Source organism: Streptomyces sp. NPDC127114, from assembly GCF_042677525.1.
In the GTDB taxonomy this organism is placed as follows: Bacteria; Actinomycetota; Actinomycetes; order Streptomycetales; family Streptomycetaceae; genus Streptomyces.
The window spans coordinates 1-57,671 of the sequence record NZ_JBHXTJ010000035.1 but is presented as its reverse complement, the minus strand read 5'-3'; the positions used below and the strand labels follow the sequence as shown (position 1 = coordinate 57,671).

The window sequence follows — 57,671 nt, the reverse complement described above, 5'->3', positions numbered from 1 at the left end:
CAGCGCCGCGCGCTGAACGCGCCGCAGCTCACGGTGGAGCGCACGCTCTACCTGAACGCGGCCTGGGTCTACGAGACCTCGGGGCACGCGACGGCCACCCCGCCCTACGGGGTGACGCCGGCGCAGGGTGCGCGGCGCAAGCCGGTCGAGTGCCACGGCGGGGTGCGCCTGGACGACGGCCGCTTCGGCGACTCGGTCGACCTGCACTACGCCCGGTTCGTGCTCGACGGCTCGCGCCGGGAGGAGCTGTCGCTGCGCCGGATCGTCACCCCGGAGCTGCGCTTCAACGGGGAGCGCCCCGAGGAGGGCCGGGTGGTGCTCAACGGGGCGAAGGTGGTGACGCTCATCGACCTCGCCAGCAGCTGGCCCGGTCCGGGCGGGCTCGCGATGGGCGGGTTCGTCTACGAGAACCTGGTGCCGTACGGGCACTTCCCGCTGGCCCGGCGCCTGGAGTGGGTCGCGGCGGCCACTCCGGAGTACGCGCCGGAGCCGTACGAGCGCCTGGCGACGGTGCTGCGCAGCAGCGGGGAGGACGCCGACGCCCGTGAGGTGCTGCTCGCCAAGCAGCGGAGGCGCCGGGAGACGCTGCCGGTGGCCGGGAAGCTGTGGGGCTGGGTCCAGGACCTGACGGTGGCGTACGGCTACCGTCCCGGCCGGGCGGCGCTGTGGATGGCCGTCCTGTGGGCGGCGGGCACGGTGGCCTTCTCGCGTTACGACGCGGTGCCGCTGAAGCCGGGCGAGTCGCCGCACTGGAACGCCACGCTGTACGCGCTCGACCTGCTGCTTCCGGTGATCGACCTGGGACAGGTGGGCTACTGGCGGCTGGAGGGCTTCTGGCAGTGGGCGTCCACGGCGCTGATCCTGCTGGGCTGGGTGCTCGCGACGACGGTGGCGGCGGGCGCGTCGCGGCTGCTGCGCAGGGGCTGACGGCCGCGCCGGGGCTGCCCGCGCGCAGGGGCTGACGGCCGCGCCGGGGCTGCGGGTCGCGCAGGGCTGGCGGCTTCCGGTTGTGCGGACGGGGGGGTGGTGCGAGCACCGATTCGCCCCTTTCTTTACGGTGTCTTGACCCCCGTCAGCACAACCTTCCCGCCGCCACCAAAGCTTCACAGTCCCCCTCTGGCGCGGCCCTCACCTGCGGTTTTCAATGTTTCGCACCATGTCACTGCTCCGCGCCCTGATCGGCACCACCCGCATGGTCCGGCACGCCCCGCGGCTCGCCGCCGCCCTGGCGCCGGACGACGACGTGCTGCTCGACGCGCCGGACGGGCGGCTCGCCCCGGCGCTGGTGGCCGCCGCCCTCGCCGACCCGGAGCCGGCGGCCAAGCTGCTCGCCACCACGCGGGACGCCGCCGAGTGGGAGGACCGGGACCGCTACGTCACGCGCCTGAGCGCCTTCGCGTACCGCAGGGACGGCTGGCTCGAACACTGGCTGTCGACCGCGCCGCGCGACCCGGACGCCCTGCTCGTCAAGGCGCAGCTGGCGGTCCGCCGCGCCTGGGGGTCGCCGGCCAGGGCCGAGCGGCTGCGCGAGCTCGGGCCGCTGATCGAGGCGGCGGCCGAGGCCGCGCCGCGCGACCCGGTGCCGTGGCGGCTCGCCCTGGACCACGCGCGCGGCACCCACGCCGGGCACACGGTCTTCGAGACGCTGTGGGAGCAGGCCGTGCGCCGTGCCCCGCACCACTACGCCAGCCACGTGGCCGCGCTGAAGTACCTGTCGGCGCAGTGGTACGGCTCGCACCGCGAGTGCTTCGACTTCGCCGAGCAGGCCGCGGAGGACGCGCTGCCCGGCTCGCTCGCGCAGGCCCTGCCGGTGCGGGCGGCCTTCGCCCAACTGCTCGCGGGGCCCGGGCCCGAGCACGGCGTGCCGGCCGACCGGATCGACGCGGCGGCCGACCGGGCCCTCGCGCTGTCGGCGGAGTACCCCGCGGGCGACCTGTGGCCGGCCGAGGTGCGCAACCTCCTGGTGCACGTCCTGGTGGCGCGCGGCCGCTGGCACGACGCCCTGGCGGAGTTCGGCCGGATCGGGCCGCAGGCCACCACGTTCCCGTGGACGCTGGTCGCCGAGGACCCGCTGCGCGGCTTCCTGGACGCACGCGCCCTCACCGTCCGGGAGGTGGCGCGCCGCACCCCGCTGAGCGCCGCGGCCGGACGGCCGCCGGAGGTCCTTCCGGCGGTTGCGGGACGGGCCGACGGGGGCGGGCCCGGCGGCCATTACGCTTGACCGCTGTGACCACCGCCCGCCTGCCTCTCTTCCCGCTGAACACGGTGCTGTTCCCGGGACTCGTGCTGCCGCTGAACGTCTTCGAGGAGCGTTATCGCGCCATGATGCGCGAGCTGCTCCGCACGGACGAGTCCGAGCCGCGGCGCTTCGCCGTCGTGGCGATCCGCGACGGCCGTGAGGTCGCGCCGACGGCACCGGGCCTGCCGGACCAGACGGCGCTGCCGGAGAAGGGCCCCGCGGCCGGTTTCGGGCCGGACCCGATCCAGGCCTTCCACCGGGTCGGCTGTGTGGCCGACGCGGCGTCGATCCGGCAGCGCGCCGACGGCGGCTTCGAGGTGATGGTCACCGGGACCGTCCGCGTGAAGCTGCTGTCCGTCGACGCGAGCGGCCCGTTCCTCACCGCGGAGGTCCAGGAGATCCCCGAGGAACGGGGCGAGGACGCGGACGCGCTGGCCGAGGGCGTGCTGCGCGCCTTCCGCTCGTACCAGAAGCGGCTCGCGGGCGCCCGGGAGCGGTCGATGACGACGAGCGAGCTGCCGGACGACCCCTCGGTCGTGTCGTACCTGGTCGCCGCGGCGGCCGTCCTCGACATCCCGGCCAAGCAGCGGCTGCTCCAGGCGCCGGACACGGCGACCCGGCTGCGCGAGGAACTGACCCTGCTCCGCTCGGAGACGGCGGTGCTGCGCCATCTCCCCTCGCTCCCGGCGGTGGAGCTGACCCGCGCACCGACCAGCCCGAACTGAGCGAAGCACCGAACGAGGAGGGCCCTGCGTGGCGAAGAAGCAGAAGAAGAACGGCGGGAGCGGCGGCGGGACCCCGGCCACGGTCGCGCTGACGGCCGCGGGCACGCCGTACACGCTGCACGCGTACGACCACGACCCGGCGACGGCCTCGTACGGCGAGGAGGCCGCGGAGGCGCTGGGCGTCTCCCCGGACCGGGTGTTCAAGACGCTGGTCGCGGACGTGGACGGCGAGCTGACGGTCGCCGTCGTCCCCGTCGCCGGGCAGCTCGATCTGAAGGCGCTGGCCTCGGCGGTCGGCGGCAAGCGGGCGGCGATGGCGGACCCGGCCGCGGCCGAGCGCACCACCGGCTACGTGCGCGGCGGCATCTCGCCGCTCGGCCAGCGCAAGCGGCTGCGCACGGTCCTGGACGACTCGGCGTCCGGCCACGAGACGATCTGCATCTCCGCGGGCCGCCGCGGCCTGGAGGTCGAACTGGCCCCGCAGGACCTGGCGGCCCTCACGAACGCGGTCCTGGCCCCCATCGGCCGCGGCTGACGCGGGAACGGCGACCGCGGGCACCACGCCGCCCGGCGCTCAGCCCTGCGGCGGCGTGGGCGTCGGCGGCCAGGGCCCGTCCTCGGGCTCCGGGTCGCGCGGTCCGAACAGGGCGGTCAGGGCGAGGTGGACGATCATCGCGGCGACCGGCCAGGCCAGCATCGCCGCGGCGCCCATCTTGAGCTCCAGCGGCGCCTCGAAGAGGACGTCGGGGCCGACCGCCTTGGCGTGGGCGACGACGTTGCGCTCCGGGCCGAGCCAGACGCCCACGCCCCAGCCGAGGAGCGAGCCGAGGACGCCGCCGGCCGCGAGGCCCAGGACGAGCGCGACACCGCCGTGCCGGTGGACCAGGAAGACCAGGACGGCGGCGAGGACGCCGAAGCCGAGGGCGATCAGGACGAACGTCCCGTCCATGCCGATGGCGGACTCGCCCTCGCTGTCCTTGAGGTAGACCGCCTTGCCGTCGGAGAACAGCGTCACCCGCGGCGCGAGCCACAGCCACAGCAGACCGAGCAGCGCGCCGGCCACCACGGACGCGGCGACCACCACGGCGGACTGCCGCAGCTCGGTCGCCGTGTCCGGGGCGCCGCCCGATGCGGGCGGCACCGGGTCGGGCGCGGGCCAGGCGGAGTCGTGCGGCGGCTGGTGCGGCGGAGTCAGAGGTGCGGTCACGACGCCATCGTGCCAGGTACGGCTGTGCGCCGCCTCAGCGGACCGGGGCCCGGGCTGCCCCTCAGCGGACCGCGGCCCTCCGGTAGGCCCAGGTGGCGACCGCGAGCGAGACCACGCCCACCGCCCCGCACACGGCGAGGTCGAGGCAGACGGCCGTCCAGTCCGGGTGGGTGTCGAAGGTGCGGGCCAGGGCCTCCACGCCGTACGTGGAGGGCAGCAGGTCCCGTGCCCAGCCGATCGGGGCGGGCAGCCGCTCGGCGGGCAGCACGCCGAGCAGCAGCGCCGCCGACATGCCGAGCTGGCCGAGCAGGGTGGCGAGCTCCTGCCGTGGGGCGAGCAGGCCGAGCGCCGCGCCGAGCCCGGCGAGCGCGGCCCCGGACAGCGGCACCACCGCCGCGAGGATCCACAGATGGCCGAGCGGAAGCCCGAAGAGCACCGAGCCGGCGACCGCGGTCACCACCGTCCCGGGCACGGTGAAGGAGGCGTACGCGCCGGCGGCGCCGAGCACCACGGCCGCGGGCGGCACGGGCAGCGTCGCGTAGTGGTCGAGCCCGCCGCTCGCGCGCAGCTGGCCGAAGTACTGGGCGAGCAGGTTGAGGGCCACGAAGGCGACGACGAGCACGGCGGAGCCGGCGACCACGGCGCGGGCCTCCGAGCCGCCGTCGACGACGCCCCGCATCAGGACCATGATCCCGATCGACTGGAAGGTCGCCACGAAGAGCAGCGGGATCCGGGCGACCCGGGCGCGCGAGAGCTGGGCGCGGTAGACCGCGCCGAGCGCGGGGAGCAGCCGGGCCCGCGGGGCGAGCGGGGCCGCGTCCGGCTCCTCGTCGCGGGCCTGGCCGACGGGCACGCCGGCCGTGAGGGCCTCGGCGGGCAGGGTGCTCAACTCGTCCAGCTCCTGACGGTCGACTCGTACGCGTACGGGTCCGTGACGCGGTGCGTCCTGGGGTGCGTCACGCCTTCACCAGTCCCCGGGTCTCGCCGCCGAGCGCCAGGTACACGTCCTCCAGGCTGGGCGTCGCCAGGGTGAAGTCGTCCAGGGCCGCGAAGGCCGCCCCGCCGGTCACCGCGGCGACCGCCGCACGCGCCTCGTCCGGGGCGAGCCGGAGCACCCAGCGGCGGCCGGACTCCTGCGCGGAGGTGCGCAGCGCGGCGACCTCGGGGACGTCCAGCGGGGCGTGCTCGCGCCAGACCAGCTCGACCCGTACCTCGCCCGCGACCCTCTCCTTGAGTCCGGCGGGGGTGTCGCAGGCGATGACGCGGCCGCGGTCGAGGACGGCGACCCGGTCGAGGACGGTCTCGGCCTCGATGACGTTGTGGGTGACGAGCAGGACGGTGGTGCCGTGGTCGGCGCGCCGCCGGTCGACGGCGGCCCAGACGGCCCGGCGGGCGACCGGGTCCATGCCGGTGGTGGGTTCGTCGAGGACGAGCACGGGCCGCTCGCCGACGAGGGCGGCGGCGACGCAGGCGAGCCGGCGCTGGCCGCCGGAGAGCTTCTTGAGGGGCCGGCCGGCGAGCTCGCCGAGGCCCAGCTCGTCGAGGACGGCGTCGCGGGCGGCGCGGGCCTCGCGGATGCCGAGGCCGCGCAGCCGGCCGGTGGTCTCGGCGGCGAGGGCGACGGTCAGCTCGTCGAGGGCCGTGGACTCCTGGCCGAGGTAGGCGAGGAGCCGGGCGGCCCGCTCGGGGTGGCGGACCAGGTCGTGGCCGAGCATCCGGACGGTGCCGGAGTCGGGGCGCATGAGGCCGGTGAGCTGGCGGACGAGCGTGGACTTGCCGGCGCCGTTGGGGCCGAGCAGGCCGAAGATCTCGCCGCCGCGCACATCGAGGCTGATCCCGTCGGTGGCCCGTACCTCGGGGGTCGCGGGCGTGCCGCGTCTGCCGCGTGTGGCGGGGTACGTCTTCACCAGGTCCCGCACCGCGCACACCGTACTCACAAGGGATGAGCCTACGGGGTCCCCCGGCTCTCCTCGGGCGCGGGGGCGTGCTGTGCGGCGGCGTGGACGTCGATCTCGCGCCAGAAGCCGGCCCGGATCGCGTAGCGGTCGTGCTCGTCGATCTGGTCGTCCTTGTGGGCGAGCAGACCGAAGCGGGCGGCGTAGCGGAGGAGTTCGCCGTCGATGCGGTGCGGGATGCGCGGGTACATGGTGGCGAGCTTGGGGACGTGCCCGGGCTCGGGGAGCCGGTCGAGCCAGCGGCGGGCGAAGACCTGGCCGACCTCGTAGGGGTCGCCGCCGACGGTGGTGATGTCCTCCTCGCGGTCGGCCCAGCGCTGCTCGGCGCTGGTGAGCTGGGCGAGGGTGGGCAGCGACGCCGTCTCGGCGGGTTCGCCGAGGGCCGGGGCTGGGCGGTCGATCCAGCCCTTGTCGGAGGACCAGCGCAGGGTGGCGCCGTGCGCGCTCGGCGCGGCCGGCGCGGTGGGGCCGCGCAGTGCGGCGAGGTCCTTGGGTGTGGGGACGTTCCTGGCGGTGGCGGGCGCCGGGACGCCGGTGCCGTTGACCGCTTCGCCCGCCGGTGCCGGGTCGGGGTCCGGGGTGTCGGCGGGAGCGACGGGCGCGGACGCGGCGGAGCCGTTGTGCGCGGCCGCGGCGGCCCGTTCGGCGGAGGCGGCGAGGGCGGACTCGGGCAGCGGCGCGGAGAGGATCGCGGCGATCTCCGGGCGGGGCGCGGGCGGCGGGGCGCACAGTCCGGTGAGGTCCCTGGCGCGGACGGCGCGGGTGATCCAGGCGCGGTCGAGGACGCGCCGCTCGTCGGCCTCAGCGACCAGGTCCTCGGACTGGTTGTAGTCGCCGTCGGCGGCCTGGACGGCCCACAGGTGGACGGCGACGCCGTGTTCCTTGGCGGACATCAGGCCGGGCAGCAGGTCGCCGTCGCCGGTGACGAGGACGATGTCGGAGCAGGCGCGGTTGCGGGAGAGCTCGGTGAGCTCGGTGTGCATGGCCGCGTCGACGCCCTTCTGGGCCCAGCGGCCGTCGCTGCGGGTCAGGGCGCCCAGCCGGACGGTGACGCGGGGCATGACGCGCAGCCGGCGGTGCTCGGGCTGCGGCACCCGGTCGGGCGCGCCGTCGAACCAGTAGATCCGCAGCAGCGGCTGCTGGGTGTCGGCCTCGGCGCGTTCGCGCAGCTGCTGGACGAGTGCGGCGTGGTCGACGGTGATCCGCGAGCGGGCCGGTTCGCCGGCGAGGAGGCTGGCGGCGGCGCCAAGGAGGTAGCCGGCATCCACCAGGACGACGCATCGGTCCACGTGTTCCACCCTCTTTCGGAAAGCGCTTCGGGAAGCTTCGGGAAGCCCTGCGGGAACCTCGGGATCGGAAGTGCTCCGGGTTCCTCCGAGTCTGCCCGACCGCGGTGGGGTTGACGTCCGGAACTGGATCATCGGCGTGGCGGATCTCACGTGGGGGTGCCCGGGAGACGGCGTTTACCGTCCGTAATGATCCAAAATGCGGCGCTTCCTGCCGTGTGTGAGTCTGACAGCGGCCCTGGCCCCCACACCCCTTTGAGGAGGCATCATCACCATGGCCAAGAACCGGAAGCAGGACCGCAGTCAGCAGCGCGGCTCGCAGGCCGAGCGCGGTGCGCAGCAGGCCCAGCAGTCTTCGATGGAGTCCCAGGCCGAGCAGCGCGCCGCGCAGGTCACCCCGGGCGACATGGCTCGCAAGGGCCGGCAGAAGCGTTTCGGCCACAACTGACGAGCCGACGGCGGACAAGCCGGAGGCACGAGCCGACGGCAAAGGGGCGCGCCCGTGACGACGGGCGCGCCCCTTGCGCGTGCGGCGGGATCCGGACGACGGACGGCCGGACAGCCGGCCGAGTCTGCTATCCGGCCAGGCAGGACGGGCCGAGCAGCACCTTGAGGTCGCCGAAGAGCGCCGGGTCGGGCTGGACCCGGTGCCGGTCGAGCCGGAGCACGGTGGTCGAGCGCGGCCCCTGGAGCTTGATCCGGACCTCGGTGTTGCCCTTGTGGTGCTGGAGGATCTCGCCCAGCCGACTGATCATCGGCGGGGTGACCTTGACCGTCGGGATGGTCAGGACGACCGGCGCGTTGGTGCCCGCGTTCGACAGGTCCGGGACCATCAGCTCCATGGCGACCAGGCGGGGGACGTCCTCGCGCTTGTCGAGCCGGCCCTTGACGAAGACGACCGCGTCCTCGACCAGCTGGGTGGAGACCAGCTGGTAGGTGGCCGGGAAGAACATGCACTCGATGGAGCCGGCCAGGTCCTCGACGGTGGCGATGGCCCAGGCGTTGCCCTGCTTGGTCATCTTCCGCTGGAGGCCGGAGATGATGCCGCCGATGGTGACGACCGCGCCGTCCGCGTGCTCGCCACCGGTGAGCTGGGAGATGCCGGCGTCGGTCTTGTCGGACAGGACGTGCTCGAGGCCGAAGAGCGGGTGGTCGGAGACGTAGAGGCCGAGCATCTCGCGCTCCTGGGCGAGCAGGTAGGCCTTCTCCCACTCGACGTCGGAGAACTCGACGTCGAGGCCGAAGCCCGGCTCGTCACCGCCCTCGTCGCCCATGCCGCCGAAGAGGTCGAACTGGCCCTCGGCCTCCTTGCGCTTGACCGCCACCACGGTGTCGATCATGGGCTCGTGCTGGGCGACCAGGCCCTTGCGGGTGTGGCCCATGGTGTCGAAGGCACCGGCCTTGATCAGCGACTCGACGGTCCGCTTGTTGCAGACCACGGCCTCGACCTTGTCGAGGAAGTCGGGGAAGGAGCTGTACTTCCCCTTGCTCTTGCGGGTCCTGATGATCGACTCGACGACGTTGGCGCCGACGTTGCGGACGGCGGTGAGGCCGAAGAGGATCACGTCGTCGCCCTGCGCGGCGAAGTTCGCCTCGGACTCGTTGACGTTCGGCGGGAGCACCTTGATGCCCATGCGGCGGCACTCGTTCAGGTAGACGGCGGACTTGTCCTTGTCGTCCTTGACCGAGGTGAGCAGTCCCGCCATGTACTCGGCGGGGTAGTTCGCCTTGAGGTAGGCGGTCCAGTAGGAGACCAGGCCGTACGCGGCGGAGTGCGCCTTGTTGAAGGCGTAGCCGGCGAAGGGGACCAGGACGTCCCAGAGGGCCTGGATGGCCTCGTCGCTGTAGCCGTTCTTCTTGGCGCCGGCCTGGAAGATGGTGAAGTTCTTCGCCAGCTCGTCGGGCTTCTTCTTGCCCATGACGCGGCGGAGGATGTCGGCCTCGCCGAGAGAGTAGCCGGCGATGATCTGGGCGGCCTTCTGCACCTGCTCCTGGTAGACGATCAGGCCGTAGGTGACGTCGAGGACCTCCTTGAGGGGTTCCTCCAGCTCCGGGTGGATCGGGGTGATCTCCTGCTGCCCGTTCTTGCGGAGCGCGTAGTTCGTGTGCGAGTTCATGCCCATCGGGCCCGGGCGGTAGAGCGCGGACACGGCGGAGATGTCTTCGAAGTTGTCGGGCTTCATCAGCCGCAGCAGGGACCGCATGGGGCCGCCGTCGAACTGGAAGACGCCGAGGGTGTCACCGCGCTGGAGCAGTTCGAAGGTCTTCGGGTCGTCCAGCGGCAGGGCGAGCAGGTCGAGCTCCACGCCCTTGTTGGCCTTCACCATCTTGACGGCGTCGTCCATGATGGTGAGGTTCCGCAGGCCCAGGAAGTCCATCTTCAGCAGGCCGAGCGACTCGCACTGCGGGTAGTCCCACTGCGTGATGGTCACGCCGTCCGTGTGCCGCACCCAGATCGGGGCGTGGTCGACGATCGGCTCGCTGGACATGATCACGCCGGCCGCGTGCACACCCATCTGGCGGACCAGGCCCTCGACGCCCTTGGCGGTGTCGATCACCTTCTTCACGTCCGGCTCGTTCTCGTACATCGCCCGGATCTCGCCCGCCTCGCTGTAGCGCGGGTGGGACGGGTTGGTGATGCCGTCGAGGTCGATGCCCTTGCCGAGGACGTCGGCGGGCATGGCCTTGGTGAGCCGGTCGCCCATCGCGTACGGGTAGCCGAGGACGCGGGCGGAGTCCTTGATCGCGTTCTTGGCCTTGATCTTTCCGTACGTGCCGATCATGGCGACCTTGTCGGCGCCGTACTTCTCGGTCACGTACCGGATCACCTCGACGCGCCGGCGCTCGTCGAAGTCGATGTCGACATCGGGCATGGAGATGCGCTCGGGGTTGAGGAAGCGCTCGAAGATCAGTCCGTGCGGGATCGGGTCGAGGTCGGTGATGCCCATGGCGTACGCGACGATCGAGCCGGCCGCGGAGCCTCGGCCCGGGCCCACGGCGATGCCCTGCTTCTTCGCCCACATGATGAAGTCGGCGACGACGAGGAAGTAGCCCGGGAAGCCCATCGAGATGATGGTGTCCATCTCGTACTCGACCTGCTTCATGCGGTCCTCGGGGATCCCGTTCGGGAACCGCCGGTGCATGCCCCGCATGGTCTCCTCGCGGAACCAGGTGACCTCGGTGTAGCCCTCGGGAATGTCGAACTTCGGCATGAGGTCGCGCTTCTCGAACATGCCGGTGGTGTCGATCTGCTCGGCGACCAGCAGCGTGTTGCGGCAGCCCTCCTGCCAGGCGTCCGAGGAGTCGATGGCGTACATCTCGTCCGTGGACTTCAGGTAGTAGCCGGTGCCGTCGAACTTGAAGCGGTCGGGGTCCGAGAGGTTCTTGCCGGTCTGGATGCACAGCAGGGCGTCGTGGGCGGCCGCCTCGTGCGCGTACGTGTAGTGCGAGTCGTTGGTGACCAGCGGCGGGATGCCGAGCTTCTTGCCGATCTCCAGGAGGCCGTCACGGACCCGGCGCTCGATCTCGATGCCGTGGTCCATCAGCTCCAGGAAGTACCGGTCCTTGCCGAAGATGTCCTGGTACTCGGAGGCGGACTTCAGGGCCTCGTCGAACTGGCCGAGACGCAGCCGGGTCTGGAGCTCGCCGGAGGGGCAGCCGGTGGAGGCGATCAGGCCCTCCGACCACTGGGAGATGGTCTCCTTGTCCATGCGCGGCCACTTCTGCAGCCAGCCCTCGGCGTACGCGTCGGAGGACAGCCGGAAGAGGTTGTGCAGCCCGGTGTTGTTCGCCGCCCAGATCGTCTTGTGGGTGTAACCACCGGAACCGGAGACGTCGTCCTTCTTCTGGTGCGGCTGGCCCCACTGGATCTTCCGCTTGTTGCGGCGGGACTCCGGGGCGACGTAGGCCTCGATGCCGATGATCGGCGTCACGCCGGCCTTCGTGGCGCTGTGGAAGAAGTCGTACGCGCCGTGGAGGTTTCCGTGGTCGGACATGGCGATATGGGTCATGCCCATCTCGTTGCACGCGTTGAACATGTCCTTCAGCCGCGCGGCACCGTCCAGCAGGGAGTACTGGGTGTGGACGTGGAGGTGCGTGAAGGGCGGCTTGGTCACGGGGGATGCCTCCGGGCGAATTCTTGGGGGTCAGCGTGGAAGTCTACGTCGACCCACTGACAGCGTCGGATGGAACACGGCGGGGCGGGGCCCCTCGACGAGGGGCGACGGGCGGGCACTCGGCGGGAGCGTCGCGCGTTGGGAGACAGGGAACACCTGCCCCATTTGTCATGCACAATTTTCAGCCACATCCCGCGCGGTCCGCACCCCGCGCTCCCGACCAGGAGGCTTCCTCGATGCCGGTCCCCCAGCCCACCGCCGCCGAGCGCGGTGAGCAGATCCTCTCCGTCTTCGACACCGCCTTCGGCGAGCTGCTCGCGGCCGATCCCGCCGCCTTCAAGGTCAAGTTCCGGAAGATGGCCGGTTCTGCCTTCGCCTTCTACCGGGGTACGGCCTGCCTGTTCTACAAGGACCTGGAGCGCGAGGCCCACGGCGGTCCCTACCTGGACGAGCGGACCGGCCGGGTGTGGATCCACGGCGATCTGCACGCCGAGAACTTCGGCACCTACCTGGACGCCAACGGCCGGCTGATCTTCAACGTCAACGACTTCGACGAGGCGTACGTCGGCCCCTTCACCTGGGACCTCAAGCGGCTCGCCGCCTCCCTCGCCCTGATCGGGTACGCGAAGGCGCTCAGCGACCGCCAGATCACGGAGCTGGTGCGGATCTTCGCCGCCTCCTACCGGGAGCGGATCCACGCGCTCGCGACCGGCGCCAAGAGCGACGAGATCGCGCCCTTCACCCTGGACAGCGCCCAGGGCCCGCTGCTCGACGCGCTGCGCGAGGCCCGCTCGCTGACCCGCTTCGGGCTGCTCGACTCGATGACCGAGATCCGCGAGTTCGAGCGCCGTTTCAGCGCCGGCGGCGGTGCCATGGAGCTGGACGCGGCCACCCGCTACAAGGTGCTCGCCGCCTTCGACGGCTACCTGGAGACGCTGCCGGAGTCGAGCCTGGCCCGCCCCGACTCGTACCGGGTCAAGGACGTCGTCGGCCGCCGCGGCATCGGCATCGGCTCGGCCGGCCTGCCCTCGTACAACATCCTCCTCGAGGGCAACAGCGACGCCCTGGAGAACGACGTCGTCATCTACATGAAGCAGGCGCAGACCCCGGCGGTCTCGCGCCATGTCACCGACGCGGCCGTGCGGGCGTACTTCCACCACGAGGGCCACCGCACGGTGATCTCGCAGCGGGCGCTGCAGGCGCACGCCGACCCGTGGCTGGGATGGACGGAGCTCGACGGCACCGGACAGCTCGTGGCCGAGGTCTCGCCGTACGCGGTGGACCTGGACTGGTCGGACATCGACGACCCGGAGGAGATCGCGGCGACCGTCGCCGACCTCGGCCGGGCGACGGCGGCCATGCACGCGGCGGCGGACGACTCCAGCGGCCACTCCCTGGTGCCGTTCTCCACGGAGCGGGCCATCGACGCCGCCATCGCCGGCGACGAGGAGGGCTTCGGCGAGCTCCTGGTGGACTTCGCCCACGCGTACGGCGCCCGCGCGCGTGCCGACCACCAGATCTTCGTGGACCTGTTCCGCAACGGCCGGATCCCGGGCCTGTAGGGCCGCCGGCGGGCCGGCGAGTCTCCTCACAGCCTGGGCTTAGGGCCGCCTTACGGCCGGGCATGACACACTTCCACGGCGATGGACATGGCAGGAATCCAGATGAGAGCCCTCCGGGCGGCGTTCTTCACGGCACTGGTCGTGACGCTGTCCGTGGCCTCGCACGTCCTGCTGTCCGGGGTGCCCCTGCCGCTCGGCGCGGTCGTCCCGGTCGCCGTGGCCGTCTTCGCGGTGGCGTTCGCCCTGGCCGGCCGCGAGCGCGGCCTCGGCCCCATCGCCGGGCTCCTCGTCCCGCTCGAACTGGCCGCCGACACGCTTTTCACCAGCGGACAGGTCGCCTGTTACGGGCCCGCCGGCGGGCCGGTGGCCGGTTCGCTGCGCACGGTCGGCTTCGACGTGGACGCGCTGTGCGGCGGCGCCGTCGGCGCCCCGCTGCCCGGCGTGGCGGCTCCGGGGACCGGCACGGCCGCGGCCCTGCTGAGTTCGCCCGATCCCGCCGTCCCCTGGCTGCTGCTCGGCGCCCACGTGGCGGTCGGACTCGGCGCCGCCGCCTGGCTGCGCGGCGGCGAGCGGGCCCTCGCCCGGCTGCTGCGGGCGGCCGTGGCCTTCGCCTTCCGGCCCCTGCTGGTGGCGGCCGCCTTCTTCCGCGCCGTCGGGGCCCGCCCGCGGCGCGCCGGGCACCCCGTGGACCGGCCGCGCCCGTCCCGAACCCGGCTCTTCGCGCACTCCGTGGGGCGGCGGGGACCGCCGCGCAGCGCGCGCCCGGGGCGCACGGCCCCGGCCGGCGCGCGCGTGCCCGCCCTGGCCCTCGTCTGAGCGACCCGCTCGACGGGCGGCTCACGACGGGCGCTGCGCGCCCCTCCCCTTTCCTCCCCTTTCCTCACTTTTTCCTCCCTTTTCTTCTCCCCGTCACGGAGTGCAGGACCATGAGCAAGCGCAACAGCCAGGCAAACAAGGCGGCCGCCCGGGAGCGGCTGCGGATCGAGCGTGAGAAGCAGGCCAAGAAGGAGAAGGCGCGCCGCCAGGTGATCGTCGCCGGCTCGGCGCTCGGCATCCTCGCGATCGCCGGCGGCATCGGCTACGCCGTCGTGCAGGCAAGCAAGCCCGGCGCGTGGGAGACCGCCGCCGACGCGAAGAACGTCACGGCGCCGAAGAACACCGAGGGCACCGACGGCACCACCGTGGTCCTCGGCAAGCCGGAGGCGAAGCAGACGCTGGAGGTCTACGAGGACTCCCGCTGCCCGGTGTGCGCGACCTTCGAGCAGAGCGTGGGCGCCACCGTCGAGAAGGACGTCGCCGACGGCAAGTACAAGCTCAAGTACGTGGGCGCGACCTTCATCGACAACGCCGACCAGGGCGAGGGCTCCAAGAACGCCCTGTCGGCGCTGGGCGCGGCCCTGGACGTGAGCCCGGAGGCCTTCCTGAAGTACAAGTCGGCGCTGTACTCGACGAAGTTCCACCCCGAGGAGAGCCAGGACAAGTTCGCCAAGGACTCCTACCTGCTGGAGGTGGCGGACTCCGTGCCGGCCCTGAAGGGCAACGCGGAGTTCAGGAAGAACGTCGAGAACGGCACCTTCGACGCCTGGGCGATGAAGATGTCCAAGGCCTTCGACGAGAGCGGGGTGCGCGGCACGCCGACGCTGAAGATGGACGGCAAGACGCTGACGGCCGAGGGCAGCGACAACCCGCCGCTGACCGTCGAGCAGTTCAACGCGGCGCTCGGCAAGGTCCTCAAGGCCTGACGCCCACGCGCCGGAACGGCCGCGGAAGCCCTCGGAGTCGCCCGCTCCGGGGGCTTTTCCGCGCCCCGGGCGGCCGGCGGTCCGGTCGGCCGAGGCGCACCTGACGCGCGGTCCGGGAGGAACGGGCCGGGAAGAGAGGAACGGCCCGGGAAGAGTGGACGAACATCTGTGCAGAGGTCTGCCAGTTCGCCCTACCAGTCGGTAATCTGACGGGCCGTGACCAGTCGTAACCACATATCCGCCCCCAGCCGCCGCTCCGTGGTGAAGGCCGCCGCCGTGACGGCCGTCGCCGCGCCGGCGCTGGTGGCCGCCGCCTCGCCCGCACTCGCCGACGCCGGGGCGCCCTCCTTCCTGCACGGTGTCGCCTCCGGCGACCCGCTGCCCGACGGCGTCCTCCTCTGGACGCGCGTCACCCCCACTCCCGACGCCCTGCCCGGTTCCGGCCAGGGCCCCGACGTCACGGTCGGCTGGGAGCTGGCCGAGGACCGTGACTTCGCCCGTACGGTGACGAGCGGCACCGCCGTCGCCGGCGCCTCCTCCGACCACACCGTGAAGGTGGACGTACGGGGCCTGCGGCCCGCCACGGCCTACTGGTTCCGCTTCACCGCGGGCGGGACCGTCTCCCCCGTCGGCCGCACCCGCACCGCGCCCGCCGTCGACGCGGCCGCGCCCGGAGTCCGCTTCGGCGTGGTGTCCTGTGCCAACTGGGAGGCCGGGTACTTCTCCGCGTACCGCCACCTGGCCGCCCGCAGCGACCTGGACGCGATCCTCCACCTCGGCGACTACATCTACGAGTACGGCACGGGCTCCTATCCGAAGGCCGAGTACACCGTCCGGCAGCACCAGCCGGCGCACGAGATCGTCTCGCTCGCCGACTACCGGCTGCGGCACGCCACCTACAAGTCGGACGCCGACCTCCAGGCGCTGCACGCGGCGCACCCGGTCGTGGCGATCTGGGACGACCACGAGTTCGCCAACGACGCCTGGTCGGGCGGGGCCGAGAACCACACGCCCGGCGCGGAGGGCGCCTGGGCGGACCGGGTCGCGGCCGCCAAGCGGGCGTACTTCGAGTGGATGCCGGTGCGCACCTCCACCGAGGGCACGGTCTACCGGCGGCTGCGCTTCGGCCGCCTGGCCGATCTCCATCTGCTCGACCTCCGCTCGTTCCGCTCGCAGCAGGCGGGCGTGGGCAGCGGCAAGGTGGACGACCCCGAGCGCTCGATCACCGGGCGGGCGCAGCTGGACTGGCTGAAGTCCGGCCTCTCGGCCTCGGACGCGACCTGGCAGCTGGTGGGCACCTCGGTGATGATCTCGCCGGTGGCCTTCGGCGCGCTGCCGGCCGATCTGCTCGGCCCGCTGGCCGAATTGCTCGGGCTGCCGCAGGAGGGCCTGGCGATCAACGTCGACCAGTGGGACGGCTACACGGACGACCGCAAGGAGCTGCTGAAGCACCTGACGGACCGGGGCATCCGCAACACGGTCTTCCTGACCGGTGACATCCACATGGCCTGGGCCAACGACGTCCCGGTGAAGGCCTCGACCTATCCGCTGTCGGCCTCGGCGGCGACGGAGTTCGTGGTGACCTCGGTGACCTCGGACAACCTGGACGACCTGCTGCACGTGGCGCCGGGCACGCTCTCGGTGGTGGCCGCGGGCGCGATCAAGGCCGCCAACCGCCATGTGAAGTGGGTGGACATGGACCACCACGGGTACGGAGTACTCGACGTGACCGCCGAGCGTTCGCAGATGGACTACTACACGGTCTCCGACCGGGCGGACCGGGGCGCGACGGCGGCCTGGGCGCGTTCGTATCGCACGCTGACCGGAACACAGCGTGTCGAGCGGGTGTACCAGCCGGTGCACTGACGGAGGCCACTGGACACAGCTACGACGATTTTCAGCCATGATCTTCCGTGTTAACGGAAGATCACATCACTACGGCGGGTGGCGAGTTCGGAGCGTCGAATCCGGACACACCACCCGCCTTCGTCATCTCTTCTGTTACGCCCACGTCTCAAACTCCGGAAGCGGCACAAGTTTTTCTTCCCGATGCCCTGATTTGCCCGCTGAATGATTGGGCTTGATCAATCCTCAACGACATATGACATGGACGCGTAATCTCCCCGGCGGTGGCGAGGAAGTACCTCTCCCCAACCCCCACGAGGAGTCACCCGTGCGTGCTCTTGCCCGTATATCGCCGCGTATGTCACGTCGTCTGCTCGGCACCGCCGTCATGGCCGGAACCCTGGCCCTGGCCCCGCTGTCCGCCCCGGCGGCCGCCCCGTCGACCGCCACCCTGGCCGGCGCCTCCGCCGAGAAGTGCGAGGACGGCACCGCCGCCCTGTCCGGCGCGCGCAAGGCCAAGGGCGACGCCCACAAGGCCGAGCCCAACGAGATCACCGCCGACCAGGCCAAGGCCATGGACGCGGACCTGAAGAAGAGAGTGGCCGCCGCCTGGACCGACAGCCGCCTCAGCCCCTCCGCGGCCGAGGGCGCCACCGCGGTCTCGATCCCCGTCTACTTCCACGTCATCCACAGCGGTACGACGGGCAAGCTCAGCGCGACCGACATCAACAACCAGCTCGCCGTCCTCAACGCCGCCTACGGCGGCCAGGGCACCGGCAACGTGAACACGGGCTTCCAGTTCACCCTGGCCGGAACCGACTACACGGACAACGCCAGCTGGTACAACCTGGCCTCCGGCTCCACCGCCGAGAAGCAGATGAAGCAGACCCTGCGCAAGGGCGGCGCCAACGCGCTGAACTTCTACACCGCCAACCTCAGCGGCGGCCTGCTCGGCTGGGCGACCTTCCCGTCCTCCTACCAGTCCAACCCGTCGATGGACGGCGTCGTCGTCCTCGACACCTCGCTGCCCGGCGGCTCCGCCGCCAACTACAACGAGGGTGACACCGCCACCCACGAGGTCGGCCACTGGCTGGGCCTGTACCACACCTTCCAGGGCGGCTGCAACGGCAACGGCGACTACGTCACCGACACCCCGGCCGAGAAGAGCGCCGCCTACGAGTGCCCGACCGGCCGTGACTCGTGCGCCTCCAAGACCGGTGTGGACCCGATCCACAACTTCATGGACTACACGTACGACAACTGCATGTACCAGTTCACCGCCGGCCAGGTGGCCCGCATGAACGACGCCTGGACCGCGTACCGCGCCTGACGGACCGTCCGGACACAGCGACGTGGCCCCCGGGGAACCGCTCCCCGGGGGCCACGCCCCTTTTCCCGCCGTACGGCCCTCCGGGGCCTACAGGCTGTCCAGGAAGGCCAGCGCCACCGCCCAGGTGCGCTCCGCCGCCTCCGCGTCGTAGTCCGGCAGCTCCGGGTCGGTGTACAGGTGACCGGCGCCGCGGTAGCGGTAGACCTCCACGTCCGCGCCCGTCTTACGCATCCGGAGGTACCAGGCCGACAGCCAGTCGTCGGTCTCGAACGGATCGGGCTCGGCCACGTGCAGCTGCACCGGCAGCTCGTCCACCGAGGCCGACTCGGCGATGTCCGAGGTCCCGTGGAGCAGCAGCAGGCCGCGCGCCTTCTCGTCGCCGAGCGCCAGCGTCTGCGCCACGGAGGCGCCGAAGGACAGGCCCATGTAGACCAGGCCCCGCTCCGAGTAGGGCGCCGTCGCGAGCACGGCCCGCTTCAGCAGCTCGTCCTTGCCGATCGCGTCCCGGAGTTCCATGCCCTCCTCCACGGTGCCCACCGTCCGGCCGCCGAAGAGGTCGGGCGTCCACACCTGGTGCCCGGCGGCGCGCAGGCGCTCGGCGGCGGCCTCGACGGAAGGGGTCAGTCCGTAGACGGAGTGGAAGAGCATGATGTCCATGCGCCCCATCCTGCCACCCGCGGTCCGCCGCCCCGGCTCAGCGCATGCTGCGCACGTCCAGCTGCCGCAGCACGCGGTCCACCACCTCCGGGTCGGCTCCCGGTTCGCTGCGCGCCGAGAGCACCGCGTGGCGGGCCGCCGACATCATCTCCTTCTGGATCCGGTGCACCGACCGCAGCCGCTGCACGCGCTGCGAGAACGCGGCCCGCCGTTCCTCGTCCACCATGTCCGGGCTGATCCGCGCCCCGATGTCGAAGGCCCCGCGCTGCAGCCTCTCGGCCACGTCCTCGGGCAGCTCCTCCAGCTCCTCGATCTCCTTCAGCCGGTGCCGGGCCGCCTTCGCCGCCCGGACCGCCAGCTCCCGCTCGAAGGCCCGCTCGGCGTCCGTGTCCGCCCGCACACCGAGCCTGCGCACCAGCCAGGGCAGCGTGAGGCCCTGCACCACCAGGGTCGCGATGATCACACAGAAGGCGATGAAGACGAGCTCGTCCCGGCCGGGGAAGGGCGAGCCGTCGTCCGTGCGGAGCGGGATGGCGAGGGCGAGCGCCACCGAGGCCACCCCGCGCATCCCGGACCACCACATGACGACGGTCTCCCGCCAGCTCACCGGGATCTCCTCGGCGACGTCCCGGCGGTCGTGCATCCGCTGCGCCAGCCAGGTGGCCGGCAGCAGCCACAGCAGCCGCACCCCGACCACCACGCCGACCACGGCCAGGCCCCAGCCGAGCATCTGCGCGCCGCGCCCCTCGGCCACCCCGAAGACGTGGACGAGCTCCAGGCCGATCAGGCCGAAGGCGATGCCGGTGACCAGGGTGTCGACGACCTCCCAGAAGGTCTGGCCGGCCAGCCGCCCCATGACGTCGTCGGCGTCCACCGCGTGCTCGGCCAGGAAGAGCGCCGTGACGAGCACCGCGAGCACGCCGGAGCCGTGCAGCTCCTCGGCCAGGACGTAGGAGACGAACGGTACGAGGAGGGTGAGCCCGGTCTGCAGCGTGGCGTCGCCGAGGAAGCCCATCAGCCGGTTGGCGACCCAGCCGAGGGCGAGCCCGACGGCGACCGCGACGACCGCCGACAGGACGAGCTGACCCAGCGCCTCGGGCCACGAGAAGCGCCCGCTGACCACGGCGGTGATCGCCACGTGGTAGAGCACGATCGCGGTGACGTCGTTGAAGAGGCCCTCGCCCTCCAGGATCGACACGAGCCGCCGGGGCAGCCCGAGCGACCCGGCCACCGCGGTCGCCGCGACCGGGTCGGGCGGCGCGACCAGCGCGCCGAGCGCCAGCGCGGCGGCCAGCGGGATCCCGGGCACCAGAGCGTCCGCGACGGCGCCGACGGCGGCCGTCGTGACGAACACCAGGGCCACCGCCAGCAGGAAGATCGGCCGCCTGTTGGCCGCGAACTGCCGCCAGGAGGTGCGCTGCACCGACGCGTAGAGCAGCGGCGGCAGGACCAGCGGAAGGATGAGCTCGGGCGGGACGTCGACGTTCGGCACGAAGGGCAGGAAGGCCAGCACGATCCCGATGAGGGTCATCAGGACCGGTGCGGGCAGCCCGAGCCGTTCCCCGAGAGGGACCGTGAGCACGGCGCCGAGCAGCAGCAGGAACAGCAGGGCGAGCTGGTCCACTATGTCCCTTTCGGCCTCGGGGCAGGTAGGTGATCACCTTCTCACCCTGCCCGGCGAACCGGGGAGACATAGCATGAAAGGGACATTCCGCCAACTCGTCAGGAGGATGTCATGCAGATGAAGCGCATCGGGCGCGGCACGGCCGCTCTCGTCCTGGCCATTACCGGCGTTCTCGGCGCCGGCTCGGCCGCGCTGGCGACCCCGCACCCGCCGACCAACGGCGGAAACGGCGGCGGCCAGAGCGGTCAGTGCACCGGACCCGCGGACGAGCGTCCGCACGGCTGCCACACCTGGAAGTAGCCACCTCCACGTTCACGAGCCGGAGGGTTGCGTCCTCCTCCCCGTGGCATCCATCAGGGCCTGTTCCCCGCAGGCCCTCCTTCATGCCCGCAAGCGCGGAGTGACTCCGCCGGCTACAGCGCGCGCCGCATCGCCCGGTGCGGCATCCCCGCGTCCGGGAACTCGGGGCCGTACGCCACGTACCCCAGCCGCTCGTAGAAGCCGAGGGCGTGCGTCTGCGCGTGCAGGTCGACGGCCGTCAGCCCGCGCTCGCGGGCCGCCTCCTCGATGCCGCGCACCAGCGCCGCGCCGACCCCGAGACCACGGGCGGCCCCGGTCACCGCGAGCCGCCCGAGCGAGCCCACCGACGCGTCGGCGCCGGTCCTGCCGGCCGCGTCCGCTCCCAGGAGCAGCCGCCCGGTGCCCAGCGGCACACCGTCCGCGCGGACCGCGAGGAGGTGCACGGCGGTCTCGTCGTACGCGTCGTACTCGAGCTCCTGCGGCACGCCCTGCTCCACGACGAAGACCTCGCGGCGGACCGCGAAGCAGGCGTCGCGGTCGTCCTGGCCCACGGCCTCCCGGACGTCGTACGCCACGCGCTCCGGGGCGCTCACCGGCTCTCCGCGGCGATCCGGTCGAGGGCGGTCTGCAGGTCCGCCGGGTAGGTGCTCGCGAACTCGACCCACCGCCCGTCCCCGGGGTGCTCGAAGCCGAGGCGCACGGCGTGCAGCCACTGGCGGGTCAGGCCGAGGCGCTTGGCCATGGTCGGGTCGGCGCCGTAGGTGAGGTCACCGACGCACGGGTGGCGGTGGGCGGACATGTGCACCCGGATCTGGTGGGTGCGGCCCGTCTCCAGCTTGATGTCGAGCAGCGAGGCCGCGCGGTAGGCCTCGATCAGGTCGTAGTGGGTCACGGACGGCTTGCCGTCGGCGGTCACCGCCCACTTGTAGTCGTGGTTCGGGTGCCGGCCGATCGGCGCGTCGATGGTGCCGCTCAGCGGGTCCGGGTGGCCCTGCACCAGGGCGTGGTAGCGCTTGTCGACCGTGCGCTCCTTGAACTGGCGCTTCAGCGACGTGTACGCGTACTCCGACTTCGCCACCACCATGAGACCGGAGGTGCCGACGTCGAGGCGGTGCACGATGCCCTGGCGCTCGGCGGCGCCGGAGGTGGAGATCCGGTAGCCGGCGGCGGCCAGGCCGCCGATCACGGTGGTGCCGCTCCAGCCGGGGCTGGGATGGGCGGCCACGCCGACCGGCTTCATGATCACGACGATGTCGTCGTCGTCGTGGACGATCTCCATGCCCTCCACGGGCTCGGCCACGACCTGCACCGGGGCGGGCGCGCCGGGCATCTCGACCTCGAGCCACGCGCCGCCGCTGACCCGCTCGGACTTGCCGACGACGGCGCCGTCGACCTGGACCTTGCCTGCGGCGGCCAGCTCGGCCGCCTTCGTACGGGAGAACCCGAACATGCGGGCGATGGCGGCGTCGACGCGCTCGCCCTCCAGGCCGTCGGGAACGGGCAGCGTGCGGATCTCGGGACTCGTGCTCACCCGTACGAGTATGCCTTGTGCGGCGAGTGCCCCGTCCGCACCGCCGGGCCCTCGCGGACGGTGGTGCCGTCAGTCCTTGTGGACGGTGCCGTCGGGGTCCAGGCCCCGGAACGACAGCAGGACGATCAGGATGCCTCCGCACACGATCGCCGAGTCGGCCAGGTTGAACACCGCGAAGTGGGCCGGCGCGATGAAGTCCACGACCGCGCCCTCGAAGACGCCGGGCGAGCGGAAGATCCGGTCGGTCAGGTTGCCCAGCGCGCCGCCGAGCAGCAGGCCGAGCGCGATCGCCCAGGGCAGGCTGTAGAGCTTGCGGGCCAGCCGGATGATCACCACGATGACCACGGCCGCGATGCACGTGAAGATGATCGTGAAGGCCTCGCCCATGCCGAAGGCGGCGCCGGGGTTGCGGACGGCCTCGAAGCGCAGCAGGTCACCGATCACCTCGATCGGCTCGTGCCCCTCCAGCTTCGCCACCACGAGCATCTTGCTGCCGAGGTCGAGGAGGTAGGCGAGCACGGCGACCACGAACAGCGCCGCGATCTTCCGCTTCCCCTTCGGCTGCGGCCGCTCCTCGGGAGCGGCCGACTCGTCGGCTCCTGCTGAATCCGGCGTACCGATGACGCTCTCCGCCTCTGCCACGTGAGTCCCTCAACCTAGGTGCCTGCTGTGCACCGAGGGTACGTCACACCCGTCCGGCGGCGTCAGCCCCGACGCTCCTGCTTCTGCTTGTCCTCCACGCAGAGGGTGGCGCGGGGGAAGGCCTGCATCCTGGCCTTGCCGATGGGCTTCCCGCAGACCTCGCACAGGCCGTACGTGCCCGCGTCGAGCCGCTCCAGGGCGTGCTCGGTCTGCTCCAGCATCTCGCGGGCGTTGGCCGCCAGGGCCAGCTCGTGCTCCCGCGTGATGTTCTTGGTGCCGGTGTCGGCCTGGTCGTCGCCGGCGCCGTCGCCGGAGTCGCGCATCAGACCGGTCAGCTCCTCCTGCGAGTGGGCCAGCTCGCTGCGCAGCCGCAGCACCTCCGACTGGAGCTCGCTGCGGGCCTCGCTGACCTCCTCAGGGGTCCAGGGGTCCTCACCGGGCCGTACGGCGAGCTCACCGCTACGGGCCGGGGGCACCGCGGCCTCGCTCCCGGCCGTCGTGACGCCAACCGCGGTCTTCTTCGCTGCCACCGTCCTGGCTCCTGTCTTCCGGTTCTTCGGGGCGGCCTCACCGGCCGGGGCCGCCGTCTCTGGGGGCGCCGCCGTCTTCCCGGCGGCCTTCGTGGTGGCCGCCGCCTTCGTGGCGGCCGTCTTCTTCTCCGCCGTCTTCCTGGCAGCCGTCTTGTCGGCGGCCGGTTCGGTGGCGGCGGTCTTCGTCGCGGGCGTCTTCGTGGCGGGCGTCTTCGTGGCGGTCGTCGTCTTCCCTGCCGTCTTCTTCGCTGTGGTCTTGGTGGTCGTCTTGGTGGTGCTCTTCGTGGTGGTGGTGTTCGTGGTGGTGGTCTTCGTGCCCGGTGCCGCCGCGGTGAGGGCCGCCGTGTCCGCCGGATCGGCGGCGGGCGCGGGCGTCTTCCGGGCGGTCGCCTTCTTCGCCGGTGCCTTCTTGGCGGGCGTCTTCTTGGCGGGGGCCTTGCCGGCAGGGGCCTTACTGGCGGGCGCCTTCTTTCCCGGCGCCTTCCTGGCGGGTGTGTTGTTGGCGGATGCCTTCGTGGCGGGTGCCTTCGCCGCCTTCTTCGCGGGCGCGGTCGTCTTCGCGGGCGCGGACTTCTTCGCGGCCGGTGCCTTCGCGGCCGTGGTTTTCGTGGCCGTCGTCTTCCTCGCGGCGGTCTTCTTCGCCACCATGTCGCGGCCCCTTCACATTTTGTGATCTTGCTCGCGAATCGTGCTGGGACGATAAATCGGCCCAAGGCCCGCGGCAACGGGGCACGCCGCCCGTTCCGCCCGCCCCGGCGCCCTGCGGGGCGAGTCTGCATCGGTTGTGCCCAGCTCCCCGGCGGGTTATCCGTGCCGCCCCTCCCCCACTTGGCCGCAGCCGAAGTCCGCGCGGGGCCGTGTGGCCATTCGGGTCACCGGAAAAGCGGTCGGCCGACCCCGCCGGGGGCCCGTACACTGGGCTGAGCGAAAGGCTTGGATGGGGACGAGTAGCGTCGTACGCAGCCATGAGCGACCCGGGGACGGTGCGAGCCCGGGGGCGAGCCCGATGTGAAGCATCACCCCGGAGCTGCCGGAAGAAAGCCGCGGTCGATTCGGCCGTGGCCAGTAGAACCGGCGTCGCGACCCCAATGAGGGGGCTCAGGGCATCCGCCCGGGGCCAAGGAGGGTGGTACCGCGGGAGCAGTGCTCTCGTCCCTCCGGACGGAACGAGGCACATCCGCCGGAGGAAGATCGATGTCTTCGCAGTACCGCCAGGTACCCGCCCAGGTAGACCTGCCCGCGCTCGAGCACGCCGTGCTCGACTTCTGGCGCGAGAACAAGGTCTTCGCCAAGACCCTGGAGCAGTCCGAGGGACGCCCGGAGTGGGTGTTCTACGAGGGCCCGCCGACCGCCAACGGCATGCCCGGCGCCCACCACATCGAGGCCCGCGTCTTCAAGGACGTCTTCCCCCGCTTCCGGACCATGCGCGGCTACCACGTCGCCCGCAAGGCCGGCTGGGACTGCCACGGCCTGCCCGTGGAGCTCGCCGTCGAGAAGGAGCTCGGCTTCTCCGGCAAGAAGGACATCGAGGCGTACGGCATCGCCGAGTTCAACGCCAAGTGCCGCGAGTCCGTGACCCGCCACACCGACGCCTTCGCCGAGCTGACCACGCGCATGGGCTACTGGGTCGACCTCGACGACGCCTACCGCACCATGGACCCCTCGTACATCGAGTCGGTCTGGTGGTCGCTCAAGCAGATCTTCGACAAGGACCTGCTGGTCCAGGACCACCGCGTCGCGCCGTGGTGCCCGCGCTGCGGCACCGGCCTGTCCGACCACGAGCTCGCGCAGGGCTACGAGACGGTCGTCGACCCCTCCGTCTACGTGCGCTTCCCGCTGACCTCCGGCCCGCTCGCCGGCAAGGCCGCGCTCCTGGTCTGGACGACCACGCCGTGGACCCTGGTGTCCAACACGGCGGTCGCCGCCCACCCCGAGGTGACCTACTTGGTCGCCACGGACGGCGACGAGAGGCTGGTCGTCGCCGAGCCGCTCCTGGAGAAGGCGCTCGGCGAGGGCTGGGTGACCACCGGCGAGTCCTTCACGGGCAAGGACATGGAGCGCTGGACCTACCAGCGCCCCTTCGAGCTCGTCGAGTTCCCGGACACGGCCCACTACGTGGTCAACGCCGAGTACGTGACGACCGAGGACGGCACGGGTCTGGTCCACCAGTCCCCCGCCTTCGGTGAGGACGACCTCAAGGTCTGCCGCGCCTACGGCCTGCCGGTCGTGAACCCGGTCCGCCCCGACGGCACCTTCGAGGAGGACGTGCCGCTGGTCGGCGGCGTCTTCTTCAAGAAGGCCGACGAGGCGCTGACCGCCGACCTGGAGTCCCGCGGCCTGCTCTTCAAGCACATCGCGTACGAGCACAGCTACCCGCACTGCTGGCGCTGCCACACGGCGCTGCTGTACTACGCGCAGCCGTCCTGGTACATCCGCACGACCGCGGTCAAGGACCGGCTGCTCGAAGAGAACGAGAACACGAACTGGTTCCCGGACTCGGTCAAGCACGGCCGCTTCGGCGACTGGCTGAACAACAACATCGACTGGGCGCTGTCCCGCAACCGCTACTGGGGCACGCCGCTGCCGATCTGGCGCTGTGAGGACGACCACCTGACGTGCGTGGGCTCCCGCGCGGAGCTCTCCGAGCTGACGGGCACCGACCAGTCGGGCCTCGACCCGCACCGCCCGTACATCGACGAGGTCACCTTCGCCTGCCCCGCGGAGGGCTGCGGCCGGACCGCGACGCGCGTCCCGGAGGTCATCGACGCCTGGTACGACTCGGGCTCGATGCCGTTCGCGCAGTACGGCTACCCCTACCGGAACAAGGAGCTCTTCGAGAGCCGCTACCCGGCGCAGTTCATCAGCGAGGCGATCGACCAGACCCGTGGCTGGTTCTACACGCTGATGGCCGTCGGCACCCTCGTCTTCGACAAGTCCTCGTACGAGAACGTGGTCTGCCTGGGCCACATCCTCGCCGAGGACGGCCGCAAGATGTCCAAGCACCTGGGGAACATCCTCCAGCCGATCCCGCTGATGGACCAGCACGGCGCCGACGCGGTCCGCTGGTTCATGGCGGCCGGCGGCTCGCCGTGGGCGGCGCGCCGGGTGGGCCACGGCACCATCCAGGAGGTCGTCCGCAAGACCCTCCTGACCTACTGGAACACGGTCGCCTTCCAGGCGCTGTACGCCCGTACGTCCGACTGGGCCCCGAGCGCGGCGGACCCGGCCCCGGCCGACCGCACGGTCCTCGACCGCTGGCTCCTGTCCGAGCTGAACACGCTGGTGGCCGAGGCCACCGAGGCGATGGAGGCGTACGACACCCAGCGCACCGGCAAGCTCCTCTCGGCCTTCGTCGACGACCTGTCCAACTGGTACGTGCGCCGTTCGCGCCGCCGGTTCTGGCAGGGCGACAAGGGTGCCCTGCGCACCCTGCACGAGGTCGTGGAGACGGTCACCCGACTGATGGCCCCGCTCACCCCCTTCATCACGGAGCGGGTCTGGCAGGACCTGATCGTCCCGGTCACCCCCGAGGCCCCCGAGTCGGTCCACCTGGCGACCTGGCCGGAGCCGGACGCCGCCCTGGTGAACCCGGCCCTGTCGGAGCAGATGCTCCTGGTCCGCCGCCTGGTCGAGCTGGGCCGCGCCACGCGCGCGGAGTCGGGCGTGAAGACCCGCCAGCCGCTCTCGCGGGCGCTGGTGGCGGCCGCGGGCTTCGCTGACCTGTCCGAGGACCTCCAGGCGCAGATCACCGAGGAGCTCAACGTCTCCTCGCTCGCCTCCCTGTCGGAGGTGGGCGGCAGCCTGGTCGACACCACGGCGAAGGCGAACTTCCGGGCGCTGGGCAAGCGCTTCGGCAAGGGCGTCCAGGACGTGGCGAAGGCGGTGGCGGCGGCGGACGCGGCGGCGCTGGCGCTGGCGCTGCGCGGCGGCGAGGCGACGCTGGAGGTCAACGGTGAGCAGATCACCGTGACCCCGGAGGAGATCATCATCACGGAGACCCCGAGGGAGGGCTGGTCGGTGGCCTCGGACTCGGGTGCCACGGTCGCCCTGGACCTGGAGATCACGCCGGAGCTCCGCAAGGCGGGTCTGGCCCGTGACGCGATCCGTCTGATCCAGGAGGCCCGCAAGAACAGCGGCCTGGACGTCGCGGACCGCATCGCCCTCCGCTGGACCTCGACGTCGCCGGAGACCGCGGAGGCCCTCACGGCCCACGCGGCCCTGATCGCCGACGAGGTCCTGGCCACGGACTACGCGCAGGGCGAGGCCGACGCCACGTACGGCCAGGCCTTCGAGGACGAGTCGCTGTCGCTCGGCTTCCGCCTCCGCAAGGCGTAACCACGGACCGAGGGGCCCGGCACCGAACTCCGGTGCCGGGCCCTTCGCCGTCCCCGCCGCGGCGCACGGGCAGCCCGGAGCCACCACCGCCCGGGGTCGCGGGACGGGAGCCCCGCCCGGGTACGCCGAAGGGCCGGGCCCTGGTCTTCACCAGGGCCCGGCCCTTCAGGACTGCCGACGACGGCTACGCGTTCAACACGCGTTGATCCGCCGGCCTCAGTTGTCGTCCTCGTCGATCAGGAAGCCGCGCATCGGCGCCGGCGCCTGCTGCATCGGCTGCGGAGCCTGCGGGCGGACCGGAGCCATCGGCTGGGTCATCGCCGGGGACATCTGCTGCTGGCCGCCGTAGGACGGGGCACCGCCCATCGGGCTGTTGCCGCCGTAGGACGGGGCGCTCGCGCCGGCCGGGGCCATCGACGGGGACGGCGGAAGCGACGCGGCCGCCGGGGTGCGCGGCGGGGCCAGCGAGTCGTCGGCCTGGGTCTCCAGCTGACGCAGCTGGGACTCGAGGTACGACTTCAGACGCGTCCGGTACTCGCGCTCGAAGCCCCGCAGGTCCTCGACCTTGCGCTCGAGCGTGGCACGGGCGGACTCCAGGGAGCCCATCGCGACGCGGTGCTTCTCCTGCGCGTCCCGCTCCAGGGCGTCGGCCTTGGCGCGGGCGTCCCGCTCCAGGCCCTCGGCGCGCGAGCGCGCCTCGCCGACGATCTTGTTGGCCTCGGAACGGGCCTCCGCGATCGCCTGGTCGGCGGTCTGCTGGGCCAGCGAGAGGACACGCGCGGCGCTGTCGCCACCGGGGCCCTGCGGAGCCGGCTGCATCGGCTGCTGCTGCGGGTGACCCATGGGGCCGCCCTGCATCGGGCCGGGACCCATCGGACCGCCCTGCATCGGGCCGGGACCCATCGGACCGCCCTGCATCGGGCCGCCCTGCATGGGGCCGGCGGGCAGCGCGGGGGCACCGGACGGCAGCTGCGGCGGGCCCTGCATGGGGCCCTGCTGCTGGGCCGGCGGTCCGGATATGGCGGCGGGCACGGGGGCGCCGGGACCGACGGGACGATCCTGCGGCTCCGGCGGCTTGCGCATGCCCTGCTGCTGGTTCTGCGCGGCGGCACGGGTCGCCGCGGCCAGCTTGGCGCGCAGGTCCTCGTTCTCGCGGAGCAGTCGGGTCAGTTCGGCTTCGACCTCGTCGAGGAAGGCATCGACCTCGTCCTCGTCATAGCCTTCTCGAAGGCGGACGGTCGTGAACTGCTTGTTCCGCACGTCCTCGGGGGTCAGCGGCATCTCTTCTTCACCTCTACGTAGTCGTCGGCAGTCGGCAAGACCGTATCGTCCACAGAATCCTCCACCCTCACCTCGCGAAGCTGCTCACGACGGAGATCAGGATGTAGACGATGATCATCAGAACGAAGAAGGACAGGTCGAGTGCCACGCCCCCGAGACGCAGCGGCGGGATGAGCCGCCGCAGGAGCTTGAGCGGTGGATCGGTCACAGTGTAGGTGGCCTCCAGGACCACCACCATCGCCTTGCCGGGTTGCCATGACCGGGCGAACTGGAAGACGTAGTCCATGACCAGCCGGAAGATCAGCAGGACGAGGAAGCACATCAGCGCGATGTAGACCACCTGCAGTGCGACGCCCATCCCGCGGTTCCCTCTCCCCTGGCTCTCGTGCTCTCACTCGTCCGGCCGCACTCCGCGGCCGGGCCGTTCTCGGTCTCGTTCTCTCAGCTCTGGTTGAAGAATCCGCCCTCTGCGATGCGGGCCTTGTCCTCCGCCGTGACATCGACGTTAGCAGGCGACAACAGGAACACCTTCTGCGTCACGCGCTCAATGCTGCCATGGAGCCCGAACACGAGTCCGGCAGCAAAGTCGACAAGTCGCTTCGCGTCGGTGTCGTCCATCTCCGTGAGATTCATGATCACCGGGGTGCCCTCACGGAAGTGTTCCCCGATGGTACGGGCCTCGTTGTAGGTCCGCGGGTGCAGTGTGGTGATGCGGTACGGCTCCCGCTCGGACACGACCTTGGGCATGATCACCGGTGCGTTCTTCTCCAGGCTCGGACGTTCGGGTGTGATGGATGCCACGGGGGCAATTCGGGCAGGACGTCCGCTTTCCGCGTGTACCGGTACAGACTGAGCCACCGGCTCGCGCGGCGCCGGAGGCGTGACCACCCGCACCGGCTCCTCGCGCTCCACCTGGCGCGGAGGCTGGTGGTGACGCCGGTCCCGCTCGGGCTCGGGCTCCAGTTCGGGTTCGAAGTCGTCGTCGGGATCGAATCCCCGGCCGTCGTAGCCATCGTCCTCCACGAGGCCGAGGTAGACCGCCATCTTGCGCATCGCGCCGGCCATTCTCTGCATCCTCCGCTCTGTGGTGGATCGCCCTTACCGAATGTCGCAGTGTCACCAAGTGCCCGCGATCCACGGGTCCGTCCGCCTTCTCGGCGGAATGACCATATTTTCTGCTGTGGTCCGACTTGCTTCGCGACGTTACCCGAGCTTCGGGCGGACTCCGAGTACCGCCGTACCGATGCGCACGTGTGTCGCTCCGGCCGCGACGGCCTCCTCGAGGTCCGCACTCATGCCTGCTGACACCATGTTCGCAGTTGGACGGGTCGCGCGCAGGACAGTCGACAAATCCATCAGCCGCTCGAAGGCGGCCCGTTGCCGGCCCGCGTACGGGCCGGCGAGCGGCGCGACGGTCATCAGACCGTCGAGCCTCAGCGCGGGCGCGGCCTCCACCGCGGCCGCCAACTCCTCGATCCCGTCCGGGCCCACCCCGCCGCGCTCGCCCCGGTGGCCGGACTCGGCGTCGAGGGCGACCTGGATCAGGCAGCCGAGCTCCCGCCCCGCCTTCTCCGCGGCCGCGGAGAGAGAGGTGACGAGCTTCGAACGGTCGACGGACTGCACCACATCGGCATAACCCACCACGGAACGGACCTTGTTGGTCTGCAACTGGCCCACGAAGTGCCAGGTCAGGTCGAGATCCGCACAGGCGGCGGCCTTCGGGGCCGCGTCCTGGTCCCGGTTCTCGGCGACGTGCCGCACCCCGAGTTCGTGCAGGAGTCTGACGTCGCTCGCGGGGTAGGTCTTGGTGACCACGATCAGGGTCACGTCCTCCCGCGCCCGCCCGGCGGCAGCGCACGCGGCGGCGATGCGCTCCTCCACCTGGGCGAGGTTCGCGGCGAGTTCCGACTTGCGGTCCGTCATATCTCTTCTCAGATCAACCAGACATATCCCGCGAGTCGCCCTGTCGTGCGATCGCGGCGGTACGAGTAGTGGTCGCGGGACTCCAGGGTGCAGACCCCGGCGTCCTCGACGTCCCGGACGCCGAGACGCTCCAACTGGGCGCGCACTCCGGCGGCCACGTCGACGGCCGGGGTTCCCCAGCTCGTCTCGGCGTGGGCGGCCGGCTCGACCGCGGCCACCTCGGCGCGCATCGCCTCGGGCACCTCGTAGCAGCGTCCGCAGACCGAGGGTCCGGTGCGGGCGGTGATGCGGGAGGCGTCGGCGCCGAGCTCGGTCATCGCCTGCACGGCGGCGGGCACGACGCCGGCCGTCATTCCGGGCCGCCCGGCGTGGGCGGCGGCCGCGACCCCGGCGACGGGATCGGCGAGCAGGACCGGGACGCAGTCCGCGGTGAGGACGGCGAGGGCGAGTCCGCGGGTGGCGGTCACGATCGCGTCGACCGAGGGGACCGCGTCGGACCCGCCGCTCCAGGGGCCCTCGACCACGGCGACGTCGGCGCCGTGCACCTGGTTCATCCAGACGACCCGCGCCGGGTCGAGCCCGAGCTCCTCCGCCGCCAGCTTCCGGTTGGCCCGTACGGCCGTCGGCTCGTCGCCCACCGCGCCGCCGAGGTTGAGCTCCTCGTACGGAACGGCGCTCACTCCGCCCCACCGGTCGGTGAAGGCGAAGTGCGCGCCGTTCCTCTCGTCACGCTGCCCTATCAAGGCGTCACTTCAGGAAGTCCGGGACATCCAGCTCTTCGGCCTGGGTGTCCGGGTACGGGCGGGCCGGCGGGACCACCGGCGGCGCGACGGGCGGCAGCGAGGTCTCGCCGACGGCCGGCGCGGGCTCGGCGGGGGCGGCCGGCTCCTCGCGCGGCGCCACCGTGCCCAGTCCGCCGAGCGGGCGGGGGGTCTCGGTGGCGCGGGGCGCCGGGGCGGGCTCCTCGCGCTTGGCGGAGACCGAGCCGATGATGTTGTCGCGGCGGGCCGGCGGCTGGCCGCCGTCGAAGCCGGCGGCGATGACGGTGACCCGGACCTCGTCGCCGAGGGCGTCGTCGATGACGGCGCCGAAGATGATGTTCGCCTCGGGGTGGGCGGCCTCGCTCACCAGCTGGGCGGCCTCGTTGATCTCGAAGAGACCGAGGTCGCTGCCGCCGGAGATGGACAGCAGCACGCCGCGGGCGCCGTCGATGGACGCCTCCAGGAGCGGCGAGGAGATCGCCATCTCGGCGGCGGCCACGGCGCGGTCGTCGCCGCGGGCGGAGCCGATGCCCATGAGCGCGGAACCGGCCTCGGACATGACCGACTTGACGTCGGCGAAGTCGAGGTTGATGAGACCCGGGGTGGTGATGAGGTCCGTGATGCCCTGGACACCGCTGAGCAGCACCTGGTCGGCCGACTTGAAGGCGTCGAGCACGGAGACCTGGCGGTCCGAGATCGAGAGCAGCCGGTCGTTCGGGATGACGATGAGGGTGTCGACCTCTTCGCGGAGCTCGGCGATGCCGTCCTCCGCCTGGTTGGCGCGGCGGCGGCCCTCGAAGGTGAACGGGCGGGTGACCACGCCGATGGTGAGGGCGCCGAGCGAGCGCGCGATGTTGGCGACGACGGGCGCGCCGCCGGTGCCGGTGCCGCCGCCTTCGCCGGCGGTGACGAAGACCATGTCGGCCCCCTTGAGGACCTCCTCGATCTCCTCGCGGTGGTCCTCTGCCGCCTTGCGGCCGACGGCCGGGTTGGCCCCGGCCCCGAGGCCGCGGGTGAGTTCACGGCCGACGTCGAGCTTGACGTCGGCGTCGCTCATCAACAGCGCCTGCGCGTCGGTGTTGATGGCGATGAACTCGACGCCCTTGAGACCGACCTCGATCATTCGGTTGATGGCATTGACACCACCGCCGCCGACACCGATGACCTTGATGACTGCGAGGTAGTTCTGCGGTGCTGCCACGTCGAAGGCCTCTCGCCTCGAGTTACGTGTCGCCGCTCCGCGGTGGTTAGGCGCGTTGCTGACGACGGATGCCGATTGGGACGGTCCATGACGCCGACCCAAACCCTAACGTTGAAGTTTAGGGTTACCAGTGTCTCTGTTCGCTGGACTCTTCCGAACAGGACACTAAGTCGACAAGTGGCGCACGTTCAACGAACACGCCGAACCTCCCGTTTTTCTTTTCACCCTATGTGATCACCCGTAGCGCTGGCCAACCAGGGTGCTGGCCAGCGCAGATGAGCGTCAACTTCCCGACGACGCGGGTGCGGTGGGGGCACTTACATCGAAGTGCCCCGCTTTGGGAGTCGCTTTCATCAGCGCGGTGAGAACGCGGGCCTTCACGGGACCGTCCTCGCCGCTGCCCCAGAAGACGCTGCGGCCCTTGCCGAGTTCCAGAGTGATGGAGTCGAACGACGTGATCCGGACGACACGGACGTCCTGGGCGATTTTCTCCGGGAGTTCGCCCGTCACGCCTACCGCGGCCTTCAGCAGCCGCTCGGTGCCGAAGCGGCGCAGGCTCGGGGAGGCGGCGGCGTCGAGGACCAGCCGGGGGACGCCGCGGGGCGGGGTGGAGACGGTGGCGAACCGTACGCCTCCCGCGTCCACTTCATCGTATTTCCGGCCGTTCTGGAGCAGCAGGACCGGCCGGCGTTCCGTCACTTTCAGACCGATTCCGTGCGGCCAGGACCGGACGACGTCCACGCTGTCGATACGGGGAAGTTCCTCGCGCAGCCGGGCCTCGATGGCCTCGGTGTCGACCGAGACCAGCGGCGCGCCGAGGGGTACGGCGGCGATCCGCTCGACCTCGTCCCGGGTGAGCACCTTCGTGCCGGAGGTGCTCACCTTCTCGACCCGGAACCAGCCGGAGCCGTAGAGCGCCCAGATGACGCCGGCCGCCAGGAGGACGGCCCCGAGGGCGATCAGAAGCAGCCGCGGGCCGGGCACCCGGAACTTCCGGGCGCCCGGCCGGGACGGCTGCCGCGGCGCCGCCTTGGACCTGCTCGTTCCACTCTTCTCGGCGGTCGTCGGTCCGGCTGCCACGGTGGCGTCTCCTGCCTGTTGCCTCTGCTCGGCGCGGCGCGCGCTACGCCTGTCGGCGGGCGGCGATCGCCTCGTACACCATGCCGACGAGCAGGTCGTCGGCGTCCCGGCGGCCGAACTCGGCGGCGGAGCGGGACATCTCGTACAGGCGGTGCGGATCGGCCAGTACGGGCAGGACGTTGGCCTGCACCCACTGCGGCGACAGTTCCGCGTCGTCGACGAGGAGTCCACCGCCGGCCTTGACCACCGGCTGGGCGTTGAGCCGCTGTTCGCCGTTGCCGATCGGCAGCGGGACGTAGGCGGCCGGCAGTCCGACGGCGGAGAGCTCGGCGACGGTCATCGCGCCCGCGCGGCAGAGCATCATGTCGGCGGCGGCGTACGCGAGGTCCATCCGGTCCACGTACGGTACCGGCACGTACGGCGGCATTCCGGGCATGTTGTCGACACGCGGCAGTTCGTTCTTCGGGCCGACCGCGTGCAGGATCTGGATGCCGGAGCGCTGGAGCACCGGCGCGATCTGCTGGATGACCTCGTTGAGCCGGCGTGCGCCCTGCGAGCCGCCGGAGACCAGCAGGGTCGGCAGGTTCGGGTCGAGGCCGAACGCGGCGCGCGCCTCGGGGCGCACGCGGGCGCGGTCGAGGGTCGCGATGGAGTGGCGCAGCGGGATGCCGATGTAACGGGCGTTCCGGAGCTTGGAGTCCGGGGTGGCGACGGCGACCCCGGCCGCGTAGCGCGAGCCGATCTTGTTGGCCAGGCCGGGCCGGGCGTTGGCCTCGTGGACCACGATCGGCACGCCGAGCCGCTTGGCGGCCAGATAGCCGGGCAGCGCCACGTAGCCGCCGAAGCCGACCACGCAGTCCGCCTTGGTGCGCTCCAGGACCTGCTCGGCGGCCTTGATCGTGCCGCGCAGCCGTCCGGGGACGGTGATCAGCTCGGGGGTGGGCTTACGGGGCAGCGGCACGGCCGGGATGAGCGCCAGCTCGTAACCGCGCTCGGGGACCAGCCGGGTCTCCAGGCCCTTCTCCGTGCCCAGCGCCGTGATCCCCACGGAGGGATCCTGCCTGCGCAGGGCGTCCGCGAGGGCGAGCGCGGGCTCGATGTGACCGGCGGTACCTCCGCCGGCGAGTACGACATGCACCGAAATTCACCGCTCTCCGGACGGACGCTTCTTGACGCGCCGTCGCATCGACTTCCATCTCCCCCCGACCCGCTTGCCCCATCCGGGGCGCCGCATGGCCAGGGCCGCTTTCGCGGCGGGTTCCTGTCGCGCGAAGGCGATCAGGAGCCCGACGGCGAACATGGTCGGCAGCAGGGCCGACCCTCCGTAGGAGAACAGCGGGAGCGGGACTCCGGCGATCGGCAGCAGACCGAGCACCGCACCGATGTTGATCACGGCCTGGGCCGTGATCCAGGTGGTCACGCCTCCCGCGGCATACCTGACGAAGGGGTCCTCCGTACGTCCGGCCACGCGGATACCCGCATAGCCTAGAGCCGCGAACAGGGCCAGCACCGACAGCGTCCCCGCCAGGCCCAGTTCCTCCCCGGTGACGGCGAAGATGAAGTCGGTGTGCGCTTCAGGGAGTTGGCCCCATTTTTCCACACTTGCCCCGAGTCCGGAACCGAACCATCCGCCCGAGGCCAGGGCGTAGATTCCGTGCGCTGCCTGCCAGCACGGGTCCCCCGCGCCGCCCGGGTCGCTGGCGCCGAGGCAGCCGAAGCGCTCCAGGCGGTGCGGGCTGGTCTTGATGAGCAGCACGCCGATCACGCCGGCGACGGCGAGCACCCCGACGAACAGCCGGGTGGGCGCGCCCGCGGTCCACAGCAGGCCGAACAGGATCGCCGTGAGAATGATCGCCGTGCCCATGTCACCGCCCAGCATGATCAGGCCGAGCAGCAGGAACGCGCCGGGCACCAGCGGCACCAGCATGTGCTTCCACTGGGTGAGCAGCTTCATGTCCTGTTTGCGGGCCAGCAGGTCGGCGCCCCACAGGATCAGCGCGAGCTTGCCGAACTCGCTGGGCTGGAGCATGAACGGTCCGCCCAGCGAGATCCAGTTCTGGTTGCCGCCGACCGCGACCCCTATCCCGGGGATCTGGACGAGCACCATCAGGAAGATCGCGCCGACCAGGATCGGATAGGCGAGCGCCCGGTGCAGCTTCACCGGCATCCGGGAGGCCAGGAACAGCAGCCCGGCGCCGAGCAGCGCCGCGAAGAACTGCTTGCGGAAGAAGTACGAGGGCACCAGGTCGTAGCGGAGCGCCGTGATCATCGAGGCGGAGTAGACCATCACCAGGCCGAGCGCGGTGATGAGCAGTCCGGCGCCGACGATCACGTAGTACGCGGTGAGCGGCCGGTCCCAGGCCCGGCGGGCCCGCTCGTAGAGCCCCCGCACCCCGCCCGCGCGGCGCTTCCCGGGGGCCGCGGGGGCGCGGCCGGCGCCGCGTACGGCGGCCGGCCGGCGTGTCCCGGCGGTTCTGCTCGGCATGGTCGCTGTCCCCTCCAGTCGTGTCCGGCGCGGCCGGACCTCCTTGCTGGTCAGGTCAGGCGTCGCCGGTGGCGGCGAGGGCGCGGACGGCGTCCGCGAAGGCCTCGCCCCGCTTGTTGTAGTTGGCGAACATGTCCATCGACGCGCAGGCGGGGGCCAGCAGGACCGTGTCCCCCGGCCGGGCGAGCGCGGCCGCCTCGCGGACCGCCGCGGACATCGCCCCAGTGTCGGTCCGGTCGAGGTCCACCACCGGGACCTCCGGGGCGTGTCGCGCCAGGGCTTCGCCGATCAGCGCCCGGTCCTGGCCGATCAGCACGACGCCGCGCAGCCGCTTCGCGGACTTCTGCACGAGCTCGTCGAAGGTCGCTCCCTTGGCGAGGCCGCCGGCGATCCAGACGATCGGGTCGTAGGCCGCCAACGAGGCTTCCGCCGCGTGGGTGTTGGTGGCCTTGGAGTCGTCGACGTAGGTGACGCCCTGGATCTCCTCGACCAGTTCGATGCGGTGCGGGTCGGGCCGGAAGGCCCGCAGTCCGTCCCGTACGGCCTTCGGCTCGACGCCGAAGGCGCGGGCGAGGGCGGCCGCGGCGAGCGCGTTGGCGATGTTGTGCGGGGCCGGCGGCTGGACGTCGGAGACCTGGGCCAGCTCCTGGGCGTTCTTCTGCCGGTTCGGGACGAAGGCCCGGTCGACGAGGATGTCGTCGACCACGCCGAGCTGGGAGGGGCCGGGCGTGCCGAGGGTGAAGCCGATGGCCCGGCAGCCCTCCTCGACGTCGGCCTCGCGGACCAGGTCCTCGGTCACCCGGTCGGCCACGTTGTACACGCAGGCGACCCGGTTGCCCTCGTAGATCCGGCCCTTGTCGGCCGCGTAGGCCTCCATGGAGCCGTGCCAGTCGAGGTGGTCGGGCGCCAGGTTGAGCACGGCGGCGGAGTGGGCGCGCAGGCTCGGCGCCCAGTGCAGCTGGTAGCTGGAGAGCTCGACGGCGAGCACGTCGTACTTCTCCTCGCCGAGCACGGCGTCGAGGAGCGAGACGCCGATGTTGCCGACGGCCGCCGTCCGCAGGCCCGCCGCCTCCAGGATGGAGGCGAGCATCCGCACGGTCGTGGTCTTGCCGTTGGTGCCGGTGACCGCGAGCCACGGGGCCGCGTCCGGGCCGCGGAGCCGCCAGGCCAGCTCGACGTCGCCCCAGATCTCCACGCCGGCCGCCTCGGCGGCCTGGAAGAGCGGCTTGTCGGGCTTCCAGCCCGGCGCGGTGACGACCAGCTCGGTGCCGGGCGGCAGGGTCGCCCCGTCACCGAGGCGGACGGTGATCCCCTCCGCCTCCAGCTCGGCCGCCTGCGCCCGGGAGCGCTCGTCGTCGCCGTCGTTGACGACCGTGACGACCGCGCCGAGCCCGTGCAGGACGCGGGCGGCGGGGATGCCGCTCACGCCGAGCCCGGCGACGGTGACGTGCTTGCCCTGCCAGTCCAGCTGTGCGCTCACTTTTCGGATGCCCATCCGGCGTAGAAGATGCCCAGGCCCACGATCACGTAGATGCCCTGGATGATCCAGAAGCGGACGACGACCAGGACCTCCGACCACCCCTTGAGTTCGAAGTGGTGCTGGAGGGGCGCCATCCGGAAGACGCGCTTGCCCGTCATCTTGAAGGAGCCGACCTGGATGACCACGGACATCGTGATCATCACGAAGAGGCCGCCGAGGAGGGCGAGCAGCAGCTCCGTACGGGAGCAGATGGCGAGACCGGCCAGCGCGCCGCCGAGGGCCAGCGAGCCGGTGTCACCCATGAAGATCTTGGCGGGAGAGGTGTTCCACCACAGGAAGCCGAAGCAGGCGCCCATCAGCGCGGAGGCGACGACCGCGAGGTCGAGGGGGTCGCGCACCTCGAAGCAGGCGTTCGGGTTGGTGAGGTCCATCGCGTTGGCGCAGGACTCCTGGAACTGCCAGAGCCCGATGAACGTGTACGCGCCGAAGACCATCACCGAGGCGCCGGTGGCCAGGCCGTCCAGACCGTCCGTCAGGTTCACGCCGTTGGACATGGCCAGGATCATGAAGAGCGCCCAGACCACGAACAGCACCGGGCCGATGGACCAGCCGAAGTCGGTGATGAAGGAGAGCTTCGTGGAGGCCGGCGTCTGGCCCCGCAGGTCGGCGAACTGCAGCGAGAGCACGGCGAAGGCGATGCCGACGATCAGCTGGCCGGCCATCTTCGCCTTGGCCCGCAGACCGAGCGAACGCTGCTTGACGATCTTGATGTAGTCGTCGAGGAAGCCGACCAGACCCATGCCGGCCATCAGGAACAGCACCAGGACGCCCGAGTACGTCGGGTCCTCGCCGGTGATGACCTTGGCCAGGGCGTACGCGATGAGGGTGGCCAGGATGAAGGAGATGCCGCCCATGGTGGGCGTGCCCTTCTTCCCGAGGTGGCCGCGCGGGCCGTCGTCGCGGATGAACTGGCCGTATCCCTTGCGGGCGAGCAGCTTGATGAGCAGCGGGGTGCCGATCAGGGTCAGGAAGAGCCCGATGGCCCCCGCGAAGAGGATCTGCCTCATCGGCCGGCCGCCTCACCCTCGGCGGTGTTCTCGAGCAGTGCCAGGGCGACCCGCTCCAGACCCACCGACCTGGAAGCCTTCACCAGGACGATGTCCCCCGGGCGCAGCTCACTGCGCAACAGGTCGACCGCCGCCTGCGCGTCGGACACGTGCACCGACTCCTCACCCCACGAACCCTCGTTATAGGCGCCCAGTTGCAGCCAGGACGCTTCCCTGTCCCCGACCGCGACGAGCTTGCTGACGTTGAGCCGGACGGCGAGCCGTCCGACCGCGTCGTGCTCGGCGAGCGACTCGTCTCCGAGCTCGGCCATCTTGCCGAGCACCGCCCACGTACGGGAACCCCGGTCCTGTGCGGACCGGCCCATGGCCGCGAGCGCGCGCAGCGCGGCTCGCATGGACTCGGGGTTCGCGTTGTAGGCGTCGTTGACGATCGTCACGCCGTCCGGACGCTCGGTGACCTCCATGCGCCAGCGCGACAGGGTGCCTGCCTCGGAGAGCGCGGTGGCGATCTCCTCGACGGGCATGCCCAGCTCATGGGCGACGGCGGCCGCGGCGAGCGCGTTCGACACGTGGTGCTCACCGTACAGGCGCAAGGTCACGTCGCTGCACCCGGTGGGTGTGTGAAGCCTGAAAGAGGGCTGTCCGGTTTCTGTGAGCCGGACGTTCTCGGCACGTACGGCCGCTTCGTCCGCCTCTCCGAACAGGGTGACCCGCGCCTTGGTGCGGCTCGCCATGGCCCGGACGAGCGGGTCGTCCGCGTTGAGGACCGCGACGCCGCCGTCCTCGGCGGCCGGCAGGGACTCGACGAGCTCGCCCTTGGCGATGGCGATCTGCTCGCGACCGCCGAACTCGCCGATGTGGGCGGTGCCGACGTTGAGCACCAGTCCGATGCGGGGCGGGGTGAGGCCGGTGAGGTAGCGGATGTGGCCGATTCCGCGCGCACCCATCTCCAGGACGAGGTGGCGGGTTTCGTCGGTGGCCGTGAGCGCGGTGAGCGGCAGGCCGATCTCGTTGTTGAGCGATCCCGGCGTCCACACGGTGGGCGCGTGCCGCTGCAGGACCTGGGCGATCAGGTCCTTGGTGGAGGTCTTGCCGGCCGAGCCGGTGAGGGCGACGACATCGGTGCCGAGGCGTTCGACGACCGCGCGGGCGAGGGCCCCGAGCGCCGTCTGGACGTCGTCGACGACGATCGCGGGCACGCCGACGGGGCGGGTGGCCAGCACGGCCGCCGCACCCGCCTCGACGGCTCGCGTCGCGTAGTCGTGGCCGTCGACGCGTTCGCCGGCGAAGGCGGCGAACAGGCTGCCGGGCTTCACCTCACGGGAGTCGATGACGACCGGGCCGGTGATCCGGATGGCCGGATCCGGTATGTCGTGCGGCCGCCCGCCGACGATTTCGGCGATCTCGGCGAGGGAGAGGGCGATCACTGCTTCATCCCTGACTGTTCTGGTGACGGTGTGCGTCCTGCTGGCTCAGCCGGCTGAGGATGGCCTCGCGCAGGACCTGACGGTCGTCGAAGGGCCGGACCACGCCGGCGGTCTCCTGCCCCTGCTCGTGGCCCTTGCCGGCGACCAGGACGGTGTCGCCCGGCTCGGCGCGGGCCACGGCGGCGGCGATGGCGGCGGCCCGGTCGGCGTCGACCAGGACCTCGGCGCGCTGGTACGCCGGCACCTCGGAGGCGCCGGCCAGCATCGCGGTGAGGATCGCGAGCGGGTCCTCGGAGCGCGGGTTGTCGGAGGTGAGGACGGCGGTGTCGGCGAGCCGGGCCGCGGCGGCGCCCATCGGGCCGCGCTTGGTGGTGTCGCGGTCGCCGCCGCAGCCGATGACCACGTGCAGCTTCCCGCGGGTCACCTCGCGCAGCGAGCGCAGGACCGATTCGACGGCGTCCGTCTTGTGCGCGTAGTCGACGACCGCGAGGAACGGCTGGCCGGCGTCGACCTTCTCCAGGCGGCCCGGGACGCCGGGGACGGCGGCGACGCCGTCGGCGGCGGTCTTCGGGTCGATGCCCGCGGTGGCGAGGGTGACGATCGCGGCGAGCGTGTTGGCCACGTTGAACGGGCCGGGCAGCGGCGCGGTGGCGGAGATCCGGGTGCCGTCCGGACCGACGACCGTGAAGGTGGAGTCGGCGGCTCCGGTGACGACGTCCTCGGCGCGCCAGTCGGCGTTCGGGTCGCCCGCGGCGGAGAAGGTGACGACCGGGACGGTCGCCTCCGCGGCCAGCCGGCGGCCGTAGTCGTCGTCGAGGTTCACCACGCCGCGCCTGCTGCGCTCGGGCGTGAACAGCCGCGCCTTGGCCTGGAAGTAGTCCTCCATGTCGGAGTGGAACTCCATGTGCTCCGGGCTCAGGTTGTTGAAGACGGCGACGTCGAAGACGCAGCCGTCGACCCGGCCGAGCACCAGGGCGTGGCTGGAGACCTCCATGGCGACCGCCTCGACGCCGCGCTCGCGCATGACCGCGAACAGGGCCTGGAGGTCGGTGGCTTCGGGGGTGGTCCGCTCGGACTTGATGCGCTCGTCGCCGATGCGCATCTCGACGGTGCCGACCAGGCCGGTGGCCTTGCCCGCGCCGCGCAGGCCGCCCTCGACGAGGTAGGCCGTGGTGGTCTTGCCGGAGGTGCCGGTGATGCCGATCTGGAGCAGGTCCGCGCCCGGGCGCCCGTAGATCTCGGCGGCGAGCTCGCCCATCCGGCCGCGCGGGTCGTCGACGACGAGGACCGGCAGGCCGGTCGCGGCGGCGCGCTCGGCGCCCGACGGGTCGGTCAGGACGGCGGCGGCACCGAGACCCGCGGCCTGGGCGACGAAGTCGGCTCCGTGGGCACGGGCGCCCGGCAGGGCCGCGTACACGTCGCCGGGGCGCACCGCCCGCGAGTCGTGGGTGATGCCCGAGACCTCGACGCCGTGACCGGAGCCGGGGATCTCGGTGCCCAGCCGGCCGGCGAGCTCGCCCAGGGGTGTCGGGCGGAGCCGCTCCGGGCGGGGCGGGGTGGTTCGGGACTGATCAGCGTGTGGCACGGCGGTGAGCGTACCGGGCGCACCGTGCGCAGGGCTAAATCGGGCCGCGGCGTCGCCGGAGTTCGATTTCCGGTTCCCGGAAGGTGGGGTGATCGTTGTCACTGGTGCTCCCGAAGTGTCACGGGGTGTTCACGTTCGTCCGCCTAGGGGGCGAAGAACACGGGCAGGCGGGCGGGTTCGCTGCCGGTCGGCGGCACGTGGAGGGTCTTGAGGGCGAACTCCATGACCTTTTTGTAGATGGGTCCGCAGATCTGGCCGCCGAAGTAGCTGCCCTTGGTGGGGTTCTGGATGGCGCAGTAGACGGTGATGCGGGGCTGGTCGGCGGGGGCGAAGCCGGCGAAGGACGCGGTGTAGCCCTTGTAGCGGCCGAGTTCGGGGTCGACGCGGTTGGCGGTGCCGGTCTTTCCCGCGACGCGGTAGCCGGGAATGGCCGCCCTGGTGCCGGTGCCCTCCTCGTCGTCGACCACGGACTCCAGCATCTGCGCGAGGGTCTTGGCGGTCTTCTCGCTGATCACCCGGGACTCCTCGGGCGCCGGCGCCGGGGTGAAGCGGCCGTCGGGGCCCTTGGTGCCGCGCACCAGGGTCGGCTCGATCCGGACGCCGCCGTTGGCGATGGTCGAGTAGACCGAGGCGGCCTGCATGGCGCTGACGGAGAGGCCCTGGCCGAACGGGATCGTGTACTGCTGCGAGGTCGACCAGTCCTGGGGCTTGGCGAGGATGCCGGGCGTCTCGCCCGGGTAGCCGAGGCCGGTGGGGCTGCCGACGCCGAACCTGCGCAGGTAGTCGTACAGCACCCTGTTGGCCTCGGGCTGGGTCTTGCCGAGCTGGCCGGTGGCGAGGATGGTGCCGATGTTGCTGGACTTGGCGAGGACGCCGTTGAGGGTCAGGTACCAGGTCTTGTGGTCGACGTCGTCGGCGAACAGCCGGTCGCCGCGGTGCAGCCGGTTGGGGACGGTCACCCGGGTGTCGGGGGTGGCCGCGCCCTCCTCGAGGACGGCGGCCATCGACATGACCTTGGCGGTCGAGCCGGGCTCGTAGGCGTCCTGGAGGGCGGCGTTGCCCATGGCGGTGGCGTTGGCCTGGGACAGGTCGTTGGGGTCGAAGCCGGGGGCGTTGGCCATGGCCAGGACCTCGCCGGTCCGGGTGTCCTGCACGACGACGTAGCCGCGGTCCGCCCTGGACCTGCGCACCTGCTCGGTGATGGCCTGCTGGGCGGCCCACTGGATGTCCCGGTCGATGGTCAGCTCGATGTCGGAGCCGGGGACGGCCGGGGTGCCCTGGGAGCCCGCGGTGGGCACCCGGCGCCCGCCGGACTGGGCGAAGCGGATCTTGCCGTCCTTGCCGGCCAGTTCCTTGTCGAGCATGGACTCCACGCCGCCCGCGCCGCGGCCCTCGGCGTTGACGTAGCCCAGTATCCCGGCGGCGAGTTCGCCGTTCGGGTACACGCGCTTGGTGCTGGGCTCGCCGAGGACGCCGCCGAGCAGGTTGATCCCGTTGCCGCCGTTGGCGGGCTTGGCCTTCTGCTCGTAGACCTTCTTCAGGTCCTTGATCTGGTTCCAGACCTGGGGCGTCTGCTTGCGGGCGAGGACGGTGTAGCGGGACTTGGGGGTGCGCAGCTTCCTGGCGAGCTCGGCGGGCTCCTTGCCGAGGAGCGGGGCGAGCAACGCGGCCGCCTGCTCGGGGGCGTCCTCGAGCCTGGACTCCTCGGGCGTGAAGAGCTTGGGGTCGGCGGTGACGTCGTACGCGTCGACGCTGGCGGCCAGCGCGACCCCGTTGCGGTCGGTGATCTCACCGCGGTCGGCGGAGAGCGTGTACTCCTGGTAGCGGTGCTTCTCGGCCTTCGCGGCGTACGCGGCGGCGTCCACGGCCTGCACCTGGAGCAGCCGGACCACGAAGACCAGCATGACGAGGGTCAGGCCGAGGGAGACCAGACGCAGCCGGGGCTTGGGCCTGCCGAGCCGGATCGTGCGCGCCCTGGCCGCGGGCCGGGCCGCCGGGCGCCGGGGCTGCGCGGGTCTCGGGGCGGGCCTCGCCGCGGGCCTGCCGGATGCGGCGGGCCGCGGGCGTGCGGGCCGCGCGGGGCCGGGGACGCGGCGGCGCGGGGGCTCCTTGGAGGGCACGGGTCACCTGCCGGAGGTCGTGGGGGCGGTCGCGGTGGTCTGCGTCGGTGTCGCGGAGGCGGCGGTGCCGGGGGTGCCCGGAGTGCCGGGCCCGTCGGACGCGTTCGAGGCCGCGGGCGGCGAGGCGGGTGGCCGGGACTGCTCGGCGGGCCCGGCTGCCGGTGCGCCCGCCGCCGGGGCGGTCGCCCCGGCCGACGGGGTGGGCCGGGGCGAGGGCTTCGGGGAGACCGCGACGGAGGGCTCGCCGCGGACCCGGCCGTCGGGGTCGAGGAAGGCGGGCGTGCCGCCGGGCACCATGCCGAGCTCGCGGGCGCGCCGCTCCAGCGCGTCGGGGGCGGCGCTGTCGTCCACGTCCCGCTGGAGGGCCTGTTCCTCGTCGGTCAGTTCGGTGGTCTCCTTCTTCAGCTCGCTGAGCTTGAAGGAGCCCTGGTTGAGGGCGGAGTTGAGCAGCAGCAGGCTGATCAGGCCGCCACCGAGGAGGAGCACGACGAGCAGGACGAAGGGAGTACGGGCCGCGGTGCTCGGTCCGGACGGCATGAGCCGGCCGAGCCGTGCGGCCCGCCCTTTGAGGGGCCCCTGTTTCGTCATCGCCCGTCCTCGTCCGCTTCCGTCCGCGCGAGGCGCGCCGGTGCGGCCGTCGCCGTCGTCTGCGGCACGGTGGCCTCGCGCCCGTCGCTCACGCGGTCTCGTCCTCCCGGATCCTCTGCGCCCCCCTGAGACGCGCGGGCGCCGCCCGGCGGTTCTCGGCGACCTCCTCCTCCGTGGGGAGCTCGGCGCCGCGGGTGAGGAGCTTCAGGCGCGGCTGGTAGCGCTCGGGGACGACGGGGAGGCCGGGCGGGGCGGTGTTGGCGGCGCCCGCCGCGAACACCTGCTTGACCAGCCGGTCCTCCAGCGAGTGGTACGACAGGACGGCGATCCGGCCGCCGACGGCGAGGGCCTTCACGGCCGCGGGAATGGCCCGCTCCAGGACCGAGAGCTCTCCGTTGACCTCGATGCGCAGGGCCTGGAAGGTGCGCTTCGCCGGGTTGCCGCCGGTGCGCTTGGCGGCCTGCGGCAGGGCGTCGCGGATCAGCTCGACCAGCCGGGCGCTGTTGCTGAAGGGCTCCTTCTCGCGCTCGCGCACGATGGCGGAGACGATCCGCTTGGCCTGCTTCTCCTCGCCGTAGGCGCGCAGGATGCGGACCAGCTCGCCGGCCGGGTAGGTGTTGAGGACCTCGGCGGCGCTCATGCCGGTCGTCTGGTCCATGCGCATGTCGAGCGGGGCGTCCTGGGCGTAGGCGAAGCCGCGGTCGGCCTCGTCCAGCTGCATCGAGGAGACGCCCAGGTCGAAGAGGACGCCGTCGACGCGCGCGATGCCGAGCCGGTCCAGGACCTCGGGCAGCTCGTCGTAGACCGCGTGTACGAGGGTGGCGCGCTCGCCGTAGGGCGCGAGCCGCTCGCCGGAGAGGCGCAGGGCCTCCTTGTCACGGTCGAGGGCGACCAGCCGCGCCTCGGGGAAGCGCCGCAGCAGCGCCTCGCTGTGTCCGCCGAGGCCCAGGGTGCAGTCGACGACGACGGCACCGGGGTGTTCCAGGGCGGGCGCCAGCATGTCCAGGCACCGCTGGAGCATCACCGGGACGTGTCGGTCGTTGCTCAATGCGCCCTCTCAGATCCGGCGGAGACAGGTACCGCCGGCGAGCGGAAGGGGCCGAGCCGTGGGTACCGCCGCTTGAATGGGGGACAACCGGCGGAAATCGCTCGATGTCTCCGTGAACTTCGCGTCACTCTAGTCCACGGGACCCGCCGGTCAACCAACCGGCTGGCGCGTCGCGCGCCCCGCGCACTCACCCGAACGGCCCCGTCCGGCGCCGACTGTGGGTTAGCTCACAACAAGGTTCATTGGGACTCTTTGTCCCTTCTCACAGCCTGCTTCCGGACACCGTGACCACTAACGTCGGTGACATGTCGACACTGCCGCACACCTCCGCCGACTCGATAGACACCGAGAGCAGCACGGTCACCGACCGTCTCGTCGAGGCGAACGCGCAATACGCCGCCGGCTTCACCGACCCGGGAATGGACGCGCGGCCCGTGCTGCGCGTCGCCGTGGTCGCCTGCATGGACGCCCGTCTCGACCTGCACGCCGCCCTCGGCCTCCAGCTGGGCGACTGCCACACCATCCGCAACGCCGGCGGAGTCGTCACCGACGACGTGATCCGCTCGCTCACGATCAGCCAGCGCGCCCTCGGCACCCGCAGCGTGATGCTGGTGCACCACACCGGCTGCGGCCTGGAGTCGCTCACCGAGGACTTCCGGCACGAGCTGGAGGACGAGGTCGGTCAGCGTCCGGCCTGGGCCGTCGAGGCCTTCCGCGACGTCGACCAGGACGTCCGCCAGTCGATGCAGCGGGTGCGCACCTCCCCGTTCCTGCTGCACACCGACGACGTGCGGGGCTTCGTCTTCGACGTGAAGACGGGTCTGCTGCGCGAGATCGAGCCGTCCACGACGGCCGAATAGCCACCCCGCCGGGTCGCCGCACCGAAGCGGAACGCCCGGCGCAAGCCCGCAAACCCCGGCAATTCGCCCGGAGTTATCCACAGGCGAGCCGCCGGCAAGTGACACGACCCGGTCACGGCCACAAGAATGCACGGGTGACACCCCCCGGCCATCGCGCCGGGGGCAGGTGTCGGTGCTGCTGAAAGGGCCGAGGAGGGCCGGGTGACGACCTATGACGACCGAGCGAGCCTCACAGATCTGACCACGACCGCGGAGCGGGTGCGCAGGTCGGTGGAGAGTGTGATCGAGGGCAAGCCCGAGGTCGTACGGATTGCGCTGACGGTGCTGCTCGCCGAGGGACATCTCCTCATCGAGGACGTCCCCGGCGTCGGCAAGACCATGCTGGCCAAGACGCTGGCGCGGTCGATCGACTGCTCGGTCCGCCGGATCCAGTTCACGCCCGACCTGCTGCCTTCGGACATCACCGGCGTGTCGATCTTCGACCAGCAGCGGCGCGAGTTCGAGTTCAAGCCGGGTGCGATCTTCGCGCAGATCGTGATCGGCGACGAGATCAACCGGGCCTCGCCCAAGACCCAGTCGGCGCTCCTGGAGTCCATGGAGGAGCGCCAGGTCACGGTCGACGGCCAGACGTACGAGCTGCCCAGCCCGTTCATGGTGGTCGCCACCCAGAACCCGGTGGAGATGGAGGGCACCTACCCGCTGCCCGAGGCCCAGCGCGACCGCTTCATGGCCCGCGTCTCCATCGGCTACCCGAACGCCGAGGCCGAGCTGAAGATGCTCGGCGTGCACGGCTCGGTCTCCCCGCTGGACGACCTCCAGCCGGTGGCCCACGCCCATGACGTCCTCAAGCTGGTCGAGGCCGTCCGCAAGGTGCACGTCGCCGACGCCGTCCAGCGGTACGCGGTGGAGCTGGTGGCCGCCACCCGCACCCACCCCGACCTGCGACTCGGTGCCTCGCCCCGCGCCACCCTGCACCTGCTGCGGGCCGCGAAGGCCTCCGCCGCGCTCAGCGGCCGGGAGTACGTGCTGCCCGACGACCTCCAGGCGCTCGCCGCCCCGGTGCTGGCCCACCGTCTGCTGCCCACCGCGCAGGCCCAGCTCAACCGCCGCACGGCCGAGCAGGTCGTGCACGACATCCTGCAGCGCACGCCCGTGCCGGCCGCCGCGCCTCCCGCGCAGCCGGCCGGTCCGTACTACGGCCAGCAGCCCGGCGCCCGGCGGCTGTGATGAGCACCGCCGCTCCGCAGGGGCCGGCCCCGGCGCGGTGGGAGGACGGCGACCGGGGCAGCCTGCGGGCCGCCCTGGCCGGGCTCACCACCCGCGGCCGCTCCTTCCTCGCCGCCGGGATCGCGGCCGCCGTCTGTGCCTATGTGCTCGGCCAAGTCGACCTGCTGCGCGTCGGGCTGGTGCTCGCCGTGCTGCCGCTGGTCTGCGTCGTGGTGCTGCACCGCACCCGCCACCGGGTCGCGGCCGGCCGCCGGCTCTCCCCTCAGCGGGTCGAGACCGGCACCGAGGCCCGGGTCCACCTCCGCATGGACAACGTGTCCCGGCTGCCCACGGGCCTGCTGATGCTCCAGGACCACGTGCCGTACATGCTGGGACCCCGGCCCCGCTTCGTCCTCGACCGCGTCGAGGCGGGCGGCCGCCGTGAGGTGTCCTACCGGGTCCGTTCCGACCTGCGCGGACGCTTCCCGCTCGGCCCGCTCCAGCTGCGGCTCACCGACCCCTTCGGGATGTGCGAGCTGACCCGCTCCTTCAGCGCGTACGACACGCTGACCGTCATCCCGCGCACCGAACCGCTCCCGCCCGTCCGGCCCGGCGGCGAGTCCGCCGGGTACGGGGAGGGACAGCAGCGGGCCCTCGCGCTCGCCGGGGACGACGACATCATCCCCCGCGCCTACCGGTACGGCGACGACCTGCGCCGGGTGCACTGGCGCTCCACCGCCCGCTACGGCGAGCTGATGGTGCGCCGCGAGGAGCAGCCGCAGCGCGCCCGCTGCACGGTGCTGCTCGACACCCGGGCGATCGCCTACGAGGGCGGCGGACCGGACTCGGCCTTCGAATGGGCCGTCTCCGGCGCCGCCTCCGTCCTCACGCACATGCTGGAGCGCGGCTACTCGGTCCGGCTGCTCACCGACACCGGCAGTTCCGTGCCCGGCGATGGCGCCGAGGGCTTCGCCGGGGCCGGCCGGTCCGGCCCGGAATCGGCCGACACCGTCGGCCTGATGATGGACACCCTCGCGGTCGTCGACCACTCCGAGGGAGCCGGCCTGTCCCGGGCGTACGACGCGCTGCGCGGCGGACACGAGGGCCTGCTCGTCGCCTTCCTGGGCGACCTCGACGAGGACCAGGCGGCGCTCGTGGCCCGGATGCGGCAGCGCGGCGGCGCGGCCGTCGCCTTCGTGCTGGACTCCGGGACCTGGCTGACCGGCGGCGCCGTCGCCGGCGCCGTCGAGGACCGGCTGCGGCGGCTGCGGGAGGCCGGCTGGCAGGCCTTCGCCGTGGCTCCGGGCGTCCGGCTCGGCGATCTGTGGCAGCAGGCCGGCGGGGCGGCCGCGCAGGCCCCCGCCGCCGACACCTACGGAGGTTGGTCATGAGCGGGCGCGCGCGGCTGACGCTCGCGGCCTACGGAGCGACGCTCACGGCGTCGATCGCCCTGCTGCCGCTGGTCAGGCCGGCCACCTGGATCTTCACGGCGGCGATCCTGCTGGGTCTGCAGAGCGCGGTGGGCACCGCGACCCGGCGGGTGCCGCTCGCCCGGCCGCTGACGATCGCCGCCCAGGCCGTCCTCACGCTGCTCGTGCTCACCGTGGTCTTCGTGCGCGAGCAGGCGGTCCTCGGCGTGCTGCCGGGACCCGAGGCCTTCGCCGCCTTCGGGACGCTCTTCGAGGCGGGCGTCACCGACGTCGGCACGTACGCGACACCGGCGCCGAACACCCCCGGCATCCGGCTGCTGCTCGTCACCGGCGTCGCGGTGATCGGCCTCCTGGTGGACGCCCTCGCGGTGACGTTCCGCAACGCGGCCCCCGCGGGACTGCCCCTGCTCGCGCTGTACTCGGTGGCCGCCGGGCTCGCCGGCGGCGGCGCGGGCGCGTGGGCCTTCCTGCTCGCCGCCACCGGCTACCTGGTGCTGCTCCTGGCCGAGGGCCGGGACCGGCTCTCCGCCTGGGGCCGGGTCTTCGGCGGCGCCCAGCGCTCCGCCCGGCCCGGGTCGGCCATCGGGGAAGGCGGGCCGACGTTCGCGCCGACGCGCACCGGGTGGCGGATCGGCGCGGTCGTCCTGGTCATCGCGCTGGTGCTGCCGCGCGCGCTCCCGGGGCTCGACGGCGGGATCTTCGGCGGCAACGGCGGCGGTGAGGGCTCCGGCGGCAAGGGCGGCACGATCTCCGCCGTGAACCCGCTGGTCTCGCTGCAGAACGACCTGCGCCAGCCGGAGGACCGCGAGGTCCTGCGCTACCGCACCAACCTCACCGACACCAGCGGGCACTATCTGCGGCTCGTCGCGCTCGACCAGTTCGACGGCACCGCCTGGAAGTCCTCGGTGCGCCCCATCCAGGACGTGCCCGAGGAGCTGCCCTGGCCGGACGGCCTCGCCCAGGACGTCCGCGTCACGGAGGTGACCACGAACTTCGTCGCCTCGCCGCAGTACGAGCAGAAGTGGCTGCCGATGCCGTACCCGGCGTCCAAGGTGTCCATCCCGGGCGGCTGGCGCTACGAGCCGGCCGGCCGGATGCTCGTCGGCGACAACGGGCAGACCACGCGCGGCGCCCGCTACTCGGTGACCAGCCTGGCCGTGCAGCCCACCGGCGAGCAGCTGGCGGCGGCCCCGGCCGCCCCGGACAAGCTGCGCCGGGAGTACACCCGGGTGCCCGCCACGCTGCCGCCGGAGGTGAGGTCGACGGCCCTGGAGGTCACCCGTGGGGCGCGCAACGACTACGAGCGGGCGGTGAAGCTGCAGAAGTGGTTCACCGAGGACGGCGGCTTCCGCTACAGCGTGAAGGTCGACTCCGGCACCGGTGTCGGAGCGATCACCCGCTTCCTGAAGGACAAGGAGGGCTTCTGCGTCCACTTCTCCTTCTCGATGGCGGCGATGGCGCGTTCCCTCGGCATCCCGGCCCGGGTCGCGGTCGGTTTCATGCCGGGCACGCCCCAGGCCGACGGCTCGGTGTCGGTCGGCATACGGGACGCCCACGCGTGGCCGGAGCTGTACTTCGAGGGCGCCGGCTGGACCCGGTTCGAGCCCACGCCCTCGCGCGGCTCGGCGCCGGACTGGACCCGGGAGCAGTCCGCGGGCGGGGCGGCGACGCCCTCCGCGCAGCCCTCGACGGGCGCGTCGGTGCAGCCCTCGGCGGTGCCGAGCGCCTCGGAGAGCTGCACGCCGCAGCAGAAGAAGCTCGGCGAGTGCGGTCAGGACCAGGCGGCGGGCGGCGGAGCGTCGGACGGCGACGGCGGCTTCCCGTGGCAGCCGGTCCTGCTGGGTCTGGGCGTGCTGCTGGTGCCGGCGCTCCTGCTGTTCCCGCTGCTGTGGCGCAGCCGGGTGCGGGCCGGACGCCTCGGCCCGGCGGGTGACCCGGTCACGCGCGTCCTCGCGGTCTGGCAGGAGGTCAACGACACGGCCTGGGACCACGGGGTGTTCCCCGACGAGTCGCGGACGCCCCGCCGGACGGCCGCGCGCCTGGCCCGCGAGGGCGAGCTGCCGCCGGACGCGGCGGACGCGGTGCACCGGCTGGCGCGCGCGGTGGAGGAGGCGCTGTACGCCCCGGTTCCGCGTCCGGCCACGGGTCTCACCGAGCTGGCCGTCGTGATCCGACGCGGTTTCGACGCCTCCGCCTCGCGGGGCACCCGCCTGCGGGCGCTGCTGGCACCCCGCTCGGCCGCCAGGCTGAGCTGGGCGGCCCGGGAGCGCTGGGCGGCGGTCCGGGAGGCGTGGCGGGCGAGGGCCCGCGCCACGGCCCGGACGCTGACCCGGAAGCCGTCCTGACCCGGACGCACGGACCCGACGCACGAAACCCTGTGGGCCCGCACCTTACGGTGCGGGCCCACAGGGTTGGTGTTCAGTGGTTCGTGCGCGGTGCTTCGTGCTCGGTTCGACGGTCTCGGACCGCCGGTCGGGCGGGCCCCCTCAGTGGTGGCCGCCCTGCTGTTCGTCGCGGCGGCGCTGCCACCGTTCTTCGATGCGGGTCATCATCGAGCGTCGCTGTCGGGACTGACGGCCGCCTCCGGCGGCTCCCCGCACATGCTCACCCGGCTTGGGCGCCTTGCGCCATCCGGTGACCGCCAGGACCGCGCAGCCCAGCATGACGAGGAATCCCACCACGCTGATCCAGATCTGCTGAGCGACCATTCCGGCCATGAGGAGCGCGATACCCACCAGGAAGCCGGCGACTGCCTGGTAGACCCGTCGCCGGGTGTACGTACGCAGTCCGCTTCCCTCGAGCGCTGTCGCGAACTTGGGATCTTCGGCGTACAGCGCTCGCTCCATCTGCTCGAGCATTCGCTGCTCGTGCTCCGAGAGCGGCACGGAGTCCTCCTCGTCGTCGGTCGCGGGGGCGACCGGTTTGCGGCCCTTTCAGGATAGGCAGGGAATCGCCCCCGTGAAACCCGCCCTCAATGCCAAATCGCCAATCCGGGCCGCCATGCGGATCGGATGCTGAGGCGTTGATTCCCCAGCCCCCTGCCCGTCATGCCGGATGGTGTCCCTCGATCATACGGGGACAAGTCCCCGTTCGGGCGGGCTGTGGCGTACTCCATCTGCGGCTGCGTCGCTGCTCAGCGCATACGGCGGCGCCCCGGGGCGCAGGCTCCGGGGCACCGCCGTGCGGGTGGCCGGCCGATGCCGGCGCGGCCCGCTCAGCCGTGCTTCTCGCCGAGGACGTGCAGCTGGGTCGCGATGGCGTGGAAGGACGGCAGCTCGGCGGCCGCGGCCTCCAGCCTGAGCAGGGCCTCGGCGGCGCCCGGCTCGGTGTCGACCAGGACGCCGGGGACCAGGTCGGCGAAGACCCGCACGCCGTGCACGGCGCCCACGTCGAGACCGGCGTCGGCGGCGAGCTCGGTGAGCTGCTCGGCGGTGAACCGCCGGGGCACCGGGTCGCCCTCGCCCCAGCGGCCGGCCGGGTCGCTCAGCGCGTGCCGGGCCTCGGTGAAGTGTCCGGCGAGCGCGCGGGCGAGGACGGCGCCGCCGAGCCCGGCGGCGAGCAGGCTGAGGCTGCCGCCGGCGCGCAGCGCGGCCGTGGCGTTGCGGACGCCCTCGGCGGGGTCGTCCACGTACTCCAGGACGCCGTGGCAGAGCACCGAGTCGTAGCCCTCGCGCTCGACCACGTCGAACAGGCCGCGGATGTCGCCCTGGACGCCCTGGACGCGGTCGGCGACGCCCGCCTCGGCGGCGCGCCGCTCCAGCGCGAAGAGCGCGTTGGGGCTGGGGTCGACGACGGTCACCCGGTGGCCGAGCCGGGCGACGGGCACCGCGAAGTTGCCGGAGCCGCCGCCCGTGTCGAGGACATCGAGGCTGTCCTTCCCGGTGGCCTTGACCCGGCGGTCCAGGGCGTCTTTGAGGACGTCCCAGACGACGGCGGTGCGCAGGGAGGCGCGCGACGGGCGCGAGGTCGCCTCTCGACCGGAGACAGGGGAAGGGTCCGACACGGCTGTTGACTCCTCGGTGACGGGTACGAACGTCCCCACCCTATGGCCTCGGCCCTGGTCTCCCGATCATCCGGCCGGTCCCGGTCATCCGGCGGCCTCCCCGGCGCCCGGCTGGCGCGGCAGCACCGGCTGGAGGACCAGGAGCCGCTCGACCAGGCGCAGGAAGACCGCGGCGGCGCGGATCAGGTCGTCGGCGTCGCGGCGGCTCGCGGCGCCGGTGATGCCGGCCTCGGCCCGGGCCCGGCGCTCGGCGCCTGAGGCGAAGAGGGCGCTCCACTCGGTGAGCTCGGGCGCTATCTCGGGCAGCACCTCCCAGGTGCTGCGGATGCGGGCCCGCTTGCGGGGGTCGCGCTCGGGCCGGCCGCGGGCGGCGAGCACGGCCGCGGCGGTGCGCAGGGCGGCGAGGTGGGCGGTGGCGTACCGCTCGTTGGGCACGTCGAGCGCGGCGGCCTCGTCGAGTCCGGCCCTGGCCTTGGCGAGCAGGTCGAGGGCGGCGGGCGGTGCCGAGGAGCGGCGCAGGACCGGGTGGATGTCGGACGCGGGTCCGAGCTGGGCGGGGGCGGGGCGCGATCCGGTGCGGCGCCGGGGTGCGGCTGCGGCGTTGTGGCCGGCCATGACGAGCCTCCTGTCGTCGGGTGACGGCGCTGTGGCCGTATGTGTTCATCGTGCAGTGCCCCACTGACAATCCCGCTGACCTGGTCTTTTGCGTGATCGCCAACTCGGCGGTAACTTTTTGAACTGACTGGTCAGTTCAAAGACGTTCCATACCGAGGGGGGATCGTGGACGCGAACCCGGACGAGCCGTACGGCGCCGCCGTCGTCGCGGACGGATTCGGCCTGAAGGGCCCGCGCGGCTGGGCGTTTCGCGGGGTCGGCTTCGAGGCCGCCCCCGGAACCCTCGTCGCGATCGAGGGCCCGTCCGGATCCGGCCGTACCTGCCTGCTGCTCGCGCTCACCGGCCGGATGAAGACCCACGAGGGCCATGCCGACGTGGGCGGCCTCCGGCTGCCGCGCAGGATGGCCGCCGTGCGCCGGATCGCGGCGCTCGGCCCCGTGCCGGGCGTGAGCGACCTCGACCCGGCCCTCACCGTCGCCGAGCACCTGCGCGAGCGGGCCCTGCTCCAGCGCCGCTTCGACGGCTCGCTGAAGGCCCTGCTGCGTCCCCCGGGCGAGCGCGCCGCCACCGCCCGGGCCCGGATCGACGAGGCCCTGACCGCCGCGGGCCTGGACGTCGACGCGCTGCCGAAGGGCGACCGGACCTCCGTACGGGACCTGGAGCGCCTGGAGGCGCTGCGGCTCTCCGTCGCCCTCGCGCTCATCGGCCGGCCCCGGCTGCTCGCGCTGGACGACACCGACCTCAAGCTGTCCGACGCCGACCGAGCCGAGGCCTGGGACCTGCTGCGTTCCGTCGCCGCCTCCGGCATCACCGTCCTCGCGGTGTGCAGCGAGGCCCCGGAAGGCGCCGTCCGCGTCTCCACGGCGGCCACCGCCACCACGGCCACGGCCCCGGCCCCGGCCACGACGACGAAGACGAAGACCGACACCACGGCCACCGACGCCCCGGCCACCGAGACGACGGCCGCCGAGACGACCGCCACCGAAACCACGGCCACCGACGGGGCCGAGGCCGAGGCCACCGAAGACGACACGACCGCCACGAAGACCGAGAAGGGGGACGCCGGTGCGCTCGCATAAGCTCGCCGCGCTCGAGCTGAAGCGGTTCGGCAGGGGGAAGCTCCCGCGCGCCGCGATGGTCGCGATCCTGCTGCTGCCGCTGCTGTACGGCGCGCTGTACCTGTGGTCCTTCTGGGACCCGTACAGCAGGCTCGACAAGATCCCCGTCGCCCTGGTCAACGAGGACAAGGGCGCCACCACCGGCGGGCAGAAGATCACCGCGGGCGCCGACATCACCGAGAAGCTGCGCGAGAGCGCCGTCTTCGAGTGGCACGAGGTCAGTGACGAGGACGCCCGGAAGGGCGTGGAGGACGGGACCTACTACCTCTCCCTGACCATGCCGGCCGACTTCAGCGAGCGGATCGCCTCCAGCTCCGGCGACTCCCCCGAGGCCGGAGCGCTCAGGGTCCGTACGAACGACGCCAACAACTACATCGTCGGCCAGATCTCCCGCACGGTCTTCTCCGAGGTGCGCACCGCCGCCTCCACCAAGTCCTCCCGCACCTTCCTGGACAGGATCTTCATCTCCTTCTCCGACCTGCACGACGCCACCGCCGAGGCGGCCAAGGGCGCCGGCGACCTCAAGGGCGGCGCCGACAAGGCGAAGGCCGGCTCCAAGAAGCTGGCCGACGGCCTGAAGGACGCCAAGAAGGGCAGCGGCGACCTCGCCTCGGGCATCAGGAAGCTCGACAAGGGCGCCAAGGACCTGGAGACCGGCTCCCGGAAGGTCGCCGACGGCACCCAGCAGCTCGCCGACAAGGTGAACGCCAAGGCGGACCAGGTCCGCCCCTACCTGGCGAACAACGGCAAGTCGATCCGCGACACCGCCCGGCTGGTCTCCGACTCGGCCTCCGCCGTCCGGCACAACCTGGACGACCTGGTGCGCCGCGCTCCGGTCGCCCGCGAGGCCGCCCACGTGGCCGACGACGAGCTCTCCGCGTACTACCGCAAGCAGTGCGTGACCAGCCTCGACCCGCTGAAGGACGCCAAGGGCTGCGAGCTGCTCAAGAAGGCCTCGGTCACCGCCGACGACGTCGCGAAGATCGCCGACGACCTGCACGAGCTGACCAAGGACAGCAAGGGCGACCTGAAGACCCTGGACGCCCGGCTCGCCAAGCTCAAGAAGGACGCCGACGAGCTGGCCCGGCGCGCCCCGCACCTCGACGAGGACATCGAGGGCGCCATCAGGAAGATCAACGAGCTCAACAAGGGCGCCCACCAGGTCGCCGACGGCGCCGACCGGCTGCACACCGGCCTCACCAGCGCCCGCACCGGCTCGTCGAGTCTGGACACCGGCGTGGGCAGGCTCAAGAAGGGCGCGGGCGAGCTCGACGGCGGCCTGTTCAAGCTGGCGGACGGCTCGGGCGAGCTCGCCACCGGGCTCAGCGACGGCGTGAAGAAGATCCCCGACTACGACAAGCAGGACCGCGACCGCCGCACCGAGGTGATGGCCGACCCGGTCAGGCTCGCCGCCCAGTCGATGCACAAGGCGCCCAACTACGGCACCGGTTTCGCCCCCTACTTCATCCCGCTCTCCCTCTGGGTCGGCGCGATGGTCGCCTACATGATCATCCAGCCGCTCAACCGGCGTGCCCTCGCCGCCGGCGCCTCCGCCTGGCGGATCGCGCTCGCGGGCTGGCTGCCGGTCGCCGCGATCGGCGTCCTCCAGGTGGGCGCGCTGATGTCCGTGCTGCACTGGGGCCTCGGACTGCAGATGGCCAGGGCCGCCGGCACGGTCGGCTTCCTCGCCCTGGTGACCTGCTGCTTCGCCGCCATCATCCAGTGGCTCAACGCCCGCTTCGGCGCGGCCGGACGGATCCTGGTGCTCGCGGTCCTGATGCTCCAGCTGACCTCGGCGGGCGGCACCTACCCCGTCCAGACCAGCCCGGGCTTCTTCAACGCGATCCACCCGTACCTGCCGATGACGTACGTCGTCGAGGCGCTGCGCCGGCTCATCACGGGCGGCGGCATCGGGCCGGTCTGGCAGGCGGTCGCGGTCCTCACCGCCTTCACGGTGGGCGCGCTCGCGCTGACCGCGGTCTCCGCCCGCCGCAAGCAGGTGTGGAGCCTGGACCGGCTCCACCCCGAACTGTCGCTCTAGGCCGGTACCCTCCGGCGGACCTGTGAGAATCGAGCCATGGACAGCAGCAGCACCAGACGGCAGGCCACCCGCGCCAAGCTCTACGAAGCGGCCGTCACCCTCATCGCCGAGCAGGGCTTCTCGGCGACCACGGTCGACGAGATCGCCGAGCGGGCGGGGGTGGCCAAGGGCACGGTCTACTACAACTTCAAGAGCAAGACCGAGCTCTTCGAGGAGCTGCTGCGGCACGGCGTCTCGCTCCTCGCCGCCTCGCTGAGGGCCGCGGCGGAGGAGACCGCCGGACGCGGCGGCAGCCGGGTCGAGGCGCTGGACGCGATGATCAGGGCGGGCCTCGTCTTCATCCAGCGCTACCCGGCCTTCACCCAGCTGTACGTGGCCGAGCTGTGGCGCACCGGACGAGCGTGGAACTCCACCCTCCTGGTGGTCCGTCAGGAGGCCGTCGCGGTGGTCGAGGACGTGCTGCGGGAGGGTGTGGCGGCCGGCGAGCTGAGCGAGGAGATCGACGTCCAGCTGACGGCGGCCGCACTGGTCGGCATGGTCCTCGTGGCCGCGCTGGACTGGCAGGCCTTCCAGAGCGAGCGCTCCCTGGACGACGTGCACGCCGCGCTCTCGCGTCTGCTGCACGGACGCGTGAGCGGCTGCTAGGGCCTTGTCCGGCCCTGATCCGCCGGACAGGCCCTAGCTCGCACCAAACGAAGAAAGGCGCCGGTCCGGCGAGGCTCGATC

At 72.2% G+C, this 57,671-nt stretch carries 50 protein-coding genes (1 of these 50 running past the window's edge); 20 read left to right on the top strand and 30 right to left on the bottom strand.

Annotation, left to right across the window (positions count from 1 at the left end):
* The 4 genes from ACFVGS_RS28340 to ybaK all read left to right on the top strand — a co-directional run.
* Positions 1-927: the 3' portion of an oxidoreductase gene (locus ACFVGS_RS28340; RefSeq protein ID WP_385694387.1), read on the top strand. 675 nt of this gene lie to the left of the window's left edge; 927 of the gene's 1,602 nt are visible here — the last part of the coding sequence; the start codon falls outside the window, past its left edge; its stop codon occupies positions 925-927.
* Between the two features lie 217 nt (positions 928-1,144).
* Positions 1,145-2,221, top strand: coding sequence for a hypothetical protein (locus ACFVGS_RS28335; protein ID WP_385694384.1), 1,077 nt, complete (start codon positions 1,145-1,147; stop codon positions 2,219-2,221).
* A 5-nt stretch (positions 2,222-2,226) separates the two neighbouring features.
* The gene (locus tag ACFVGS_RS28330; RefSeq protein WP_384422575.1) at positions 2,227-2,964 is read left to right on the top strand and encodes an LON peptidase substrate-binding domain-containing protein; all 738 of its coding nucleotides are present in this window, start codon (positions 2,227-2,229) and stop codon (positions 2,962-2,964) included.
* Positions 2,965-2,992: 28 nt separating this feature from the next.
* Positions 2,993-3,499 (top strand): Cys-tRNA(Pro) deacylase, encoded by a 507-nt coding sequence (gene ybaK / locus ACFVGS_RS28325; protein WP_384422573.1) that lies wholly within the window; start codon positions 2,993-2,995, stop codon positions 3,497-3,499.
* 39 nt (positions 3,500-3,538) lie between these two features.
* On the opposite strand, the gene ACFVGS_RS28320 is transcribed toward ybaK, so the two are convergent.
* From ACFVGS_RS28320 to ACFVGS_RS28305, 4 genes are all read right to left on the bottom strand, one after another.
* Entirely contained in the window at positions 3,539-4,171 is a 633-nt protein-coding gene (locus ACFVGS_RS28320) for a DUF2567 domain-containing protein (RefSeq protein WP_385694380.1), read from the bottom strand.
* 61 nt (positions 4,172-4,232) lie between these two features.
* A complete protein-coding gene (locus tag ACFVGS_RS28315; protein WP_384422570.1) occupies positions 4,233-5,060 on the bottom strand; it encodes an ABC transporter permease in 828 nt (275 codons plus the stop codon).
* 67 nt (positions 5,061-5,127) lie between these two features.
* Positions 5,128-6,099, bottom strand: coding sequence for an ABC transporter ATP-binding protein (locus ACFVGS_RS28310; protein ID WP_384422628.1), 972 nt, complete (start codon positions 6,097-6,099; stop codon positions 5,128-5,130).
* A gap of 20 nt (positions 6,100-6,119) precedes the next feature.
* Positions 6,120-7,424: an NYN domain-containing protein gene (locus tag ACFVGS_RS28305; RefSeq protein ID WP_385694378.1), complete on the bottom strand. Its 1,305-nt coding sequence runs from the start codon at positions 7,422-7,424 to the stop codon at positions 6,120-6,122.
* Between the two features lie 262 nt (positions 7,425-7,686).
* On the opposite strand from ACFVGS_RS28305, the gene ACFVGS_RS28300 reads away from it, so the two are divergent.
* Positions 7,687-7,860, top strand: coding sequence for a hypothetical protein (locus tag ACFVGS_RS28300; protein ID WP_384422566.1), 174 nt, complete (start codon positions 7,687-7,689; stop codon positions 7,858-7,860).
* Between the two features lie 127 nt (positions 7,861-7,987).
* Here ACFVGS_RS28300 and dnaE read toward each other — a convergent pair whose 3' ends face one another.
* On the bottom strand, positions 7,988-11,527 hold the full coding sequence (gene dnaE, locus ACFVGS_RS28295) for a DNA polymerase III subunit alpha (RefSeq protein ID WP_384422981.1): 3,540 nt from the start codon (positions 11,525-11,527) through the stop codon (positions 7,988-7,990).
* Between the two features lie 236 nt (positions 11,528-11,763).
* Between dnaE and ACFVGS_RS28290 the strand changes: the two genes are divergently transcribed.
* From ACFVGS_RS28290 to ACFVGS_RS28270, 5 genes are all read left to right on the top strand, one after another.
* On the top strand, positions 11,764-13,089 hold the full coding sequence (locus tag ACFVGS_RS28290) for a DUF2252 domain-containing protein (RefSeq protein ID WP_384422983.1): 1,326 nt from the start codon (positions 11,764-11,766) through the stop codon (positions 13,087-13,089).
* 81 nt (positions 13,090-13,170) lie between these two features.
* Positions 13,171-13,905 carry a hypothetical protein gene (locus ACFVGS_RS28285; RefSeq protein ID WP_385694375.1) on the top strand — a complete coding sequence of 245 codons (735 nt, stop codon included), beginning with the start codon at positions 13,171-13,173 and terminating at the stop codon, positions 13,903-13,905.
* Positions 13,906-14,015: 110 nt separating this feature from the next.
* On the top strand, positions 14,016-14,831 hold the full coding sequence (locus ACFVGS_RS28280; protein WP_384422987.1) for a thioredoxin domain-containing protein: 816 nt from the start codon (positions 14,016-14,018) through the stop codon (positions 14,829-14,831).
* Positions 14,832-15,047: 216 nt separating this feature from the next.
* The gene (locus ACFVGS_RS28275; RefSeq protein WP_385694372.1) at positions 15,048-16,697 is read left to right on the top strand and encodes an alkaline phosphatase D family protein; all 1,650 of its coding nucleotides are present in this window, start codon (positions 15,048-15,050) and stop codon (positions 16,695-16,697) included.
* 337 nt (positions 16,698-17,034) lie between these two features.
* Positions 17,035-18,006: a zinc metalloprotease gene (locus tag ACFVGS_RS28270; protein ID WP_384422991.1), complete on the top strand. Its 972-nt coding sequence runs from the start codon at positions 17,035-17,037 to the stop codon at positions 18,004-18,006.
* An 87-nt stretch (positions 18,007-18,093) separates the two neighbouring features.
* Here the strand turns inward: ACFVGS_RS28270 and ACFVGS_RS28265 are convergent, their stop codons facing one another.
* Both ACFVGS_RS28265 and ACFVGS_RS28260 read right to left on the bottom strand, forming a co-directional pair.
* Positions 18,094-18,663, bottom strand: a complete 570-nt coding sequence (locus ACFVGS_RS28265) for a dienelactone hydrolase family protein (protein ID WP_385694369.1) — start codon at positions 18,661-18,663, stop codon at positions 18,094-18,096.
* A gap of 37 nt (positions 18,664-18,700) precedes the next feature.
* Positions 18,701-20,287 (bottom strand): Na+/H+ antiporter, encoded by a 1,587-nt coding sequence (locus ACFVGS_RS28260; protein WP_384422995.1) that lies wholly within the window; start codon positions 20,285-20,287, stop codon positions 18,701-18,703.
* 111 nt (positions 20,288-20,398) lie between these two features.
* Here ACFVGS_RS28260 and ACFVGS_RS28255 point away from each other — a divergent pair, with 111 nt between their 5' ends.
* Complete coding sequence (locus tag ACFVGS_RS28255) at positions 20,399-20,587, top strand: hypothetical protein (RefSeq protein WP_384422996.1); 189 nt, start codon at positions 20,399-20,401, stop codon at positions 20,585-20,587.
* A gap of 113 nt (positions 20,588-20,700) precedes the next feature.
* On the opposite strand, the gene ACFVGS_RS28250 is transcribed toward ACFVGS_RS28255, so the two are convergent.
* From ACFVGS_RS28250 to ACFVGS_RS28235, 4 genes are all read right to left on the bottom strand, one after another.
* Complete coding sequence (locus ACFVGS_RS28250) at positions 20,701-21,180, bottom strand: GNAT family N-acetyltransferase (protein ID WP_384422998.1); 480 nt, start codon at positions 21,178-21,180, stop codon at positions 20,701-20,703.
* Positions 21,177-22,118 (bottom strand): RluA family pseudouridine synthase, encoded by a 942-nt coding sequence (locus ACFVGS_RS28245; RefSeq protein WP_384423000.1) that lies wholly within the window; start codon positions 22,116-22,118, stop codon positions 21,177-21,179. Before ACFVGS_RS28245 ends, ACFVGS_RS28250 begins: the two co-directional genes overlap by 4 nt.
* A gap of 69 nt (positions 22,119-22,187) precedes the next feature.
* Positions 22,188-22,760: a signal peptidase II gene (gene lspA / locus ACFVGS_RS28240; RefSeq protein ID WP_384423002.1), complete on the bottom strand. Its 573-nt coding sequence runs from the start codon at positions 22,758-22,760 to the stop codon at positions 22,188-22,190.
* Positions 22,761-22,822: 62 nt separating this feature from the next.
* Positions 22,823-23,290 (bottom strand): TraR/DksA family transcriptional regulator, encoded by a 468-nt coding sequence (locus tag ACFVGS_RS28235; RefSeq protein WP_384423003.1) that lies wholly within the window; start codon positions 23,288-23,290, stop codon positions 22,823-22,825.
* 91 nt (positions 23,291-23,381) lie between these two features.
* On the opposite strand from ACFVGS_RS28235, the gene ACFVGS_RS28230 reads away from it, so the two are divergent.
* On the top strand, positions 23,382-23,963 hold the full coding sequence (locus tag ACFVGS_RS28230; RefSeq protein ID WP_385694364.1) for a hypothetical protein: 582 nt from the start codon (positions 23,382-23,384) through the stop codon (positions 23,961-23,963).
* Positions 23,964-24,484: 521 nt separating this feature from the next.
* The gene (ileS, locus tag ACFVGS_RS28225) at positions 24,485-27,625 is read left to right on the top strand and encodes an isoleucine--tRNA ligase (protein ID WP_385694362.1); all 3,141 of its coding nucleotides are present in this window, start codon (positions 24,485-24,487) and stop codon (positions 27,623-27,625) included.
* Between the two features lie 216 nt (positions 27,626-27,841).
* Here ileS and ACFVGS_RS28220 read toward each other — a convergent pair whose 3' ends face one another.
* The 16 genes from ACFVGS_RS28220 to rsmH form a co-directional block, all read right to left on the bottom strand.
* Positions 27,842-28,906, bottom strand: coding sequence for a DivIVA domain-containing protein (locus tag ACFVGS_RS28220; protein ID WP_385694359.1), 1,065 nt, complete (start codon positions 28,904-28,906; stop codon positions 27,842-27,844).
* Between the two features lie 67 nt (positions 28,907-28,973).
* Positions 28,974-29,264, bottom strand: coding sequence for a YggT family protein (locus ACFVGS_RS28215; protein ID WP_361164094.1), 291 nt, complete (start codon positions 29,262-29,264; stop codon positions 28,974-28,976).
* A gap of 83 nt (positions 29,265-29,347) precedes the next feature.
* Positions 29,348-29,971 (bottom strand): cell division protein SepF, encoded by a 624-nt coding sequence (locus tag ACFVGS_RS28210; protein ID WP_128982254.1) that lies wholly within the window; start codon positions 29,969-29,971, stop codon positions 29,348-29,350.
* A gap of 138 nt (positions 29,972-30,109) precedes the next feature.
* Positions 30,110-30,829, bottom strand: coding sequence for a YggS family pyridoxal phosphate-dependent enzyme (locus tag ACFVGS_RS28205; protein WP_384422069.1), 720 nt, complete (start codon positions 30,827-30,829; stop codon positions 30,110-30,112).
* A gap of 8 nt (positions 30,830-30,837) precedes the next feature.
* Positions 30,838-31,572 carry a peptidoglycan editing factor PgeF gene (pgeF, locus tag ACFVGS_RS28200; protein ID WP_384422067.1) on the bottom strand — a complete coding sequence of 245 codons (735 nt, stop codon included), beginning with the start codon at positions 31,570-31,572 and terminating at the stop codon, positions 30,838-30,840.
* Between the two features lie 4 nt (positions 31,573-31,576).
* Positions 31,577-32,791 (bottom strand): cell division protein FtsZ, encoded by a 1,215-nt coding sequence (gene ftsZ, locus ACFVGS_RS28195; RefSeq protein WP_384422066.1) that lies wholly within the window; start codon positions 32,789-32,791, stop codon positions 31,577-31,579.
* A gap of 282 nt (positions 32,792-33,073) precedes the next feature.
* Entirely contained in the window at positions 33,074-33,871 is a 798-nt protein-coding gene (locus ACFVGS_RS28190; protein ID WP_384422064.1) for a cell division protein FtsQ/DivIB, read from the bottom strand.
* Between the two features lie 43 nt (positions 33,872-33,914).
* Complete coding sequence (gene murG / locus ACFVGS_RS28185; protein ID WP_384422063.1) at positions 33,915-35,009, bottom strand: undecaprenyldiphospho-muramoylpentapeptide beta-N-acetylglucosaminyltransferase; 1,095 nt, start codon at positions 35,007-35,009, stop codon at positions 33,915-33,917.
* A gap of 6 nt (positions 35,010-35,015) precedes the next feature.
* Positions 35,016-36,356: a putative lipid II flippase FtsW gene (gene ftsW, locus ACFVGS_RS28180; RefSeq protein ID WP_384422062.1), complete on the bottom strand. Its 1,341-nt coding sequence runs from the start codon at positions 36,354-36,356 to the stop codon at positions 35,016-35,018.
* A gap of 55 nt (positions 36,357-36,411) precedes the next feature.
* The gene (murD, locus tag ACFVGS_RS28175; protein ID WP_385694352.1) at positions 36,412-37,851 is read right to left on the bottom strand and encodes a UDP-N-acetylmuramoyl-L-alanine--D-glutamate ligase; all 1,440 of its coding nucleotides are present in this window, start codon (positions 37,849-37,851) and stop codon (positions 36,412-36,414) included.
* Complete coding sequence (gene mraY / locus ACFVGS_RS28170; RefSeq protein WP_384422058.1) at positions 37,833-38,903, bottom strand: phospho-N-acetylmuramoyl-pentapeptide-transferase; 1,071 nt, start codon at positions 38,901-38,903, stop codon at positions 37,833-37,835. Before mraY ends, murD begins: the two co-directional genes overlap by 19 nt.
* Positions 38,900-40,330: a UDP-N-acetylmuramoyl-tripeptide--D-alanyl-D-alanine ligase gene (gene murF, locus ACFVGS_RS28165; RefSeq protein ID WP_384422056.1), complete on the bottom strand. Its 1,431-nt coding sequence runs from the start codon at positions 40,328-40,330 to the stop codon at positions 38,900-38,902. The genes mraY and murF overlap by 4 nt, the downstream gene beginning before the upstream one ends.
* Positions 40,331-40,334: 4 nt before the next feature.
* A complete protein-coding gene (locus ACFVGS_RS28160; RefSeq protein ID WP_384422054.1) occupies positions 40,335-42,017 on the bottom strand; it encodes a UDP-N-acetylmuramoyl-L-alanyl-D-glutamate--2,6-diaminopimelate ligase in 1,683 nt (560 codons plus the stop codon).
* 41 nt (positions 42,018-42,058) lie between these two features.
* On the bottom strand, positions 42,059-44,035 hold the full coding sequence (locus tag ACFVGS_RS28155) for a peptidoglycan D,D-transpeptidase FtsI family protein (protein WP_384422052.1): 1,977 nt from the start codon (positions 44,033-44,035) through the stop codon (positions 42,059-42,061).
* Positions 44,036-44,038: 3 nt separating this feature from the next.
* Positions 44,039-44,623 (bottom strand): septum formation initiator family protein, encoded by a 585-nt coding sequence (locus ACFVGS_RS28150; protein WP_384422050.1) that lies wholly within the window; start codon positions 44,621-44,623, stop codon positions 44,039-44,041.
* An 88-nt stretch (positions 44,624-44,711) separates the two neighbouring features.
* Positions 44,712-45,671, bottom strand: a complete 960-nt coding sequence (gene rsmH / locus ACFVGS_RS28145) for a 16S rRNA (cytosine(1402)-N(4))-methyltransferase RsmH (protein ID WP_384422048.1) — start codon at positions 45,669-45,671, stop codon at positions 44,712-44,714.
* 305 nt (positions 45,672-45,976) lie between these two features.
* Between rsmH and ACFVGS_RS28140 the strand changes: the two genes are divergently transcribed.
* From ACFVGS_RS28140 to ACFVGS_RS28125, 4 genes are all read left to right on the top strand, one after another.
* The gene (locus ACFVGS_RS28140; RefSeq protein WP_384422046.1) at positions 45,977-46,531 is read left to right on the top strand and encodes a beta-class carbonic anhydrase; all 555 of its coding nucleotides are present in this window, start codon (positions 45,977-45,979) and stop codon (positions 46,529-46,531) included.
* Between the two features lie 201 nt (positions 46,532-46,732).
* Entirely contained in the window at positions 46,733-47,758 is a 1,026-nt protein-coding gene (locus ACFVGS_RS28135; RefSeq protein ID WP_384422044.1) for an AAA family ATPase, read from the top strand.
* Positions 47,758-49,128 carry a DUF58 domain-containing protein gene (locus ACFVGS_RS28130; protein WP_385694343.1) on the top strand — a complete coding sequence of 457 codons (1,371 nt, stop codon included), beginning with the start codon at positions 47,758-47,760 and terminating at the stop codon, positions 49,126-49,128. Before ACFVGS_RS28135 ends, ACFVGS_RS28130 begins: the two co-directional genes overlap by 1 nt.
* Positions 49,125-51,512 carry a DUF3488 and DUF4129 domain-containing transglutaminase family protein gene (locus ACFVGS_RS28125; protein ID WP_385694341.1) on the top strand — a complete coding sequence of 796 codons (2,388 nt, stop codon included), beginning with the start codon at positions 49,125-49,127 and terminating at the stop codon, positions 51,510-51,512. Before ACFVGS_RS28130 ends, ACFVGS_RS28125 begins: the two co-directional genes overlap by 4 nt.
* Before the next feature lie 141 nt (positions 51,513-51,653).
* Here ACFVGS_RS28125 and ACFVGS_RS28120 read toward each other — a convergent pair whose 3' ends face one another.
* From ACFVGS_RS28120 to ACFVGS_RS28110, 3 genes are all read right to left on the bottom strand, one after another.
* Entirely contained in the window at positions 51,654-52,052 is a 399-nt protein-coding gene (locus tag ACFVGS_RS28120; protein ID WP_384422039.1) for a DUF3040 domain-containing protein, read from the bottom strand.
* A gap of 329 nt (positions 52,053-52,381) precedes the next feature.
* Positions 52,382-53,170: a methyltransferase gene (locus ACFVGS_RS28115; protein ID WP_384422037.1), complete on the bottom strand. Its 789-nt coding sequence runs from the start codon at positions 53,168-53,170 to the stop codon at positions 52,382-52,384.
* 84 nt (positions 53,171-53,254) lie between these two features.
* Positions 53,255-53,785: an SAV_6107 family HEPN domain-containing protein gene (locus ACFVGS_RS28110; RefSeq protein WP_384422035.1), complete on the bottom strand. Its 531-nt coding sequence runs from the start codon at positions 53,783-53,785 to the stop codon at positions 53,255-53,257.
* A gap of 165 nt (positions 53,786-53,950) precedes the next feature.
* On the opposite strand from ACFVGS_RS28110, the gene ACFVGS_RS28105 reads away from it, so the two are divergent.
* Genes ACFVGS_RS28105 through ACFVGS_RS28095 form a run of 3 tightly spaced genes read left to right on the top strand, consistent with a single transcriptional unit; the run spans position 53,951 to position 57,590 of the window.
* The gene (locus ACFVGS_RS28105; protein WP_385694337.1) at positions 53,951-54,865 is read left to right on the top strand and encodes an ATP-binding cassette domain-containing protein; all 915 of its coding nucleotides are present in this window, start codon (positions 53,951-53,953) and stop codon (positions 54,863-54,865) included.
* Entirely contained in the window at positions 54,852-56,945 is a 2,094-nt protein-coding gene (locus ACFVGS_RS28100) for a YhgE/Pip family protein (RefSeq protein ID WP_385694334.1), read from the top strand. The genes ACFVGS_RS28105 and ACFVGS_RS28100 overlap by 14 nt, the downstream gene beginning before the upstream one ends.
* A 36-nt stretch (positions 56,946-56,981) precedes the next feature.
* Positions 56,982-57,590, top strand: a complete 609-nt coding sequence (locus tag ACFVGS_RS28095) for a TetR/AcrR family transcriptional regulator (protein WP_384422029.1) — start codon at positions 56,982-56,984, stop codon at positions 57,588-57,590.
* The last annotated feature ends 81 nt before the right edge of the window (positions 57,591-57,671 follow it).

Bases quoted from the DNA above. Each gene is read 5' to 3' on its own strand.
- ACFVGS_RS28335 (WP_385694384.1), top strand. From the start codon at position 1,145: ATGTTTCGCACCATGTCACTGCTCCGCGCCCTGATCGGCACCACCCGC.
- ACFVGS_RS28300 (WP_384422566.1), top strand. From the start codon at position 7,687: ATGGCCAAGAACCGGAAGCAGGACCGCAGTCAGCAGCGCGGCTCGCAG.
- ACFVGS_RS28290 (WP_384422983.1), top strand. From the start codon at position 11,764: ATGCCGGTCCCCCAGCCCACCGCCGCCGAGCGCGGTGAGCAGATCCTC.
- ACFVGS_RS28285 (WP_385694375.1), top strand. From the start codon at position 13,171: ATGGACATGGCAGGAATCCAGATGAGAGCCCTCCGGGCGGCGTTCTTC.
- ACFVGS_RS28280 (WP_384422987.1), top strand. From the start codon at position 14,016: ATGAGCAAGCGCAACAGCCAGGCAAACAAGGCGGCCGCCCGGGAGCGG.
- ACFVGS_RS28270 (WP_384422991.1), top strand. From the start codon at position 17,035: ATGTCACGTCGTCTGCTCGGCACCGCCGTCATGGCCGGAACCCTGGCC.
- ACFVGS_RS28265 (WP_385694369.1), bottom strand. From the start codon at position 18,663: ATGGACATCATGCTCTTCCACTCCGTCTACGGACTGACCCCTTCCGTC.
- ACFVGS_RS28255 (WP_384422996.1), top strand. From the start codon at position 20,399: ATGCAGATGAAGCGCATCGGGCGCGGCACGGCCGCTCTCGTCCTGGCC.
- ileS (WP_385694362.1), top strand. From the start codon at position 24,485: ATGTCTTCGCAGTACCGCCAGGTACCCGCCCAGGTAGACCTGCCCGCG.
- ACFVGS_RS28220 (WP_385694359.1), bottom strand. From the start codon at position 28,906: ATGCCGCTGACCCCCGAGGACGTGCGGAACAAGCAGTTCACGACCGTC.
- ACFVGS_RS28215 (WP_361164094.1), bottom strand. From the start codon at position 29,264: ATGGGCGTCGCACTGCAGGTGGTCTACATCGCGCTGATGTGCTTCCTC.
- ACFVGS_RS28210 (WP_128982254.1), bottom strand. From the start codon at position 29,971: ATGGCCGGCGCGATGCGCAAGATGGCGGTCTACCTCGGCCTCGTGGAG.
- ACFVGS_RS28205 (WP_384422069.1), bottom strand. From the start codon at position 30,829: ATGACGGACCGCAAGTCGGAACTCGCCGCGAACCTCGCCCAGGTGGAG.
- ftsW (WP_384422062.1), bottom strand. From the start codon at position 36,356: ATGCCGAGCAGAACCGCCGGGACACGCCGGCCGGCCGCCGTACGCGGC.
- murD (WP_385694352.1), bottom strand. From the start codon at position 37,851: ATGGGCATCCGAAAAGTGAGCGCACAGCTGGACTGGCAGGGCAAGCAC.
- mraY (WP_384422058.1), bottom strand. From the start codon at position 38,903: ATGAGGCAGATCCTCTTCGCGGGGGCCATCGGGCTCTTCCTGACCCTG.
- ACFVGS_RS28150 (WP_384422050.1), bottom strand. From the start codon at position 44,623: ATGACGAAACAGGGGCCCCTCAAAGGGCGGGCCGCACGGCTCGGCCGG.
- ACFVGS_RS28140 (WP_384422046.1), top strand. From the start codon at position 45,977: ATGTCGACACTGCCGCACACCTCCGCCGACTCGATAGACACCGAGAGC.
- ACFVGS_RS28130 (WP_385694343.1), top strand. From the start codon at position 47,758: ATGAGCACCGCCGCTCCGCAGGGGCCGGCCCCGGCGCGGTGGGAGGAC.
- ACFVGS_RS28125 (WP_385694341.1), top strand. From the start codon at position 49,125: ATGAGCGGGCGCGCGCGGCTGACGCTCGCGGCCTACGGAGCGACGCTC.
- ACFVGS_RS28110 (WP_384422035.1), bottom strand. From the start codon at position 53,785: ATGGCCGGCCACAACGCCGCAGCCGCACCCCGGCGCCGCACCGGATCG.
- ACFVGS_RS28095 (WP_384422029.1), top strand. From the start codon at position 56,982: ATGGACAGCAGCAGCACCAGACGGCAGGCCACCCGCGCCAAGCTCTAC.